The sequence below is a fragment of the Lysinibacillus sp. K60 genome, assembly GCF_019731275.1.
Classification (GTDB): Bacteria; Bacillota; Bacilli; order Bacillales_A; family Planococcaceae; genus Lysinibacillus; species Lysinibacillus capsici.
Genome location: NZ_JAASJR010000002.1, coordinates 114,647 through 172,317 on the forward strand (window position 1 = coordinate 114,647; position 57,671 = coordinate 172,317).

Here is a 57,671-nt window from a genome sequence, read left to right on the forward strand (position 1 = left end):
CTACATTTTTATGGACACTTGGCGTACATGGAGCAAATATCATCGAACCCTTCATGCAAACAATTAATTTACCAGCTATTAACGAAAATGTTGCAGCAATCTCTGCTGGTAAAGTTGCGCCTTACATTGTCAATAAACCATTCTTTGATGCTTTTATTAATATGGGAGGCTCTGGCACGACAATAGCACTCATTATTGCGATTTTCATATTTGCTAGAAAGAATAAGCAATATAATACAGTTGGGAAATTATCTGCAGCACCTGGAATTTTCAATATTAATGAGCCATTACTTTTTGGGTTACCAATTGTATTAAATCCGGTTTTATTTGTACCGTTCATTTTGACACCAATGATCAACGTAACCATTGCATTCTTTGCAACGAAATGGGGCTGGGTACCAGCTGCTACCTTTTCACCGCCGTGGACAACACCGCCAATTATTAATGGTTTTTTAGCAACTCAATCTTGGCGTGGTGCTGTTTTGAGTATGGTTTTAATTGTCATCGCTGTTTGTATTTATCTGCCATTTATCTCAATGGCGAACCGTATGGCAAGGCAGAATGAGCAAAAAGCTGCTTTAGCGGCACAGAGTGAGGAATCTGTAGTGGAATCCAGAGGACAAAAAGTGGAAGTATAAGCGTCAATTAACGGAGGGTTTGAAGTGAAAAGATTAGGAATCTCGCTATATCCACAGCATAGTACGCTAGATGAGATGAAGCGCTATGTTCAGCTGGCTTATGACAATGGCTTTGATCGTATATTCACATGCCTAATGTCACTAAAACAGGATGAGGAGCGTCAAAAATTACAACAAATCAACGAATTTGCGCAACGCCTCGGCTTTGACATATCCGCTGATATTGCACCAGGTGTTTTTGATGATTTAGGCTTAACCTATAGGGATATTGGCTATTTAAAAGAACATTATTATTTGGCAGCTATACGTTTAGATATGGGATTTTCAGGTCAAGAAGAAGCGTTGATGTCACTTGATGGAAGTCATCTAAAAATAGAATTAAACATTAGTAATGGTACGAAGTATGTAGATAATATTATCTCTTATCAGCCTAATAAAGAGAACATTATCGGCTGTCATAATTTTTATCCAAAACGCTTTACGGGGCTATCTCGTCAGCATTTTTTACAAACGTCACAGCACTTTAAAGCGCACAATGTGAGAACGGCAGCGATGATCTCCTCACAACATGGTCAATATGGACCTTGGGAGCAAACAGAGCACGGGTTACCTACATTAGAGGAGCACCGTCATCTCCCAATCACTGTACAGGCGAAAGATTTATGGCATACGGGGTTAATTGACGATTGTATTATTGGCAATATGTTTGCTTCTGAGGACGAACTACGTGCATTAGGACAATTAAATCGTAATAAGCTTGAATTAAGGGTTGTTCAGTCTGAAGACACGAGCATTTTAGAGGAGACGATTCTTTATAAAGAGCCTCATTTTAATCGAGGTGATGTGTCTGAATACGTGATTCGGAGCACCCAATCCCGTGTGAAATATAAAAATGGAGATTTTCCTGTGCATGATATACGGCCATTAAAAAGAGGGGATGTCACGATTGATAATAATTTAGATGTTCGGTATAAGGGAGAGCTACAGATTGTGCTAAAGGACATTCCTAATACGGGATCGAGTAATGTCGTAGCTAGCATTGTAGAGGAAGAACTATTTTTATTAACATGCATTCAACCATGGGCATCATTTGGTTTTACAAAGTAAAGAAGAGTGAGAAAGAGATTGAGTCATCAATCTCTTTTTCTTTATGTGGTCGAGCATAATGTTATATAAGATTTACCTGATTAATGAACTAATTTTTAAAGCGCTATTTTACCATATATAGAACTAAAAGGGATGAAATCTTTTTATGGATTATTATCTCGAAGGATTTAAGTAGACAATTTTGATTTTTTCTTTATATTTTTATCTTGAACAATAACATGATAAAATGTAAGATAGGTTTTGATTTTATCTTAGTATATAACTAGGTTTACTAATAAAATTTCATAGATGGAGAGTGTCAGGATGTTACATCAATTTTCACGTAACGAGCTCGCAATAGGAACAGAGGGTCTCGAGAAATTAAAAAATACAACGGTTGCCATTCTTGGTGTGGGCGGTGTCGGTTCATTTGCTGCTGAGGCTTGTGCACGAAGCGGAATCGGCCGTATTATTCTAGTCGATAAGGACAATGTAGATATCACAAATGTCAACAGACAACTTGTGGCATACCTATCAACAGTTGGTCAATCAAAATCAGCTGTCATGAAAGAGCGTATTGCAGATATTAACCCAGCATGTGAAGTGATTGACATGCACATGTTTTATACGGAAGAAACCTATGAAGAATTTTTTGCACAAGGCATTGATTATGTGATCGATGCAAGTGATACAGTGATGTATAAAATTCATATAATGAAGGAATGTTTAAAGCGTAATATTCCTATTATTTCAAGCATGGGTGCAGCAAATAAAATGGACCCTACTCGCTTCCAAATTGCAGATATTTCAAAAACACATACAGACCCATTGGCTAAAATCATTCGTACTAAGCTACGTAAAGAAGGAATTCATAAGGGTGTTACGGTTGTATTTTCAGATGAAAGTCCAATTGTCGTACGTCCAGATGTTGTCGAACATGTAGGAAAGCCTGATGCAGCAATTCGTAAAGCAAAGATGCCACCTTCATCTAACGCTTTTGTACCGTCTGTAGCAGGTTTAATTGCAGCAAGCTGGGTAGTCAATACCATCCTAAAAGATGTGAAAATTACGCGCGTACAAGGTTAATACCAAATACGATGCTTTGGTAATAGTCAAAAAACAGCATAAATGTTCATTTTCGTAGAAGTAGCTGCCTTAATTGTATTTAGAGGTAGCTATTTTTTCTGTGTTACAATTAGACCGTTGTAAAAAAGGAGGCGTATACAAATGGAAAAAATTTATCAAATGGAGTATAGAGGTTTAAATCTTTTCGACGAGATTAGCACAGTAGAGTTAGCTATAGATGAAGAAAACCAAACTATACATATTTTTGATGTTGGACAGGTTGTCAGCCCCATTTTTAATTTTGATATATCAGCCTACGAATTGTCAGATGGTTTTTATAAAATGGCTGATGTTCTGAGACATAAAAAAATCTTAACGAATCAACAAGCAGGTAGTGATTTAACATTAAGTGAATGGTTAATTATGAACAATGCTTATTTTTATATACCTCAAAAGCGCATTAAAAAATATGTGCATGGAAGTATTATTGAAATTATTGATCGAGCAAACGAACAATGCTTATTTGATGATTATGTACAAAGGGTATAATTTTACCAAAATAGTTCCTCTTATGTACATAAAATGCTATTAATTCACGAAATTGTCTTATTTTTTTCATGTCCACACTACTTCAGATGGTTTATTGCTATAATTTGAATCATCCATTAGATAATCGATCTGTTTGTTTGGGATGCTTGGTGCTACTCAGTGAATAGCCAGGAAGCTAAACAGCAAATGACATATGGGAGAGTGGGAAAATGGAAATTCAAGTAATTCGTGATCATTTAGATATTGTGAAACTTCAAGAGAAAATGAATGCCATTGTATTTGACTATTTGGATACATCCAACAACTATCCGAAAGCCATGAGAGAATTGAATCCTTTATATATACAAGTCACTACCTATTATAAGGAATATATTAATCAGCGGGCAGGGGAATTACCGAAAGCAAATACGTATTGGCATTTATTTATCGATTGTTGTGCAAAATTATGCTACTTTTTAGCTGCATCGACCTATTATTCTTCGAATGCTTTGCAAGAAACACCTGAAAAAGTAGAGCATTTATTAACCATAGCAGCCTATTCCTTACCAAGTATTGAGCAGGAAGAGAATGAGCAATTATTAGAAGATATCATGGCTCTTTTAACTGAAGTGCTAGAGGATGAAGAAAAAGCAACAAACATACGCAACGAAGTGCTGTCACAAAAAGGTGAAGTGAAGCAATGTCTTCAACAGTTTAAATTATTTGTGGATCAAGAACTTCCGGCATAGACCTTAGACAATAATAGACTATCTATTTTCTGAAAATAGCCTATACGTCAAGAATCTACGTAACTAATAGGAATTAAATCAGTTTTTCTACAATGTTCGATGTGGAAAGAGAGTGATTTACTTGCCTTTTTTAGTAGCGTGGATTCTTTTTTATTGTGGAGAAAGTAAAAAGGCATATTATCTTGAAAGGTATTTATGTTTTTTTGTCGAATTATAGTTAGAAAATTGGTAATATATGTGCTCACTCTGCTTAACGCTGTAAGAACTTATTGGAAGGGGGCTAAGCAATGATTGTAAATGGAATAGAAATAGATTTGGCGAATTTGGAAAAGCCGCTTTTATTAGTTAGTGAGGAAGATGAACTTTTATTTCTACAGCTTATCCGACCGACAATTGAACAGGAGCTTATTCAATGTCAATTAGCGCTCTCAACAAGGAAATCTATTTCATTGGTCAAAGATATTTGGTTGGCTATGTATAGAGACCGAGAAAAGCTGTACATTAATAGCGGTCATGCCATGCTTTATCCAATACGTTTAATTCTTTTTGAACTAGTCACACAAGCAGAATATTTCCAGCGCTTAGCAAAAAAATCACGAGGCGATGAATGTCTTTCTCTTATCTATGCAGTCATTCTTTTGCAATTTGTCTTGAAATGGTTAAAAGATCGATTTAGTGGAAATAAAGAGGTATATAGCGCATTAAAACGGTTATACAGAGTGTCGGATGATGCATTAAGTAAGGAGCCTTCCTGTGAAACAAGAGAACAAAAAATTGCACAAGCAATTGCTGTAAAAGCAATTCGCTTTGAGGTAAGAGAAAACAATCAAGAGTTCGCGAGCTTATTGTATCAGTCGTATAATTTGATTGTTTTTTTGCATAGTAAGGCAAATGAAGGAGATGTGAAAGAATCCATTTTGCCATTACTTCGACATTTAGCTGAACCATTAAATTTGTTTTACCAAGAACGATATACGACAAATAACCCGAGCTTTACAGGATGATTGCTAGAGCAGCCTATCCTGTTGGTATATAAAAAGCAAAGTCATTGCAATTACTTAAGATAGTGACTTTGCTTTTGTTTTATTATTTCTTATCTTGAAATGATTTTAGTTTGTCGTAGATGCCAGCCATGCGCTTTTCCTCACCAGCAATAACAGGTTTGTAGAATTCAGTTCCTACAAGTTCGTCTGGCAAATATTGCTGGTCTACCCAACCACCAAAAGTACCAATCGGTGTGTTATGAGGATATTGATAGCCGACGTGTCCTAAATCTTTTGCACCCTCGTAATGACCATCTCGCAAATGATGAGGGATATCACCTGTTTTGCCTTCATGAATAGCCTTAATAGCAGCATCAATTGCCACAATGGCTGAGTTGGACTTTGAGGCAAGGCACATTTCAATGACAGCACTGGCAAGTGGGATACGTGCCTCTGGTAGCCCTAGTCGCTCTGCTGCTTGAATAGCAGCTAATATATGAGGTCCGACGTCGGGATTAGCTAGACCAATATCTTCATAGGCCATAACAAGTAGGCGTCTGCTGACAGCCACTAAATCGCCTGTTTCCAATAAATGTGCTAGATAATACAGAGCAGCATTAGTATCACTACCACGCACAGACTTTTGCAGGGCTGATAGTAAATTATAAAAATGTGATCCTTTTTTATCGCCATACACCCCAATTCGACTAATGAGATGTTCAATAACATGGTCGGCAGCAACCGTTTGTCCATCCACCTCGTCACTGGCATAGTAAATAGATTCTAGCAAAGTTAATGCCTTTCGTGCATCTCCGTTTGCTGCGGCTGCAATTTGTTCAATTTGTGATGGTGTTAAGGCAAAATGATATTTACCTAGTCCCCGTCTTTCATCAACCAGTGCTTTTTCAACTAGTTCGATTAAATTTTCCTTCGTTAAGCGTTTTAGCTGGTAAATTTCTCCACAGCGCGAACGAATCGCTGGATTAACATCATGATAGGGATTTTCTGTCGTGGCACCAATTAATACAATTGATCCATTTTCTACATGTGGTAACAGCGTATCCTGCTGTAGTTTATTGAAACGGTGAATTTCATCTAAGAAAAGTATTACTTTCCCTGAAATTCTGGCTTCTTGTACAATATCTTCCACATCTTTTTTGCCAGCTCGTGTGGCATTAAGTGCGAAGAAAGGGAGCTTGGAACTTCCTGCAATGGCATTGGCAATGGATGTTTTACCGATTCCAGGTTCTCCATATAGCAACATGGAAGGGACATGTTCATTTTGAATCATTTTATAAAGGGCTGTGTTGGGACCAATGAAATCCTGATGACCAACAATTTCATCAAGGGTTAAAGGTCGCATTCGAAAAGCGAGTGGTTCATTGTGCAAAATAACTTCCCCTTTCTGTCGTTGTCATTTTTTGCTTCATACATTTTTTTACGCTAAAATAAAGCACTCAGATGGATTTTGAACGATTTTGAATCGCTGTAATTAGTATATCATATCCTTCTAGGTGTATTTCCGAGTTCATCAAGAGGAGATTATGATATACTGTTGGTAGTATTTTGACTAGACTAATTGAGGGTGATAAAATGAAAATTTCAACAAAGGGCCGTTACGGGCTTACAATTATGATTGAATTAGCAAAGCATTATGGGGAAGGGCCAATTCCCTTGCGTAAAATTGCGGCGGAAAAGGAGCTTTCAGAGGCATATTTAGAGCAATTAGTATCTCCGCTTCGTAATTCAGGCTTAGTAAAAAGTGTACGTGGTGCTTATGGTGGTTATATGCTAGCAAATCCACCTAGCGAAATTTCAGCAGCCCATGTTATTAGTGTGCTAGAAGGGCCGATTCAACCAGTAGAGGGTATTGAAAATGAAGAAGCACCTCAGCGTGAGTTATGGCTACGTATTCGTGATGCAGTAAAAAATGTGTTAGATACAACAACAATTGAAGATTTAGCACAATATACAGAAGAAAATGTAGTGGAAGGCTACATGTTCTATATTTAAAATAGTTTAAGCTAAAGCGCTACTCCTGCATTCACTTCATCTTATTGGGAGATTGTGAACTATTCACATCCCAATGACTATTTTTACGATGAGTGATGTGGGTTTTGTGCTTTTATCTCGATTCAGCAAATGTTTTTGTACTAAAATGAACCACCAAGTACGGAAGACTCCCTGTCATAGTGGGGTGAAGAATACTTGTATTGATTTTACAAGCATTAACTGAATCAAGCGAAAGCCTCTGGCGGATGTCACAGAGTTTAAAAAGGAGTTTTCAACATGAATTCATATATCTATCTCGATCATGCGGCCACATCTCCAATGAATGGCCAAGTAATAGAAGCGATGACGACTGCTATGCAGCAGGTATTTGGCAATGCATCGAGTATTCATAAAGCTGGTCGAGAAGCAAGGAAATATCTAGATGATGCGCGTGAGCTATTGGCGAAATCAATTGGTGCGCAAGCAGGGGAAATTATTTTCACAAGTGGTGGCACAGAAGCTGATAATATGGCAATTTTAGGAACTGTCTATGCCCGTGCAAATGAAGGAAAACACATCATTACAACGCAAGTAGAGCATCATGCAGTATTACATACTTGTGAAAAACTTGAACGTGATGGGTTTGAGGTGACCTATTTACCTGTCGATCAAAGAGGGCGTGTCGCGGTTGAGGATGTCCAAAAAGCCCTTCGTGATGATACCATTTTAGTAACAATTATGTATGGAAATAATGAAGTAGGAACGATTCAGCCAATTGCTGAAATTGGCGCGTTATTGCGTGAGCATAGTGCTATATTCCATACAGATGCGGTTCAGGCTTATGGCTTAGAGTGCATTAATGTAAATGAATTACAGGTGGATTTATTAAGTGTATCTGCTCATAAAATCAACGGTCCAAAAGGTGTTGGATTCCTTTATCAAAAAGCAGGAACACCGTTAGCAAGTTACGCTCTTGGGGGCGCACAAGAGAAAAAACGTCGTGCAGGTACTGAAAATATACCTGCCATTATAGCTTTTGCGACTGCCGTGCAAGTTGCAAATGAGTTGCGTGAAGAAAAGCGTTCACTATACAATCACTTTAAGCAAATTATGCTTGCTGTTTTTTCACAGGAAAAGCTAGCATTCCATGTTAATGGTGATGAAGAGCAGTCATTGCCACATGTTTTAAATATTAGCTTTGAGGGCATGGAAGTAGAATCATTTTTAGTGAATCTTGATATGGCAGGAATCTGTGTATCTAGTGGTTCTGCATGTACCGCTGGGTCGATTGATCCATCACATGTGTTAGTAGCAATGTTTGGACAAAGTGCAGAGGAGCTACGAAATTCCATCCGATTCAGCTTTGGGCAGGGTTTAACGGAAAAGGATATTCAAGATGCAGCAGAAAAAACGGCTCAAATCGTGAAAAAACTAGCTAAAAAATAATTTGCAAAATACCTATGTTATGTTTCGTTAAAATATTGAAACATAAACTGTAATTAGATAAAAGAAAAGGTGACCACAATGAAAGAAACACGTGACCCCTCTAAAATTCGAGTTGTTGTCGGCATGTCAGGTGGGGTAGATTCATCGGTGGCGGCATACTTGTTAAAACAACAAGGGTATGAAGTAATCGGAATCTTTATGAAAAACTGGGATGATACGGACGAAAACGGTGTTTGTACAGCAACGGAAGATTATGACGATGTGATAAAAGTATGTAATCAAATTGGTATCCCATACTATGCTGTCAATTTCGAGAAACAATATTGGGATAAAGTGTTCACATACTTTTTAGAAGAATATAAAGCAGGGCGTACACCAAATCCTGATGTTATGTGCAATAAAGAAATTAAATTTAAAGCATTTTTAGAGCATGCCATGAACCTTGGTGCCGATTATTTAGCAACAGGTCACTATGCACGAATTGATCGTAGTGGTGATGGTGAAGTAAGAATGTTACGTGGCGTTGATGATAACAAAGATCAAACATACTTTTTAAATCAGTTATCGCAAGAGCAATTAGCGCATGTAATGTTCCCAATTGGTGATATAGAGAAAAAAGAAGTACGAAAAATTGCAGAAGAAGCTGGCCTTGCTACGGCCAAGAAAAAAGATTCAACAGGCATTTGCTTTATCGGTGAACGTAATTTCAAGGAGTTCTTAAGTCAATATTTACCAGCGCAACCTGGCAAAATGGAAACAATGGATGGCGTTGTAATGGGCCAACACGATGGTTTAATGTACTATACACTTGGTCAACGACACGGGCTTGGTATTGGTGGAGACGGTGAGCCTTGGTTTGTGCTAGGAAAAGATTTAGCACGTAATGTTCTACTTGTCGGACAAGGCTTTGACAATGAATATTCGTATTCAACATCATTAACAGCTGTGAAAATGAACTATACTTCGACAAAAAAATTGCCTGGGAAATTTTCTTGCACAGCAAAATTCCGTTATCGTCAAACCGATACACCAGTAGAAGTTGAAATTTTACCAGATGGGCGTGCATACATTACATTTGCAGAACCTGTACGTGCAATTACACCTGGCCAAGCTGTAGTGCTATACAACGGAGAAGAATGTATGGGTGGCGGAACGATTGATGAAGTCTTTAAAAGTAATGAAAAACTAACATATGTTGGATAAATTGCGTTAAGACTGCTTTTATGGCCTCTTTGCTTCCTAAAAGCAGTCTTTCGCTACATAGAGGTGAAGAACAAATGAATTATAATGAACAGGGCATCCAAGCATTTCAAGAAAAACGTTATGAGGATGCTGCTCAACTATTTACAAAAGCAATTGAGGCAGAGCCTGAAAATGCTATTGGGTATGTAAATTTCGGCAATTTATTAGCCGTATTAGAGGATACTGAACGTGCAGAACGTTTCTTCCAAAAGGCAATCACTGTGGATGAATCAGCAGCTACAGCCTATTACGGTCTAGCCAATTTATATTACAATGCTGAACGCTATGCCGAGGCTGTGAAGCTATATGAGCAAGCGCTAAACCATCATATTGAAGGTGCCGATGTCTATTATATGATGGGGAAATGCTTTGAACGTATGGATAACTCTAAATTGGCATTACCTTATTTACAACGTGCAGTAGAGATTGCTCCAGAAGATACACAGATTCGTTTAGCTTATGCGATAGTACTATGTGCATTAGAAATGTTTGATGAAGGGAAGAAGGAACTGGATCTCTTGATTGAACAGGATTGGAATAATGCCGATGCACATTATAATTTAGGCGTACTATATGCCGTGTCCACTGAACAAACAGAAGATGCCATGTATCATTTGAAACAAGCCTTTACCTTACAACCTGAATATGACCAAGCACGTTATATTTACGATATGATTGCTCAACGATTTAACTGATAGATAATAAGCAGCGAGTGAATGTTGATTAACATTCCTGCTGCTTTTTTATTGATTTTATCTAGTAAAACAGAAAAACATCGTTTATTTTTTTATAAATTAAATCCCTTTCTCTTTTAATTCTAGTTCAAACTTGGTAATGTATGTCATGCAGGAAAGGAAAAGGTGACAGAATGAATAAAGTATTTATGGCACTATTACTTGTAACAGCACTCGCTGCAATTGAGGGAACTATTGTTAGTACTGCTATTCCGAGTATTACGGCTGATTTATTAGGTGTAGACTTAATAAGCTGGATTTATTCTGCTTATTTACTAGCTTCAGCCATAGCGGCGATTATTTTTGGTAAATTAGCTGATTTATTTGGCCGTAAACGGATGATTATTACAGGTATCATTATTTTTTTAGTAGGTTCTATGTTATGTGGTTTAGCTCAATCCATGGAGCAATTAATTGTTTTTCGAGCAATTCAAGGTATTGGCGCAGGTTCAATTTTGCCCATCACATTAACAATGGTTGGTGAGTTGTTTAAAACTGAAAAAGAGCGTGCCAAAGGACAAAGCTATTTAAGTATGGTATGGGGCGTCTCTGGTGTAGTGGGTCCATTATTTGGCGGCTTTATTGTTGACCAAGTATCTTGGCACTTTATTTTCTTCATTAATGTACCGTTTGGTTTAGCCTCTATTTATTTAATAGCTAAACATTATAAAGAACAACTAGAGGCAGTGAAGCGTAAAATTGACTACTTAGGAGCAGTATTTTTTACAATTGGCATGGTTGCGTTACTGTTTGTTATTATCGAAAACAGTAAAACACAAACTTGGTTATCAGGCCAATCGCTGCTAATGTATGGTGTTGCTCTTGTATTCCTAAGTATTTTTATCTGGGTGGAGTTGCGAGCAGAGGAGCCAATTATTCCGTTAACACTGTTTAAAAATGGACGACTAATGGTCATTAATGCATTAACTTTAAGTGGCATGTCTATTGTCATTGGTGTGACCGTTTATATTCCCATATTTGCCCAAAGTGTTTTAGGCAAAAATGCAACGCAGGCTGGTTTATTATTAACACCAATGTCTATTTTTTGGACGGTGAACTCGATTATGGCAGGTTATTTAATCGGTCGTTTAACAAATAAACGCATTATCCAAATGGGTACGATTTTACTTGTTACGGGTACACTATTGTTGGCAAGACTATCTTCAGGTTCTAATGATTTCAGCGTTTATTTCGCATCATCATTAATTGGACTAGGGATGGGCTTTATTATGCCGATGCTAATGATTTCCATACAAAAGGTGGCTGATCCAAAGCAACTTGGTATATCAATTGGTTTGAACTCCTTTACAAATACATTTAGCCAAGCGATTGGTGCAGCGCTATTTGGTATGATTTTCAATCTAGCAACAAGTGAAAAAATGATTTCATTAGGAAAAGGTGAAATTCAATTAAATGGTGAATTTGCAAAAGGTGGGTTTAATTTAGAAGAAGTAAGCTTTTTAAAGGACACTATTGCCAATGGCGTCAGTTATGTATATATAGCTACCTTTATTTTTGCTATTGGTGCACTTATTTTCTCCTTTTTTGTAGCAACGAAATCCACAAGGAAGGCGCAATAGCAAATAACTAGTACAATCCACCTCACATTCTGTGGTCAAGCAGCGTGTGAGGTGGTTTTTCATTTGATGACTAAACCATAGAATAAATTTACTTTTTGAATAAAGCGTCATCAATTATTTTATTGCCAGGTAGTTCCGTTAAGTATTTCGCTAAATGTGCGATTGGGGTACTGTCTAGCAATGAAGGCTCGGCTTCATTTTCTTTTAAAATATTGATTTCCTTATTCAGTCGCTCCATTTTTCGATCTAACTCAGCTGCTTGTAGGGCGGCTTCCTTTAATTCATGACGAATATGCTCAGGTACTTCTTTGTTATACTTATAATAAATTTTGTGTTCTAAGCTTGCCCAGAAATCCATTGCAATTGTACGAATTTGGATCTCTGTATAGACCTTTTCCATATGGTCTGACATAAAGATAGGAATTTTAATAATGAGATGTAAGCTTTGGTAGCCATTTTCTTTTGGATTGGCTATATAATCCTTCACCTCAACAACTTCCATGTCATGCTGTGCTTGTAACATGGCACTTACCTTGTAAATATCCTCCACGAAGGAACAGGTGATGCGAGCACCAGCTATATCGCGGATATTTTCACGCACAGCCTCTATTGATGGAGGAAGCTCTTTTTTCATCATCTTCGTTAAAATACTTTTAGGTGATTTTATACGTGTAGATACATGCTCAATTGGATTATATTCATGAATTAACTTAAATTCTTCTTGTAATATATTAATTTTCGTTTCCACTTCCTGTAGAGCAAATTTGTAAGCTAAAAAGAAGCGTGTTAATTCAGTTTGAAATGATTTTAAAGTGTTTACTTCTAGTTCAGTTTTCATCGTTTGTAAATCCTTTCTTTTTTGGTTTGTTCGATTTTTAATTTTTGTATAGCTGTGATGGCAATGAGATAGCCGATAATTGGTGAAATTCCATAGCCCATAATAGGCATAGGAAAATGACCCACGAACGTGACAAGGATTGTCATTAGAAAATATAAGCCTTAAAGCTAATGACAAGGTATCTTTTTTCCATGGGACAAAGAATGGATAAATTAACAATAGGAGTGCTAAAACACCTAAAAAAAGCAAAATACTGCCCATGTCAGCCACTAAAAAATAATTTGCTCCACATATGGGACTGGAGCTAAATGATCAAGAAAAATCCATGATGCGATGACAAAAAAGCGAATAAGAGCAGTGAAATGTACTTCCAAATCGAATTTTCTATAGCTCTCCATAAAATAATAGTGGATGCACAAGCAAACGCAGTGATTTGTCCTGCATCAGGTTGCATGAATAATATACCTTCTATGAGGAACATGAATCCTATCGTAAATGATAAATGTTTATTGATTGAAAGCTTCCATAAATAAACAATTAGACTATATAAAAATTAAACGGACCAAAAGTTATCCACCGATGGACACCCTGTATACCAACATGTTCTGTATCCACTATGAAAGCCTACGCTATAGGAGATTATGGTGATCATCCCTATAAGAAGAGCGGGAAGCATAAAAATAAGGTAGGAAAATTTGAATATGTAGTTTAGTCATGTAAGCCCCCTGTGGTTTATGCTATACAATATATAACTCACATGACAATGAAAAGGTTTCAGAAATAGGGGCAAGGAAGAATGCAGAAGAGGATTTGAGGTTAAAACAAAGGGAACCATCTGTCCCCATGTTTTAACTAATAATTTCAGCATTTAAGTTATAACGCTTATTAAACTCATCAACGAAAACTTGTAAATCAATATAGGTTCCGATATAAGGCTCAGTTTCTTGATCACGTAAGAACCCACATGTTGCCTTTAGTGATTTTGAAAATTCCAATAACATTTGTTCGTTGTCAAGTTGCACTTGAATTGCAAGAGAATTATCTTTTTTATTCACTTTGAAATATTTACCATCTATAATTCTCTCTAAATTTGTTTCTTGAAATGGAAAAACATAATCTTTATAAATAAGCTTCACAAAATCCCACCTTTTTTACAATATTCTACTACATCTGTATAAGGTAAATCGCCACCAAAAATAGAGAGCGCACTCCCAATGGTTACATGAAGTTTTCCATTGGCTAATTGGTTAAATCTTTCTAAGTCTTCAATAGATCGGACGCCGCCTGCATAAGTAGTTGAGATAGATGTCCAAGCAGCTAAGTCCTGTACCAAGCTTTCCTGCATGCCACCCTTTTTTCCTTCAACATCGACAGCATGTATTAACAGCTCATCACAAAAATCTTCAATATAGGCAATCGACGCAGCATTGACTTCGAAGTGACTAAATGTAGTCCATTTATCTGTCATGACAAACCACTTCCCGTCACGCATCTTACAACTGAGATCGATGACAAGGTGTTCTTTACCAATTAATTGATTTAAACGCTTTAAACGTGCTAAATCGAGCTGACCATCATGAAAAATATAGGATGTGACAATGACATGCGAAGCACCTGCATCAATATACTTTTGAGCATTGTCAGCCGTAATGCCACCACCTATTTGCAAGCCTTGAGGATAGGCTGTTAGAGCGGATAGGGCAGCTTCTTCATTACCAGAGCCTAGCATAATAACGTGTCCACCTGTTAAACGATCTTGGGCAAACATTTGTGCATAGTAGCTAGCGTCATGTTGAGAAATAAAGTTTTCAACAACTGCTTGATTTGTATATCCCAAAGTGCTGCCTACAATTTGCTTTACTTTGCCATCGTGTAAATCGATGCAAGGTCTAAATTCCAATAATTTCACAATCCTTCCGTGCAACTAATTCATATTAATCATAGCATGGAACGGAGGATAAAGGCAGAGAATTGTCATTTGTCAAAATAATGTAAAAATAACGAAGCGAATCTATTTTTGTCTGCGATATTTTCATGTGGCTATGGTAAAATAAAAAGATTGAAAACTATAAGAAAGGACGGACCGAACATGACAGATCATTTAGATTTATTTGAACTCAATAAATTTTTTATACTCGGACGTCCGATCGTCTCTATCTTTCATAATGCGCAAAATATGTATTCGATTGTACGTGTGAAAATTCAAGAGACGAATTTGCAATATGAAGATAAAGAAATTATTGTTGTTGGTTATTTTCCCCCACTACAAATGGACGAACAATATCGATTTACTGGTATTTTAAAACAGCATCCTAAATACGGTGCTCAATTTCAAATTGAGACATTTACGAAAGAGGTGCCTGCAACTGAGCAAGGAATTATTCATTATTTATCTAGTGACCTCTTCGTAGGGATCGGGAAAAAAACAGCTGAAACGATTGTTGAAAAACTAGGTGCGAATGCACTCCGTGTTATTTTAGAAGATCCTAATGCCCTCGATGCTGTTCCGCGTCTATCTGCTGAAAAAAAAGAAGTCATTCACCGCACCATTGAGCAAAACTTAGGTTTAGAGCGGATCATGATTCAATTGAATGAGTGGGGATTTGGTCCACAGCTTGGCATGAAAATTTATCAAACCTATCGAACAGAAGCCATTGAATTACTGACAGAAAATCCATACCGCTTAATTGAAGATGTGGAAGGGGTGGGTTTCTTTCGAGCTGATGAGCTAGGTGCGAAATTGGGTATAACTGGTAAACATCCTGATCGTGTCAAAGCAGCGATTTTACATATTTTAAATACAGCAGCTTTATCAGATGGACATGTCTATCTAGATGCAGAACATGTTTTACCGCTCGTTAAGGAAATGCTTGAACAAAGCCAACGACAGGAGATACCATTCGAAGATATTTCTCAAGCCTGCATCGGACTCCGTGAAGAAGGCAAAATTTGTGGTGAAGAGACAAGGTTATATTTACCGTCACTGTATTTTTCAGAGGTAGGGATTGCATCGAAAATCTTATCGCTTATCGAACGGAATAATAAGGCTGAACATTTTAGTAAAGATGAAATTCGAAAAGCCATTGGAGAAACAGAGGAGCTACTCAATGTTACCTATGCAGAAACACAAGCGAATGCCATTGAGCAGGCTTTAAATTCAGCTGTTATGATATTAACGGGTGGTCCTGGTACGGGGAAAACCACTGTTGTACGGGGAGTCGTAGAAGTGTATGCAAAGCTTCATGGCCTATCCTTAAATCCAAAAGAGTATGCTCAAAAAGAGGAGCCTTTTCCGATTATTCTTTGTGCGCCGACTGGACGTGCTGCTAAACGATTAGCCGAATCAACAGAGCTACCTGCGATGACCATTCATCGACTGCTCGGTTTTACAGGGCAAGAAAAAGAGGAAGAAACAGAGCGTGAAGTGACAGGTAAGCTGATTATCGTGGATGAAATGTCCATGGTTGATACATGGCTTGCCCATCAATTATTAAAAGCTTTACATGAAGATGTTCAAGTTGTCTTTGTAGGAGATCAGGATCAGCTTCCACCAGTAGGTCCAGGACAGGTATTAAAGGATTTATTAGCATCCAAGCAGCTACCAACCGTCGAGCTAACAGATGTTTACCGACAAGCAGAAGGCTCAACGATTATTGAACTTGCCCATCAAATAAAAAAAGGAACGATTCCAAAAGAGTTAACAGCTAAAACCTCTGATCGTTCGTTTATTAAGGCTTCAGCCGATCAAGTTGCCAACGTTGTAACACAGGTTGTCAAAAGTGCTGTCGCAAAGGGTCAGGAAATCCGTAATATCCAAGTGTTGGCACCCATGTATAAAGGACCAGCTGGGATAGATAATTTAAATAAAATGATTCAAGAGCTTATTAATCCAAATGATACTGGAACACGAAAAGAGCTAGTCTTTGGGGATGTAACCTATCGAATAAAGGATAAAGTTCTTCAGCTTGTCAATCAACCAGAAAGCAATGTCTTTAATGGAGATATGGGTGAGGTCATTAGTATTATTAAGGCGAAAGAGACGGTCGAAAAACAAGATTTATTGATCGTATCCTTTGATGGCATTGAAGTGACCTATCAACGAAGCGATCTCAATCAATTGACACTAGCTTATTGTTGCTCCATCCATAAATCACAGGGCTCTGAGTTTCAAACGGTCATTATGCCAGTGGTTAGAGGGTATTCCAAAATGTTACGGCGTAATCTTTTATACACAGGTATTACACGTGCTAAAAACTTTTTGATTTTATGTGGTGAACCAGATGTACTTGCAGATGGTTTACAACGTACAGATGACCTACAGCGTTTCACCTCTTTACGTGCAAGACTTAACCCAATGGAAATTGAGGAAGAACTTGTGGAAGTCGAGGCAGTGTCAGTTGAAAATGAAGTGACGCAGGAGCCTGTTTCCATTGAACAAAAGCTAACAGTAGAAACAGCCCCTTTTATTCATCCAATGATTGGTATGAATGATGTCTCTCCCTATGATTTTTTGGATGACTAAAATAAATATACCCGATTAGACTGTCTAATCGGGTTTTTCTAATTGATGTATCGTCACCTAATATTTGGACATTTCATATACTAGATAAGTACAAAAACATAGGGAATGTATAGGGGTGACAGCATGCCAATAATGACAGGGCAGCAGTATATTGAACGAATTGATGCTTTAAAAACGTATATTTCGATAGATGGGAAAATCGTGACAGGAAAGGTGTCAGAACATCCTGCCTTTAAAGGAATTATTCAGAGTCAAGCGAAACTTTTTGATTTACAACATCAAGAGGCACTTCTTGAAAAAATGACCTATGAATCGCCAACTAGCAAACAGAAAGTTGGCATGTCCTTTCTTCAAGTATTGACGCAAGAAGATCTTGTGAAAAGGCGCCATGCGGCAAGAGAATGGGCATTATCTTCACAAGGCTTTATGGGGAGAAGCCCTGATTATATGAATACAACATTAATGGCCCTTGCATCAGCGTCAGACTTTTTAAAAGAGCAGCCAAATTGTTTCCCAGAGCATTTGCTAAAGTTCTATGAGTATGCTCGCGAGAATGATATTACGATGACACATACCTTTATTGAACCACAGGTAAATCGCAAACGCTATTACTATGAGGATGAAGAAGTAACCATTGCTGCTAAAATCATTGGGAAGACAAGTGAGGGCTTAGTCATTAAAGGGGCAAGATTACTAGCAACACAGGGTGGCATAACAGATGAGCTTCTTGTTTTATCGACAAATGGCTATGATGAAGGAAAAGGTTTCGGTTTTTCTATTCCAAGTAATACTAAAGGCTTAAAGTTTTTATGTCGGCAATCGTTTGTAGGGGGAGATTCTACCTTTGATTATCCGTTAAGTGCTCGTTTTGAAGAAATGGATGCAATCGTTGTGTTTGATGATGTAGTTGTCCCATGGGAACGTGTTTTTTACTATGAAAATATAGAAGTGGCCAATCAATTTATGAATGTCAGTGGCTTCCAAGCTTACACATTACATCAAGTGTTATCTCGCCAAATTGCCAAGACCGAATTTGTACTTGGGGTTGTGCAATCGATAGTGGACACTATTAACATCGGAGACTATCAACATGTACAACAAAAAGTGGTGGATGTGATTGTGCCATTAGAAACGATGAAAGCACTGTTAATCAAATCAGAAGTGGATGCACAAAGAGATAATTTTGGCTTTATTCGACCTGACCTTGCAACCCTCCAAGTAGCTATTCAAATTTTCCCGAAAGTTTATCCAACTTTTACGGAAATTATCCAGCAACTAGGAGCAAGTGGCTTGATGTCTATACCGACTGAACATGCATTTGCAGTAGATGACGGTGATCTTGAACATTATTTGCAATCATTCAAAGACAAAGGAGAAGAGCGAGTAAAGAAATTCCGTTTAGCTTGGGATTTAACGATGAGTAGTTTTGGCACAAGACAGACATTGTACGAACGCTTTTTCTTTGGTGATCCTGTACGTTTATCTAGCTTGCTCTATCAATCTTATCAACGAGAGCATTTAGTGCAAAGAGTAGAAGACTTTCTGAAAAATGATTGATAGAAAGTTTGACAGTTGTGAAACTATCCATTATCATTTACAGGAATAAAAAAATAAGACTCCCTTCGTTAGGTGAGGCTCCTATGCTGGAGATACGCTACTACCCAAAAATGTCGAGAGACGCCAATGGGTCAACAGAAATCATCGAAATAAGGTGTTTTTTAACGTAGCTGGACATATTCCTATGCCGCATAGTGCTAAAACTCAACGTTTGAAGGTAACAAGCATGCAATGTATTTTATTGCTATTTTTTGATATGTGTATTCAACACGCCTTCATTCGTAGAAGGCGTGTTTTTGTTATGGAAGGAAGGTGATGAGAAATGGATAGTAGTCCTGAACCGAATAAGTATCATTTAGGCAAACGGAAACATATAAAAAGTCATCGATTTCTGATCACCGATGCAGACAAAAGGTGATAAGGATGACCTTTTGTTTCCCTCAATAACAAACATGAGGTGAAATGCAATGATTAAAATCCACTATTATAATAGCAGCAGCAAGACAGTCCAACATGATTTCAATATGATTGATTTAAAACTCCCTATTCATAACGAAGATTTATTATGGGTAGATTTATATGCCTATAGTTATAATGAATTGAACAATATAGCAGATGTATTTGGCTTTCATCCACTAGCAGTTGAAGATTGCTTACATGAAGGCTCACGTCCAAAAATGGATAGTTATGGTGATTATAAATTTTTTGTGCTCCATGCACCAATCTATAATGAGAAAAGTAACAATGAAATTACAACAGTTGAGTTAAATATTTTTATGGGACCAAACTATATTGTGACTGTGCATAAACAAAAGTTGCAATGGCTAGGGAAAATGGAGAATGTTTGTGTCAATAGCCCAAGATATTTAGAAAAGGGTACTGATTTTTTATTGCATACTATTATTGACGGTATTACAGACGAATACTTCCCAGTATTAGAACGAATTCGCGCACGTATAGATGAACTAGAAGAAGAAATTTATGACTATCAACCAAAAGTGGTGACAGAGGAATTTCTTGCGTTGAAGCGGACAATTATTTTAATTCGTCAGGCCATTATGCCACAAAGGAGAATTTTTTCTACAATCAATGGCCAGTGGAAATTTGACATTCAAGAAGAAAATATTCCATTCTATAAAGATTTGAATGACCATCTAGAACGTATTGTCGACTCCACAGAGACATATCGCGATTTAGTGAACAGCACGCTTGATACGTATTTTTCAATTATCAGTGGGAAATCCATTGAAAAGCTGAATTTATTAACGGTCATTTCGACAATTATGTTACCACTATCAGTAATTACTAGTTTTTTTGGAATGAATGTACCTTTACCTTATCAAGATACCCCTTATACAACGATTGCAATTAGCGCCTTCTTAGTTATTTTTACATGGGGTATGTGGATATATTTCAAAAAAATGATTGCTTAGTTAGTGTTAGTCATACTAGTACTAATTGACAGCGCAATAGATTTTTTTTATAATTTTCGATAGAAAAAGTAAAAACGATGATGGAAAAAGTACGTATTTGTGTGTGTACAAGAAAGGGATTTCTAGGCTGAAAAAATCCTCACAACAGCAAATGCCGAAAGCTACTCCAGAGTGCAGCTAATCCCTGCCGTTCACTGACGTTACAAGTGCTAAAGAGGTAAGTAAGATTTTTACTTACAACTAGGGTGGTACCGCGAGACTAATGACAAGTCCTCGTCCCTTTTTGGGGATGAGGGCTTTTTTTATTTTCTTCGGTAGATCGCAGGACTCGTATCGTGATTTTACAATATAAAATAGGAGGAATTTATCCGATGAAAGCAGTAGATATTCGCCGTATGTATTTGGAATTTTTTAAAGAAAAGGGGCATCATCATGAGCCCTCAGCACCACTTGTGCCAATAAATGATCCATCACTTCTTTGGATCAACTCAGGTGTTGCAACTTTGAAACCATATTTTGATGGCCGTATTATCCCTGATAATCCACGTATTACAAATGCACAAAAATCGATTCGTACCAACGATATTGAAAACGTTGGGAAAACAGCTCGACACCATACATTCTTTGAAATGTTAGGAAACTTCTCTATTGGTGACTACTTTAAAAAAGAAGCAATTCATTACGCTTGGGAGTTTTTAACAGATAAAAAATGGATGGGCTTTGATCCATCATTATTATCTATCACGATTCACCCTGAAGATCAGGAAGCTTATGATGTTTGGCATCAGGAAATCGGTATTCCAGAAGAACGTTTAATTCGTTTAGAAGGGAACTTCTGGGATATCGGAGAAGGTCCATCTGGTCCGAACTCAGAGATTTTTTATGATCGCGGCGTAGAATACGGCTCAGATGAAAATGATCCTGAAATGTATCCAGGAGGAGAAAATGAGCGTTACCTTGAAATTTGGAACCTTGTGTTCTCTCAATTTAACCATAATCCTGATGGCACTTACACGCCACTACCAAAGCAAAATATTGATACAGGTATGGGCTTAGAACGTATTGTGTCCGTCGTGCAAAATGTACCAACAAACTTTGATACTGATTTATTTATGCCAATCATTGAAAAAATCGAAGAATTTGCCAACCGTAAATATAAACGACCTGGCGAAGTAGACTTAAATGAAATCTTTGGCTCAGAAGAAGATATTAATACACCATTTAAAGTGATTGCAGACCATATCCGTACAGTAGCATTTGCTATAGGTGATGGTGCCCTGCCATCAAACGAAGGCCGTGGCTATGTATTACGTCGTTTACTACGTCGTGCGGTTCGCTATGCTAAACAAATTGGCATTGAAAAACCATTTATGTTTGAACTTGTACCAACTGTGGGTAAAATTATGGAAGACTTCTATCCAGAAGTGACAGAGAAAAGCGAATTTATTCAACGTGTCATTAAAAATGAAGAAATTCGTTTCCATGAAACATTAGATGGTGGTTTAGCTATCTTTAATGAAGTAGTGGAATCTCAAAAAGCAGTCGGTCATGATTACATCCCAGGAGCAGATGCTTTCCGTTTATATGATACTTATGGTTTCCCAATCGAGCTAACGGAAGAATATGCAGAGGAAGTAGGCATGAAAGTAGATCATGAAGGTTTTGAGGCAGCGATGGAAGAGCAACGTGAACGCGCGCGTGCTGCACGACAAGATGTTGATTCGATGCAAGTGCAGAATGAAGTATTAGCAAACTTAACGGTTGCTAGTGAATTTGTTGGCTATGATACGTTAACTGTTAATACTGAAATCGCTGCAATGATCGTCAATGGTCAAGTTGCGAAAGTCGCTTCAGAAGGTCAGGAAGCATTGGTTATTTTAGCAAAGACACCATTCTACGCTGAAATGGGAGGCCAAATTGCCGATAGTGGTACTATTTCAAATGATAGCTTTACGGCTGTCGTAAAAGATGTTCAAAAAGCACCGAATGGTCAACCGCTTCATACAGTAGTAGTTGAATCTGGGGAAATGCATGTGGAAGATGCAGTGCAAGCAGTGGTCAATCGTGATGACCGCAATTTAATCATTAAAAACCATACGGCAACACATATTATGCAACGTGCATTAAAAGATGTGCTAGGTGATCATGTAAACCAAGCTGGATCATATGTAGGACCTGACCGTTTACGTTTTGATTTCTCTCACTTTGGTCAAGTTACAAAAGAAGAATTACAACAAATTGAACGTATTGTAAATGAAAAAGTGTGGGATGATATAGAGGTCATTATTGAAGAAAAAGGCATTGATGAAGCAAAAGCAATGGGTGCTATGGCATTATTCGGTGAAAAATATGGAGATGTTGTACGTGTAGTATCCATCGGAGATTATTCGATTGAGCTATGTGGTGGTATCCATGTTAAACGCTCTTCTGAAATTGGCTTCTTTAAAATTGTTTCAGAAGGTGGTATCGGTGCAGGTACTCGTCGTATAGAAGCTGTTACAGGAAAAGTTGCTTATGAAGCAGTAAAAGAAGAAGAAGCATTATTAAATGATGCAGCAGCATTATTAAAAGCAAATGCTAAAGATATTGTCACAAAAATACAGGCATTACAAGCAGACTACAAAGAATTACAACGTGAAAACGAAGCATTATCTCAAAAAATTGCCAATGCTCAGGCTGGGGCAATTGTTGATGCAGCACAAACAATTGGAGATGTCACAGTTCTTTCTACAAAGGTAGAAGCAAAAGACAATAACCAACTGCGTCAGATGATGGATGATTTGAAGGCGAAAATGCCAAAGGCTGTTATCGTTCTTGGAGCAGTGGATGGCGATAAGGTTATGCTATGTGCTGGAGTATCAAAAGAATTAGTTGGTGGCAATTACCATGCTGGAAATATCGTGAAAATGGTTGCGGAAGCATGTGGTGGTAAAGGTGGCGGTCGTCCGGATATGGCGATGGCAGGTGCAAAAGATGCATCAAAACTTGATGAAGCACTACTTTCTGTGTATGATTATGTTAAATCCATTTAATTAATTCACCAAAACATGTTATAATAAAGAGAAATTGGAGATGAGCTTGTTTGCACATCTCCTTATTTCTGAAAGCGAGGTGCTGGTCATGAGTTCATTTGATCAAACGATGAAATTTAATTTTCCAGAAGAATCAATGGAACAGGAAGTCAAGCAGGTAATGTTGAAAGTTCATTCTTCATTAGAGGAAAAGGGATATAACCCTATCAATCAGATTGTTGGTTACTTACTTTCTGGTGATCCGGCGTATATTCCTCGCCATCAGGATGCTCGTAATTTAATTCGCAAGCTTGAGCGTGACGAAATTCTAGAGGAGCTTGTTAAATTTTATATCAAAAAGAATAACGAGGACTAGAAATGAGAATTATGGGATTAGACGTTGGGTCAAAAACTGTGGGTGTTGCTGTAAGTGATGCACTTGGTTGGACCGCCCAAGGTATTGAAACCGTAAAAATTGATGAGGCTAATGGTGAGTTCGGTATTGACCGTATCGCTGAGCTAGTAAAGGAATATACTATAACAGAATTTGTTGTAGGTTTTCCAAAAAACATGAATAATACGGTTGGACCGCGTGGAGAGGCTTCTGAGAACTATAAAAAGCTATTAGAAGAGCATTTCTCACTACCGGTCAAATTATGGGATGAACGTTTAACGACGATGGCTGCTGAACGTATGCTGATCGAAGCGGACGTGAGTCGCAAAAAGCGCAAGCAGGTCATTGATAAAATGGCAGCTGTGATGATTTTACAAGGCTACTTAGATAGCAAAAATTAATTGATGAGGTGACTATGCATGGCACACGAGCATAACCATGAAGAAGAACTACATGTTCAACACATTACAGTGATTGACGAAAACGGAAACGAGCAGCTTTGTGAAGTGATTCACGTTCATGAATCTCCAGAGTTTGGCAAATCATATGTGTTTTACTCAATGGTAGGCGCAGAGGAAGATGAAGATGGCTCAGTTGAAATCTTTGTATCTTCATTTGTACCATCTGAAAATGGTGAAGATGGTGAATTAACACCAATCGAAACTGAAGCAGAGTGGGATATGGTAGAGGACGTTTTAAACGCTTTAGAGGATGAAAACGAAGACTAATCTTCTAACTCAAAGCTTGGAACAAGGATCGCAGCTTGCAGTCCTTGTTCCTTTTTTATTGAAGCTTTTCTATTGTAGAAGGATTGTTAAATGGAGGAATGAATGCATTGTAGATGTGTGAATTTGATCCACAATTGTTGGGAAACGTTCATAAAGTTAGAGGATTCGCTTAGAATTAGAGTGGCACCGCTCCATGAATGGAGGCTCCGCTCAAAGCCACGCTCGAAAATTTCGAGAGCCTGCTCAAATGTAGAGAAGAGAAGCTCCTAAACAGGGAAAACTTGCTCAAAAATAGGAGAAGCTATTCTAAAGTGTATAGCCTCAAAAACGATTTAATAAATGACATCAAATTGTCATAAAGGAGGAAACAGGATGAATGAAGAAACGCAAGAATTTATGATCATTGGGAAAGATGGTAAGGAACAGCAGTGTCGTGTGGTCATTACCTTTGATGCGGAGGACAAGTCCTATGTGTTATTTTCCCTTCTAGATGAAACCGGTCAAGAAATTCCAGGAGACCTTTCGGCGATGACTTTTGATTATGATGACAATACAGGTGAGATGACAAATTTACAGCCTGTTGAAACAGATGCAGAATGGGAAATGATTAATGAAGTGGTGTTAACATTACTTGATGAATTTGAAGAAGAACCACAGCTAATTACTGTGACAGACGAAGAAGGAAAAGATCAAGTGTGCGAAGTCATTCATACGTTTTCGTCTGAGCAATTCGGTAAATTGTATGTATTATATGTGCCAGCAACAGATGAACCGATTGATGAGCGTGATATTTTTGCTGCCCAATATATAGCTGGAAATGAAGGCCAGATTGAAGAATTATACCCGATTGAGTCAGATGAAGAATGGGAATTTGTAGAAGAAGTATTAAACACTTTATAGGATAAACTATTTCTAGAATGCTCAAAAATCTGCTAACGAAAGTTGTTGGCAGATTTTTTACATATGTAATTTCTCCTGAATTGTCGATTTCTGTTTGTCGTGAAAGTTGATTTCTAGTATGATATTGAATAGTGATAGGGGGGAAACCCGTGGATAACGGTTCTAAAAAACAAGAAATGTTTTCAAAAATGCAAGAAAGAAAATCTGAGGTAAAAATCGTGAGAAAAATCGTCGCAATTATTGCCATTGTTTTCGTACTAATAATTGGAGTTGTTGGTTTATTTGGGTACAATTATGTAAAAGGTGCTTTAAAACCACTAGACCCTAATGCAACGAAAACGATTGCGGTAGAAGTACCAATTGGCTCTAGTTTGTCCTCCATTTCAACACTACTAGAGAAAAAAGGTGTCATAAAAGATGCACGTGTTTTTAAGTACTATGCAAAATTTAAAAATGAATCACAATTTCAAGCGGGAAATTATGATTTAACACAGGCAATGACTTTTGATGAACTTATTGAAAGCTTGAAAACAGGGAAGGTATATCGTAAGCCTGTCTTTACGATGACGGTCCCAGAAGGCTTAACACTTGAACAAATTGGGAAAGTGATTGAAAAGAAAACACCGTACACACAAAAAGAATTTATGGATCTTGTGACGAGTGACACATTTGTTCAACAAATGATGGCTAATTATCCTGAGCTAGTTACAGAGGCGGTTTTAGCTGACAATATTCGCTATGACTTAGAGGGCTATTTATATCCAGCTACGTATTCTTATTATGAGGAAAAACCATCCTTACAAGCGATTGTAGAAGAGATGATAGCAGCCATGAACAATGTGGTGAAGAACTATAGTGATGTATTAGCTGAAAAACAAATGTCCGTACATCAGCTGTTAACATTTGCTTCATTATTGGAAGAAGAAGCGACTGCTCAAACGGATCGAGAGACTATTGCAAGTGTCTTCTATAATCGAATCAATGAAGGGATGCCACTACAAACAGACCCAACCGTGCTCTATGCACTGGGTGATCACAAAGATCGTGTTTTATATGAGGATTTAGAAGTGGATAATGCCTATAACACATACAAAAATAAAGGTCTACCACCTGGTCCAATAGCGGGTGCAGGTAAAACTTCGATTGAGGCATCATTAAATCCAAGTCAAACAGATTATTTCTACTTCCTAGCAGATAAAGAGGGTGTCAACCACTTCTCGAAAACCTATGATGAGCATTTGCAGAAGGTAGAAAAATATTTACGAAAAGAAGAGTAAACGTATAGGAAGAACAAAAATCGTATAGCAAACAGATGGATAGAAGGAAAGAAAAATAGCTTTCCTTCTATTTTCATGCTATTATAAAGTGTGATTTTTGATCAATCCGTTCATTTATGCGGGACAAATATGCGTGGTGGCAATTGTTTGAGCATATCGAAGCAATTGCTCATTTTTGTATGGCAAAGTACCAAGACATCACGTTTGGTCTTTTTCTTTTTGTTGATAAATGATGAAGTACAGACAACGGCAAACGCTCGTTGCCTTTTAAATGAGGGTGGAAACAATGGAATTATCAGATGCATATATACAATCATTTATACAGCCACGTAATGAATTGCTTTTAGAAATGGAAGCATATGCGGAGGAGCATCACGTACCGATCATGCAGCTAGCAGGTATTGATGCATTAAATCAACTGTTGCGTATTCAAAATCCGTCAAAAATTTTAGAGATAGGTACAGCAATTGGTTACTCTGCTATTCGTATGGCAGAGGCATTGCCTCATGTCCAAATTGTTACAATTGAACGTGATCAAGATCGTGTAGCAAGGGCAAAAGCCTATATTAAACGTTCGACTGTATCAGATCGAATTACGGTCATTGAGGGTGACGCTTTAGAAGTGGATGACGAGGCCATTAACACAACATTCGATGCGGTCTTTATTGATGCTGCGAAGGGACAATACCAACGCTTTTTTGTAAAGTATGCACCTTTAGTAAAATCAGGTGGGGTATTGTATATCGATAATATGTACATGCATGGTTTGTCTCATTTAGAGTTGAAGGATGTTCCACGTCGTAAGCGAACAATGATTCGCAATTTAAAAAGCTTCACGGATTGGATTATGCAGCACCCAGATTATACAAGTGCTTTTTTACCAGTCGGTGATGGTTTATTACTATGTTTGAAGAGGTGACTACTATGAAAAAACCAGAATTGCTTGTGACACCACAATCATTAGAACATATAAAAGCACTTTTAGCCGCTGGAGCAGATGCTTTTGTTATTGGTGAACAACAATTTGGTCTACGTCTAGCAGGAGAGTTCTCAGTTGAAGAAGTAGAAGAAGCGACAAAGCTTATTCATGAAGCGGGTAAAAAGGTATATGTTGCAGTCAATGCACTTTTCCATAATGAGAAACTAGAGGCACTTGCTGATTATTTAAAAGAAATGCAACGTATCGGTGTGGACCGTTTAATTTACGGTGATCCAGCGGTACTCATTATTCGCAGAGAGCAAGGTGTTACGATTCCGTTACATTGGAATCCAGAAACGACAGCTACAAACTGGTTTACAGCTAATTACTGGGGGAAACGTGGTGCAACGCGTGCCGTATTAGCGCGTGAGCTTTCTCTTGATGAAGTATTAGAGATTAAAGAAAATACTGAAATGGAAATTGAAGTACAAGTACATGGCATGACATGTATGTTCCAATCAAAACGCCCATTACTCGGCCATTATTTCTTATATCAAGATAAAGTAATGGCTATTGAAAATCGCCAAGAAAATCGTAATATGTTCCTACATGATGATGAACGAAATAATAAATATCCAATATATGAAGATGTGAATGGTACACATATTTTCAGTCCAAATGATATGTGTATGATTGATGAACTAGGCGAATTATTTGAAGGTGGCATCGATGCGCTGAAAATTGAAGGTGTACTTCAAACACCAGACTATGTAGTCGCGGTAACAGAAGCTTATCGAAAAGCGATCGATACGTATTTTGACGAATCAGAAGACGCATATGAAGAAATAAAAGACGATTTATTAGCAAAAATTGAAGATATTCAACCAGCTATTAGACCATTAGATACAGGCTTTATCTTCAAGGAAACAGTTTACTAGGAGGGGACAATAACATGGCATTAGCGTTAGAGCAAAATGACAAAATCCGTGAGATTGTCAACGGTAAACGTGTCATTACTAAAAAACCAGAACTACTTGCTCCAGCTGGTAGCTTAGAGAAATTAAAAATAGCTGTCCATTACGGAGCAGATGCTGTATTTATCGGTGGGCGAGAGTTTGGCCTACGTTCGAATGCGGATAACTTTTCAATTGAAGAGATGCGTGAAGGTGTAGAATTTGCCAATCAATATGGTGCGAAAATATATGTAACAACAAATATTTTTGCCCACAATGAAAATATGGATGGCTTAGAGCGTTATTTAAAGGATATTGAATCAGTGGGCGTAACTGGTATTATTGTAGCAGACCCGCTCATTATTGAAACATGTCGTACAGCAGCACCTAAGCTTGAAATTCACCTTTCTACTCAGCAATCATTGTCCAACTGGAAGGCCGTCCAGTACTGGAAAGAGGAAGGTTTACATCGTGTTGTATTAGCACGTGAAGTCGGCGGAGAAGAAATGAAGCTGATGAAAGAAAAGGTCGACATTGAAATTGAGGCCTTTGTCCATGGAGCAATGTGTATTGCCTACTCTGGTCGTTGCGTTCTTTCTAATCATATGACGGCTCGTGACTCAAACCGAGGGGGATGCTGCCAATCATGCCGTTGGGACTATGATCTATATGAATTAGAAGATGGTGAAGAAAAAGCACTTTTCGATGAGAGCCATGCACCATTTGCGATGAGTCCAAAAGATTTAAAATTAATTGAAGCGATTCCTCATATGATTGAGCTAGGTATTGACTCGTTAAAAGTTGAAGGTCGTATGAAATCCATTCACTATGTAGCGACAGTAGTTTCTGTGTACCGTAAAGTGATTGATGCTTATTGTGCAGATCCAGATAACTTTAACATTAAACGTGAATGGCTAGAGGAATTAGACAAATGTGCTAACCGTGATACGGCTGAAGCATTCTTCCATGATGCACCTGGCTTTGAGGAGCAGATGTTTGGTGTGCATGGTCGTAAAACAACCTATGAATTTGCTGGACTTATTTTAGAGCATGATCCAGAGACAAAAATAGTGACAATGCAACAGCGTAATTATTTTAAACCTGGTGACGAAGTAGAATTCTTTGGTCCTGAAATTGAGAATTTCCGTTTAACAATGGGTGAAATTTGGGACGAGGATGGCAATAGCCTAGATGCAGCACGTCATCCATTACAAATTGTTAAATTTAAATGTGATACACCATTGAAGCCGCATAACATGATGCGAAAGGAGAATAACTAATGGCAGTGAAGCGCCCTGTTGTCATCGGAATCGCAGGTGGCTCATGCTCCGGAAAAACGAGCGTGACGCGCGCCATTTATGATGTTTTCCGTGAGCATTCTGTTGTGGTAATTGAACAAGATTTTTATTATAAGGATCAAAGTCATTTAACATTTGAAGAACGCTTAGGAACTAACTATGATCATCCGTTAGCTTTCGATAATGATTTATTAATTGAGCACATAAAAAAGTTGTTAGTTCGTCAACCAATTCAAAAACCTGTGTATGATTACGTCCAGCATACAAGGGCAGAAGAAGTTATACATGTTGAACCAGTAGATGTTATTATACTAGAAGGTATTCTAGTTCTAGAGGATGCTGATTTACGTGATTTAATGGATATTAAATTATTTGTGGATACAGATTCAGATTTACGTATTATTCGCCGCATTATGCGTGATATTAAAGAGCGTGGACGTACAACAGATTCGGTGATTGAGCAGTATTTATCAGCGGTTCGACCAATGCATAATTTATTTATTGAACCAACGAAACGTTATGCTGATATCATTATTCCAGAAGGTGGGGATAATGAGGTCGCGATTGATTTAATGGTAACGAAAATTAAAACTATTCTTGAAACCGACAACGTATTGTAATAAGATAGAGTGGTATTGACAATATTTACATGCATATTTTGAAAAAGCATGCATACTATTAGGTCAAAGCGTAATTTGAAAACGTTTAAAAATAATAAAATTCGATTAAGTGCATCTCACATGCATTTAGTCGAGTTTTATGTTTTTATATTGAAGAAACAAGGAGTGAAGGACTTTGGCAAATGAAAAACAGTACCCTATGACAGCTGAGGGAAAACGTAAATTAGAAGAAGAATTAGTAAAATTAGAAACTGAAACACGTAAAGAAATCGTTGAACGTATTAAAATAGCACGTGATTTTGGAGATCTTTCTGAAAACGCTGAGTACGATTCTGCAAAAGAAGAACAAGCCTTTTTAGAAGGTCGTATTTCAACATTAAAATCAATGATTCGTAATGCAGTGATTATTTCTGAAGACGAGACAGATAACAGTGTAGTATCACTAGGGAAAACGGTTACATTTGTAGAAATCATCAATGGTAAGCCATCAACAGATGAAGAATCTTATACAATTGTTGGTTCTGCTGAGGCAGATCCTATGGAATTCCGTATTTCGAATGAATCACCAATTGCAAAAGGTCTACTTGGTCGTGCTGAAGGTGAAGAGGTTGTTGTTCAAACACCTGGCGGCGAAATGAAAGTGAAAATTCTCTCAATTAAATAATATGTATATGTACAAGCAGTTAGCCTTTGGCTGACTGCTTGTACCATTTTTAGCGTGAAAACTATGTAGTAAAATAATGAGTAGAATTATTTTGCAAGTGCTGTCGAACTTGATAGAATATTGCCTAGAGAGGGGGAGACATTATGAGTGAACGACAAACTCGAAGTGGTCGTCATTTGCAGCCATCTCGTAATAAAAAGCTAGATAAACTATTGAATGTTTTAATTGGTGTTGTGGTTGTACTCATTATTATCACAGCAACCTATGTGTTTAAATGGCAAGATGATGCAGATCAAGCAGTGAAAGAGGATCCAGCTCAAGAAGAACAGAGCGGTGATGATGAAAAAGAAGTAGAGAAAGAACCGACGGATGAAGAAAAAGAAGATCTCGCTGTAGAAGAAGATAAACCTTCAGAGGAAGAGTCGGAACCTGAGACATCCCAGCAAGAACAAGGCACAGCAGAAGAATCAGCATCAGATAATCCTATTGTTGAGAAGGTTATCACGAATAAAAATTGGCAGCCAACACCTACAACTCAAACAGGTCAGCATGTGTCTTCATATGACGACAAGTCTGTAGACTGGGCTGAGAAAGTAGCAACAGTATCTACTGTGACAGGTATTGACCAAAGCAATATGATTATCTGGCGTATGCAAAATAATGGTGGTCCTAATTCATCCATTGCTACTGTTTCTACAAATGATAAATCTCAAATGTATCGTGTAAGCATGGAATGGGTTGATAATGAAGGTTGGAAGCCTGTGAAGCTAGAGCAACTAAATACATTAGAAGGCGCCTATTGACGAAAATTACTCTTTTGATTATTTTTAATAGAGTTGATAAAAGAAGGGAAGTAACAGTACATGAAAATTGCAGTAATTGGCGCAATGGAAGAGGAAGTGGAGCTTCTAAGAGCAGCATTAGACAATGCACACAGCACAACGATTGCGGGTAGTGAGTATACAACAGGAACTTTTGAAGGGAAGGAAGTCGTATTATTAAAAAGCGGTATTGGTAAAGTAAATGCTGCTATGTCTACGACAATTCTTTTACATGAGTTTAAACCAGATGTTGTCATTAATACAGGCTCTGCAGGTGGATATGATGAAGCTCTTGAGGTAGGCGCTATCGTTATTTCTGATGAAGTTCGTCACCACGATGTAGATGTCACAATCTTTGGCTATGAAATTGGACAAATGGCTGGTATGCCAGCAGCCTATAAATCAGATGAGAAATTGATGAAGGTAGCTGAGGAGGCTGTGAAGGCAGTTGGAGAGCACCAGTATGGCGTTGGTTTAATTTGCTCTGGAGATGCTTTTATGAATGATCCTGAACGTGTAGAGGCTGTTCGTCGTCATTTCCCTCAAATGAAAGCTGTAGAGATGGAAGCAGCCGCAGTTGCACAAGTTTGTTATCAATTTGCTACACCTTTTGTAGTCATTCGTGCATTATCAGATATTGCAGGTAAAGAATCGAATATTAGCTTCGATGAATTTTTACCAGTTGCTGCAAAACATTCGACACAAGTCGTATTAAAAGCAATTTCCTCACTATAAACTACACAGAATGGTCAAAATGTGTGGTTTATTCTGTGAGAAAAATCACAGTTAATACAAAAAACAAATGCTACACTGACATTAATAAATCTCTTCATAATAGAATGGGAGGCTTTCATGATGTTATTTTTAACAGCAGGTGTAGTCATTATTACAACTTTAATAGGTACGTTGATTTCAGCAGAACTCTCTGAATCAGCACATTAGTATGACGGGAAAGCTCCCTTGCGACATAGTCATGTTGCAGGGGAGCTTTTTATATGCCATAAAATAGGCATATTCTTCCGCCATTGAAGGATTGAATTTTTTTCATAACCATTTTACAATATATTATTCAATAGTTTTTTGGTCTCGTTTATATAGTTGATAGAGTTTAATAAGTGCCCGTTTTTCAATGCGAGATACATAGCTACGTGAAATATTTAAGCGTGCTGCAATTTCCTTTTGCGTAAGTGCATCCTGTTGATTTAATCCATAACGGAGTGTCACAATTTCGAGCTCACGTTCATCGAGCATATGCAAATAGTGGTATAGTTGTGCTACATGCTCTTTATGCTCTAGCTTCTCTGTGGCACTTTCTTCATCACACTGAAGTAAATCACGAATTTGCAGTGCGTTCCCATCTTTATCAGTTCCAATCGGCTCAAATAGCGAAACGTCTTTTTGCACTTTCTTTTGGGTGCGTAGATGCATTAAAATCTCATTTTCAATGCAACGAGCTGCATATGTGGCAAGTCGAGTTTTTTTATCAGGGGTATAGCTCTCAACGGCTTTCATTAGTCCAATTGTTCCAATGGAAATATAATCATCGAGTTGCTCATGTTTTGGATGGAATTTTTTAACGACATGCGCGACAAGCCTCATATTACGTTCTATTAGATCAAGACGTGCTTGCTCATCGCCACCTAAAAATCGTTCAATACAAGCAGCTTCCTCTTCTTTTGAAAAGGGTTTATGGAATGTTTGCCCCTTTAAATAGCCAAGCAATGCAGGGATTTCAAGCCATAACTGCAACATCGATGTAAAAATTCCGCTCATTGAATGATTTCATCCTTTCCCCATTTTTCGACAGTATATGTTTAAAAGCAGTGGGAAATGAAAAAAGTGCAACAGCAAATGTGCTGTTACACTTTTTTTAACGTAAATGTACTAATCATGAGTAAAGCTAAAATGGGGAAAAGGAAAAGATAAAATGCCGGATGGAACGTATAAGCTGCGAAATACGTTAAAGTTAAGAACGTACCTGCGGCTGTAATTGGTAAACCTGTGAAATAACCGTTCGCTTCGCTAATATTGAAGCGAGCTAAACGCATAGCGCCACAGACGATAAATAATACGGCCATCATCATGCCGACAAAACCAAAATCAACTAGAACAACTTCATACATTAATAATGCAGGCGCCACACCAAATGATATAATATCACTCATAGAATCTAATTGTTTACCTAATTCTGACACTTGTCCGAGCGCTCTCGCTACCTTACCATCGTAGCGATCAAGAAGAGCTGCTATAAAGATAAACAAGACACTATAGCTATAGTATTCATGTAGAGTGGCCATAATAGCCGCGCCTCCAAAGGACATATTACTAATTGTTATGAAGTTAGCTGCGTGCGATTTCATTTTCTTAACCGTGGTATCCACCAACTTGTGATAAAAAAACAAGGGGGATCACTCCTTTGCACTTAAGATATTGTACCATTATACTTCGAATGCGAAAAAATTGACAGTCTAAATTAATGGATAGGGGTTTTACTGTATGAAAGAAAAACTATATCAACGCTTGATAGAACTAACGAATGGTAAGCAATCTTCCCATCTTTTGCAAACAATTGCAAAAGCGAAGTGGAGTAAACGTATAATTCCAAGCTACATGAAGTTATACGATATTAACCTTGAAGAAGTTTCAAAAAAACAACAACAATTTTCGTGTTTACATGATTTTTTTACAAGAGAACTTATTGAAGAAGCTCGCCCTATTGAAAAAAATCCAACTGTATATGCCAGCCCAGTAGATGCAAAAGTGGAGTCCTTTGGACGTATTGAATGGGATATGACATTTCTTGTGAAGGGTAAGCCTTATGCATTACAAGATTTACTTGGCAATACAGAACGAGCTGCACAATATGCAGACGGACATTATATCGTTTTTTATTTAAGTCCGGCTGATTACCATCGTATCCATAGCCCGATAGATGGAGAAGTCTTACGACAATATACACTTGGTCAGAAATCTTATCCTGTGAATCAGTTAGGTCTTACATACGGTAAAAAACCAATTTCTCATAATTATCGTTTAGTGACTGAGCTGAAAACAGCAAATAATCAGCATGTTGCATTGATCAAAGTAGGTGCGACCTTTGTGAATTCCATTGTGCTTACCAATACAACAACGAAATGGCAGAAAGGGCAAGAAGTTGGTTATTTCTCATTTGGTTCTACTGTTGTGATGCTGTTTGAAAAGGATACAATTAAATTTACGGATAATGTTGTAAAAGGAAGCCCAATTCGAATGGGTGAAGCCTTTGCAAATATGCTATAATGGTCGAATAATACGTTAAGATTAGGGGTCGCTATTTTGTATAATTTTTTATTACCGAACGAATTTGTGACGAATATTTTTGAAATTACGCCGGAAAAGTTACAGGAATTAGGGATTAGAGGAATCATTACGGATTTAGATAATACGCTTGTTGAATGGGATCGTCCAGATGCAACAGAAGAGCTAATCATATGGTTACGCATTATGAAAGAATCAGGTATTCGTGTTATTATTGCGTCAAACAACAATGAAGCTCGTGTAAAGCATTTTGCTGAGCCGTTAGGTATCCCTTATATTCACAAGGCGAAAAAGCCACTTCGTAATGCTTTTTATAATGCACTGATTCAACTAGGCTTGCGTCCAAATGAAGTAGTAATGGTAGGAGATCAACTCCTTACGGATGTTATGGGAGCAAATCGCTTAGGCTTACACACAGTGCTCGTGAAGCCTGTTGCACAATCAGATGGGCTTGTAACAAAATTGAATCGTTTTATTGAACGTCGCGTATTTAATGATTTGAAACGAAAAGGAATTATAACTTGGGAGGAACAAGAATGATTGAAATGCCAAATTGTATTGGCTGTGGTACAACAATTCAAACAGAAGATAAAACAGCAGTTGGGTATGCACCCCCATCATCATTAGAAAAGGATGTGGTCATTTGCCAGCGTTGCTTCCGTTTGAAAAATTACAATGAAATTCAACCAGTATCGTTAACAGATGACGATTTTTTACGTATTTTAAATGGTCTTGGTACACAGCAAGGCTTAATCGTAAAAATTGTTGATATATTTGATTTTAATGGAAGCTGGCTACCAGGGCTTCATCGTTTTGTAGGGAAGAATCCTGTCCTATTGATTGCCAACAAAGCTGATTTATTACCAAAGTCAGTGAAGCCCAAAAAAGTTATCAACTGGCTGAAACGTGAAGCAAAGGCTCTTGGACTACAGCCTGTCGATGTCCTATTAGTCAGTGCCCATAAAGGCAAAGGGATGGCAGAAGCAATGGAAGCCATCGATGAATATCGTAAAGGACAAAATGTATATGTTGTTGGCTGTACAAATGTTGGGAAATCTACGTTCATTAACCGGATTATTAAGCAGGCAACAGGTGAGGGTGAAGTGATTACAACCTCACACTTCCCAGGTACTACTTTAGACATGATTGATATTCCATTGGATGATGGTAGTGCATTATATGATACGCCAGGTATTATTAATCATCATCAAATGGCTCATCATATTGATTCCAGTGAATTAAAATATATTATGCCGAAAAAAGAAATTAAGCCGAAAGTCTATCAACAAAATGCAGGGCAAACTCTATTTATTGGTGCATTGGCAAGATTTGATTTTATTCAGGGTGACCGTTCTGCCTTTACAATCCATGTGGCAAATGATTTACCAATTCATCGTACAAAGCTTGAGAAGGCAGATGCGTTATATGAAGAGCATAAAGGAGAATTATTGGCACCCCCAACTGCGGACTTTATCGACCAGTTACCGCCATTGGTTCGTCACGAATTTTCCATCAAAGAAGCGAAAACAGATGTTGTATTTTCTGGGCTTGGCTGGATTACCGTTCAACATGCGAATGTAGTAGTAGCAGCTTACGCACCAAAAGGTGTACAAGTTTCAATTCGTCCTTCGCTGATCTAAATGGAGGACATAGTAGAGAGAGGGACTAGAAAATGAAGAAGTGGTTTGCAGTTATGGGTGATCCAATTGAACATTCAAAATCACCTGCCATGCACAATGCTTGGTTTGAGGACATGTCAATTGATGCGACATATATTCCTTTACATGTAACGCCTGATCAATTAGAATCTGCTGTTGCTGGTTTGAAGACATTAGGGGCAAGTGGCTGGAACGTGACCATTCCTCATAAAACAGCAATCATTCCGTATCTAGACGAGCTAGATGAGCTGGCACAAAAAATGGGCGCAGTGAATACAGTCGTACGAACAACAGAAGGAAAGCTAAAAGGCTATAATACAGATGGTATTGGATTTGTTCGATCACTCGAAGAAGCCGTTGGGGTTTCTCATAAAGACAAGCCTGTATTACTTGTTGGTGCTGGAGGTGCAGCTCGAGGCATTGCCTTTGCTATGCAGCAACAAGGCTATTGTCATGTAACCATTGCCAATCGTACGGTGACGAATGCACAAATGATTATTGATGAAATGGGTATGGGACGTGCCATTTCATTACAACAAGCGGAAGAAACGCTAGCTGATTTCAGCATTATTGTGCAAATGACATCAGCTGGCCTTTCTACGGGCAATTTTTCAATGCCATTTTCATTAGATCGGCTGATGAAAGAAGCAATTGTTGCGGATATTGTGTATAATCCATTAATGACGCCTTTTTTACAAGCGGCTGAAGAAAAAGGAGCAACGATTATCACTGGCTTAGGGATGTTTGTCCATCAAGGAGCCATCGCTTTTGAACACTGGTTAGGAGACTATCCAAATACAAATTCAATGATTGCGCAACTGAAGGCGCAATTAGGAGGAAACTAATTTTTATGTTAACAGGTAAACAGAAACGTTTTTTACGTGCAGAAGCACACCATTTAACACCGATTTTCCAAGTGGGAAAAGGTGGCGTTAATGGTGAAATGACAAAGCAAATTCGCGAGGCATTAGAAGTACGTGAATTGATTAAAGTACGTATTTTAGATAACTGTGAAGATGATAAACATGAAGTCGCTGAAGCATTAGCCAAAGGCGCTCATGCGGAGCTTGTCCAATTAATCGGTCTGACAGTTGTTTTATATAAAGAGTCCCGCAATCATAAAAAGATTGTATTACCAAAAGTAACGAAATAAGGTGAGACGATGAAAAGGGTCGGTTTACTTGGAGGTACATTTAACCCACCACATATGGGTCATCTTTTAATGGCAAATGAAGTTTTTCATGCGCTAGAACTTGATGAAATCCGCTTTATGCCTAATGCCATCCCACCACATAAGCATGCACGTTTTGATGCTAGTAATGTTGAGCGACTTGAAATGGTAAAACGTGCGATTCGTCCATTTCCTTATTTTTCAGTAGAGTCGTATGAGCTTGAGAAGGGTGGCGTATCCTATTCCTATGAGACACTTTCTGCATTGTGTAGAAGAGAGCCGAATGTGAAATTTTACTTTATCATCGGTGGCGATATGATTGATTCGCTACATACATGGCATTGTATAGATGATTTAGTGAAACTTGTTCAGTTTGTCGGAGTAAAGCGTCCAGGGACAGCCGCGGCAACAGAGTACCCTATACGTATGGTGGAAATACCTCAAATCGATTTATCGTCCACACTGATTCGTGAACGCCTGGCTACAGGAGGAACGGTGACATTTCTACTACCAGAAGCTGTAGAGACGTTCATACGAGAGGAAGGTCTTTATGGAACGCGAACAGTATTTAGCGGCGATTAAGCCAAGACTGCCTGAAAAACGTTATATTCATACAGTCGGAGTGATGGAAACTGCCATCAACCTAGCTCATAAATATGGCGAGGACGTAAAAAAAGCTGAAACAGCAGCTATCCTCCATGATATTGCTAAATATGCTGATATTAAGTGGATGGAAAATATCGTTCGTGATGAAAAATTAGATGAAAGACTAATTGGATGGGGTAGTGAATTACTACATGGTCCAGTAGGTGCATATATAGCACAAAGTGAGTTTGGTATCACAGACGAAGAGCTGTTGAATGCTATTCGTTTCCATACAACTGGGCGGGCTAATATGAGCCGATTAGAAAAAATTATTTTTGTCGCAGATATGATTGAACCGAACCGTCGATTTGATGGAGTTGATCGTCTGCGCAAAAAAGCACAAAAAAATTTGGATAAGGCGATGAGTGCATGTGTACGCCATACTTTGGCATTTTTAATTGACACAAAGCAGCCGATTTATCCTTTATCTATAGAATGTTATAACGATATGATGAACAGAGAGGATAGTGAAGGATGACTTCAACTTTATTACAAGCAGCGTACAAAGCAATTGACGACAAACATGGTGAGGATATTGTCGTTTTAAATATGCAAGGAATTTCCCTTTTAGCAGATTATTTTATCATTGCTCATGGTAACTCAGATCGCCAAGTGCAAGCCATTGCACGCGAATTACAGGATGTAGCTGAACAACAAGGCTATGAAATTCGCCGTGTCGAAGGATTTGATGGAGCTCGTTGGGTACTAGTTGACCTAGGCGATGTTGTGGCACATGTATTCCATAAGGATGAGCGTGCTTATTATAATTTAGAGCGTCTTTGGGGCGATGCACCGCAACTAGACATGCCAGAGGCCTAAGTGAGTTACGAACGCTTTGCTCATGTCTATGATGAGCTGCAAACGGATATTCCTTACAATCTTTATGTAGATTGGGTTGTACAGCATGCACCAAGCAGCCAGTACCCAAAACTGTTGGATATTGGTTGTGGCACTGGTGTACTTAGCTTGTTATTTGCAAAGTCTGGTTATCAAGTCAGTGGAATTGATTTATCAGAAGAGATGCTGTCCATTGCCGCAGAACGCTTTGCTGGTGCAGGCTACCATGCACCATTATACTGTATGTCTATGGTCGAACTAGATGGCTTTGAGGAAATCGATGTTGTCACAATCACAATTGATTCCTTGAATTATGTGGTAGAGGAGCACTCTGTTTATACGACATTAGAACGTATCTATACGGCGTTGCGTGATGGAGGTCAGCTGTTTTTTGATGTTCATTCGTTATTTAAAATGAATGAGATTTTTTTAGATGGTCCGTTCACATATGATGATGGTGACATTAGTTATATATGGCATACGGAGCCTGCCGACTTTGAACATTCGGTTATTCATCAAATGACCTTTTATGTACGAGATGACGCAAGTGAATTATATGAACGCTTTGATGAGGAGCACGTGCAACGTACTTACACTATCGAGCAGTATATGGCTTGGTTGCGTGCCATCGGTTTTAGTCATGTGGAAATTACAGCAGACTTTACAGATGAGGCACCTGATGAGGAAAGTGAACGCATTTTTATTCGTGCAGTGAAATAAAGAAAAGGGAGCTACACTGTGTAATTGGCAGTGTGGCTTTTTTGATGGATAGAAAGGTTAAAGTAGCGGATAGAAAACTTGAATAGGCGGATAAAGAGGCTAAATTGTCGGATAAAACCTGTATAGAAGGATAAAAAATCTAAACTCCTGACGATTTTTTATCATTTTCAACCACCCATCCATAGTGTAAGATATATATAACTCCATATGATGACCTTTCGCAAGGAAAGGATGATACTGTGCTACAATCTTTATGGCAAAAGTACAAAAAAAGTATGTTATTCCCCAGCATACTAGTCGTCAGTGGACTTTGTTACTTCTATTTTTCGAGTTCTGACTCTTCACCTCCCCAAGAAGAGCTCATCGAAACAATCCAACCTATTGAAGAAAAAAATTTGAGTGAATCTGCTGAGGAAGCGGTTATGCAGCAGCTATTTGTGGAAATAAAGGGTGCGGTAATGTATCCAGGCGTTTATGAACTTGAGCAAGACCAACGTATAAAAGATGTTGTACAGCTTGCTGGAGGCTATACAGAGAACGCTGACACACAATTTATCAATCATGCCCAAAAGGTACAGGATGAAATGGTAATCTATATTCCTATCAAGGGCGAACAGCTAGAGGAAGGAGCCTCTTCTCTGTTAACGCTACCTACTGAGACGAATAAGGAGCAAAAGATTAATATTAATAAAGCTGATGTAGCAACGTTAGCAACATTGCCAGGAATCGGTCCTTCTAAAGCACAAAGTATCCTAACGTATCGAGAGGAAAATGGGCAGTTTCAAACCATAGATGACTTAAAAAATGTTAGTGGTATTGGTGATAAAACATTTGAGAAGCTAAAGGATGCAATTACCGTAAAGTAATGCTTTTACATGATGGTATATTGACGCCCCTTTTCTAAAAGGGCTACACTATAGTAGAAAAGCAAGAGAAAGTTAATTTGTTAGACAATTTTTGGAGGTAGTCATATGGAGCGAATTACTTGGGATCAATTTTTTATGGCACAAAGCCATTTACTCGCATTACGCAGTACATGTACAAGACTAGCTGTAGGAGCAACTGTTGTACGGGACAAACGCATCATTGCAGGTGGTTATAACGGTTCCATTACAGGGGACGAGCATTGTATCGAAAAAGGATGCTATGTGGTTGATAATCATTGCGTCCGTACCGTGCATGCTGAAATGAATGCCTTACTGCAATGTGCTAAATATGGAACACCGACAAAAGGTGCTGATTTGTATGTAACACATTTCCCATGTTTACCATGTACAAAATCTATCATTCAAGCTGGCATAGAACGTGTGTATTATGCAACGGATTATAAAAATAATCCCTATGCACAGGAGTTATTTGCAAAAGCTGGAGTGGAAGTAGTTCATGTACCCTTTGATGAACGTAAAATTGATTTTTTACGAGATGACAAGCTAGCTTTGTATACAGAAATGCTGCACGAGCTTCGCGAGAGTGGGGTTTCTGCTGAAAAATTGCTCCCATATGAACAGAAGGTGAGTGCATTATTTGGCATCAAGCTTTAAAGCATAGATGGATTATGGTAGCTCTTGCTGTACTGATAGCTGCTATGGCGATATACAAATCAGTATGGCTACTCATTTTTTTATTGCTACTAGCCCTGTGGCTCACCATAAAAGGTGAGTCACGTTTTCTTGCAATTTTTGTACTAACAAGTGGTCTACTAACTTATTTTTTCCTTTCTATCAATCATCTGACGGAACCTTCTCCTTTACCGTCAACCTTCCCTATAACTTGGTCAAATGACTATAAAATAAATGGGCAAAAACTCCGTGGGTTTGCTACAACAACAAATGGTGAAAAACTTTACGTGGTTTATACCTTTTCTTCGGAACAAGAGAAAAATTTTTATGAAAACACCTCATTAACTGGAATGACGTATTCTGCAAAAGGTGAACTTGTGACTCCCTCTCCAGCTGCACATGCTTATGCTTTTTCCATGTCAACCTATTTAACGAGCAAAGGAGCAACAGGCGTCGTTGAAATCGCAAATTGGAACTATATAGGAAAACGAACCTCCATCTTCACTATTCTTGCCGAAGTAAGACACAATATGAAAAAGCATATAGAGAGAACTTTTCCTAAATCACTTGTAGCAGAGGCTCAAGCACTTTTAATAGGGGTGCAAGATCAGATGGAGGATGAACTGCAGCGTGCCTATCAAAAGCTCGGTATTACCCATTTATTTGCGATTTCTGGGCTACATGTCGCGCTGATGTCTTGGCTCTTTTTTGAAGGATTACTGAGAATCAGAGTTCGCAAGGAAATGGCTACTGTCGTGCTATTGATCCTCTTACCGATTTATGGAGTTATTGCAGGTGGAGCACCTTCCGTATGGCGTGCTGTTTCTGTAGTAGAGTTGATGATGTTACTGCGCTTTTTTAAGTGGGTTCTTTCGATCGATGATGCATTAGCTATTAGCTTTATAGGCTTTGTTTTGCTTGAGCCAGGTGTTATTTTCCAGATTGCTTTCCAGCTATCCTATTTAGCAACCGTTAGTCTTCTTTATTCTGGTATTATTTTTAAGCAGACAAGAACTTGGCTAGGTCGTTCTTTTTTTATCACATTCGTGTGCCAACTGCTCGTTTACCCACTATTACTCCATCATTTTTATGAATTATCTTTATCCTCGTTTTTTGTCAATATTGTTTTTGTTCCACTGTTTTCCTTTGTTATATTACCCTTTAACTTGATAGCCTTTGTACTATCTTATCTTTCTTTACCACTTGCTAATGTCCTATTTGCTGGCTATGAACCACTGCGTAAATGGCTGACCGAAATAATCTTTTCTATGCAAGAGCTTCCTTGGCAATTATGGACACCAGGCAAACCATTTATTTGGCTGAGCTGCGTTGCGATGTTAAGTGTTTTAGTGAGCCTCTATTATTTGGAAATAAAACGATTCAGGAAAGCTATTTTGATCCTTGTCATCCCTGCTATTTGGATTCATTTGGCACCCATGTTGTATAACGAAACAAAGATTACCTTTTTAAATGTAGGACAAGGAGACAGTATTATCATTGAATTGCCTTTTAGACGGGCTGTCTATGTTATAGATACAGGTGGAGTATTGCGCTTTGAGCAGGAATTGTGGAAGAAAGCAGATAGTCCTTATAAGGTAGGGAAGCAAGTTGTCGTCCCATTTTTAAAAGGCAAGGGTATACGTACTATCGATATTTTTATTGCTTCTCATGCGGACGCAGATCATATTGAGGGAGCAGAGGAAGTATTACAAGAGATTAACATGAAGGAAATACACGTTACACCTGGTTCATTGTATGAGCCTTTAATGCATGATTTATTACGAGAAGCCAATAAGCGACATATTCCTATTAAAGAAAAAATGAAGGGGACTTCGTGGCATGTAGGGGAAACATATTTTTATTACTTATGGCCTGATGACGCCATTTATGAGGGAAATGATGATTCTCTTGTCCTGTACATGCAGCAAAAGACGTTTACAGCGTTATTTACAGGGGATTTGGAGCAATATGGCGAACAACAGCTGATCAATCGTTATGGACCTTTATTGGCCAATCTCACATTACTAAAGGCAGGGCATCATGGGAGTAAGACATCGAGCACAGAAGCCTTTGTCGAGCTGCTACAGCCCCAATTAACGGTTTTTAGTGCAGGTCTCCATAATCGTTATGGTCATCCACATGAAGAAGTAGTACAACGATTTGTCAGTAGACATTTAGTGACATGGACAACAGGGGTGAATGGATCAATCGAAATAAGTATTCGTGATAATCGCTGGTCCGTTAACGGAAAGGAAAAGGGCCTTGTCCAATGACCAAGGCCCTTTTCCTGCATAAGTCCAATTACTGTGATACAAATTCTACTATAGTTGCAATAATAAACATAAGCGTGAAAACGCCAAATGATACACCGAAGCCAACACCAGAATCGATGGCATCGTTACGTCGACATTGTATGTTTTTTCCTTCAAATGGATTCATTGTTATCCCTCCAATTCTGTTATTTATTATAAGACAACATGGTCATAAAAGCTATATCGAAAAGGTGATTTCCCCGTCTGGAAAGGAATCGACACAATTCGGTCAAAGACACAAAGGACTATGAAATCATGTATACTAATAGTATTGCTAGATGGAGGGGAAATTATGATTTCAACGGTTTGGAATACAATAAAAAAAGGTGAGCTTGCACCAGTATATTTGCTTGTTGGTGAAGAAAGCTATTTTATAGATGAAACCATTAAACGTTTAAAAGAGGCAATGGGTCCAGAAGAAGAGCTGGAGATGACCACATTTGATTTAGAAGAAGTACCAGTAGATGTGGTCATGGATGAAGCAGATACCATTCCTTTTTTCTCAGAACGTAAGCTTATTATTGCTAAAAATGCTTCGTTTTTAAAGGCAACCGAGAAAGGGAAGGAAAAAATCGATCATGATGTGAAACGATTGGAAACATGGTTGTCGAATCCTTCTGATTTTTCCGTAACGGTTTTTATTGCCCCTTATGAAAAATTGGATGAACGCAAAAAAGTGACTAAAATGATGAAAGAGCATGCATTATTTGTACAAGCAGAAACACCAAAAGAGCAGGATTTAGCCGTATGGATTCAAGGCATTGTCAAAACACAAGGTAATAGCATTACACAAGATGCTATTGAATTGCTTGTTACGATGGTCGGAGCCAACATGCTACAATTACAGATGGAAATTGACAAGCTAACCCTTTATTTAGGTGGTGGGGGCGAAATTACAACTTCTTTAGTGGAGGATTTGGTGGCAAAGACATTAGAGCAAGATGCCTTTAAAATGCTTAACGCATACTTGGCAAATGACTCTGTCGGAGCCTTGTCCATCTATCATGATTTATTGCGACAAAAACAAGAACCTATTATGTTAGTGGGCTTGCTAGCATCCAATGTTCGTACCATGTCAAATGTTTTTTATTTATTGAAAAAAGGTTATCACCCTCAACAAATTGCTAAAAATCTAAAAATTCATCCGTATCGCGTCAAACTTATGATTGAGCAACGGCATCGGCCTTCAGAAGAAAATTTGCTCCGGGCATTATATCAATTAGCAGAGGTTGATTTACAGCTTAAATCGTCTGGTGGAAATCGAGAGCGCTATCTAGAGCTATTTTTATTGCGCCAACTATAGGAAAAGAAAGCTGTCCAATAAGGGCAGCTTTCTATGTTCTCTATAAAATTAAAAAGATCAGCTACTCCTAATAGAGTATCTGATCCTTTAAACAATTACGCTTTTTTAGCAAGGCGAGACTTTTTACGAGCCGCCGCGTTTTTGTGGATAAGTCCTTTTGAAGCTGCTTTATCTAAAGATTTGAAAGCTGCTTGTAAAAGTTCTTGTTTGTTTTCAGCGTTAGCAGCAACAGCGTTTTCAGCTTTTTTCACTGTAGTACGCATTGCAGATTTAGCTTGAGAATTAGCAATGTTAGCTTTTTCGTTAACTTTTACGCGTTTAATCGCAGATTTAATGTTTGGCATATATTTCACCTCCTAAATTAGGTACGAGATGATATCTTCTCATTGATTTCTTGTGTCAATACAACAAAAATCATTTTAACAAACGCTTGGCCAAATTGCAATAGATAAATGCAAAGAATATTTACTTGACAGTTTGAACAAACTACAGCTTGAGGTGAACTGTATGCAAAATTTTAATTGGCAACGAACAGATTTAATTGATGAATCAGAAGAGGTAGTTGTCCATCAGACCAAAGAGCAAAAAGAAAAGCTTGAACAATCAAGTGGCATTCAAATTGAAGATCGGAATGCTGGTAGAGTAAAAATTACAGATGTTCTTGTAGACGCTGAAGGGGAAAAGCAAATTGGTAAAAAGGAAGGGCAGTATATTACCCTTTCTGTCCCGACACTAACATTAGAAGATCAAGAAGGCTTTGCACAACTCGAACAAGAATTGCTTGTAAATTTCAAAAAAATGCATGACGCAATTTCTTGGCAAGAAGACGATAAAATTTTAATAGTCGGTTTAGGAAATCGCACTATTACACCCGATGCAATAGGTCCCTATTTAATTGACCATTTGCATAGTTTAGATGTCATTGATGAAAAATTCGTTATGTATGCTCCTGGTGTAACAGGACAAACAGGCTACGAAACAGGTGAGTTTGTGGCTGCTATTGCTGAACGTCTGCAACCGAAATTAATCATTGTAGTAGATGCACTTGCTACAAGAGCGAGTAATCGACTCTGTAAAACGATTCAATTAACAGATACAGGCATACATCCAGGTTCAGGAGTAGGTAATCAACGGCAAGAGATTTCCTATGAGATGCTTGGCATTCCCGTAACAGCAATAGGGATCCCTACCGTAGTAGATGCACCTGTCCTAATTGCAGATGCGGTAGAAACTATGCTCCGTTCGATAGCTGCTCGTGTGGCTGAACGCAGTAAACCGTCATCGAAGCTTTCATTATCCTCATGGCAACCAGATATCAACAAGGAACTGGATATGACATTAGTACAACCTATATTTGGAGAATGGGCGACATGGACGAAGGAGGAGCGGCAGCAGCTGTTTGAGGAAACCTTCGCTGGCTCCCACACACAATTGATGGTTACACCAAAAGAAGCAGACTATTGGATTGATCGCTATGCAAAATTAGTGGCTTCTATGCTTATGGATTGGGCAAGTGATTTATAAAATAATGAAGAAAAAACGCTTAGAGTAGTCCTTCTAAAACACGCTTATTTATGCGTAAAACAAGAAATTTATTTTCGTTCTAATTAACATCCCCCCTCCATACGATATGGGGAGGAGGGTGTGACTTTGCTAAAAAAACTACAATGGTCATTTGGTATATTATTGTTCTTTTTCGTATTACCTGTCATTGCTGGGCAACTTCCGTTCAACAAGCAAGCATCGACTCCGATCAAACAATCAGAAGATAAGCAAGTCGTGTTTGCTGCTACCAATTTAGCTGAACAAAGTGTACTGGAACAAACGAAAGAACCTGAACCAGATCAAGCCCTAGACCCGGACCCATTTAAAGTGTTAGTGTTATTTACCCATACGCATGAAGCATATGAACCCATGGTGAAAGCAGTGAGTGGTAAGGTAGCGACTTCTCATGAAACGGTCAATATTATGAGCCTGAAGGATAAGATTGTGAATCATTTTAATGTAAATGGTTTAAAGACGGATGTTCTTGATGTAGATATTATGAAGAAATTACAAGAAGAGGGTAAAGGCTATCATGAATCTTATAATGTGATGAGGCCATATTTAAGTAAGCATTTAGAGACAAATAGTTATGATCTAATAGTTGATTTACATCGTGACTCATTAAAACATGATCTTACAACGATCTCATATAATGGGGAAAATTATGCGAAAATCGCTATTGTTGTTGGGGCAGAGCATGCTAATTACCGCTGGAATACAGCCTATGCTGAAAGTTTATCATCCACACTAAACGCCATCGTTCCAAAAATTTCTAAAGGGGTTATTTCTAAAAGTGGTGATGGGGTTGATGGGCGATACAATCAGGATTTAGCAAAGCAAATGATGATTATTGAGATTGGTGGAATTGGTAATACTGAGGAAGAGGTTAATCGTACGATTGCTGTAATTGGTAAGGCTATATCAAAAGCGTTTGTCAATGATTCAACAAAATAGACCAATCATATTAAAAAGTGGGACTCTTGTGGGCTCACTTTTTTTAATATTGTATGATAATAAAATTTCCAGAAATAATTCTCATTAATTGTCTTTCCATTGCTCCATTCTTGTCTTATAATTTTCAAGTTGGCTCGCGAATTTCATGATAAAACGTTAAATGAAGGCATATGCAAATAAAGCAAACATACTTTTGAAGTATATCCCACTTTTGGGAATGCCTTTTTAAGTCTATAGCAAATATACATATGAATTTTTAGAAGACAAAAAGTGATAACGTTTCATTTTTCTCTCAAACTTTTATCGTATTTCAATCGTCAAACATATAAGTGAATAAGCAAAAATAATAGAGAGGGGATGGTTATCAATCAAAAGGTTCTATTACGCGACAACAGGTTTTATATTGATGCAGAAGGGAATACCTTCAAAAAGCGTTACTCCTTGTAGCATTTGGATGTAACTATCATTTATCAGCCGTGGGCGGTTATTAGAGGTTGTGACAGCGACTTCTCATTGTACAGCTAGAAAATACCAAAACATTATACCGAAACGAAATTGAGAGATTATTGAAGGAAGGAATAGTATGTCAGGCAAGTCATTAAATCATCGTTATATTCCTGGACTAGACGGGATTCGAGCATTGGCTGTGTTAGCAGTTATTGCTTATCATTTTAACTTTAGTTGGGCTAGAGGTGGCTTTTTAGGAGTAGATATCTTCTTTGTGTTATCGGGCTATTTAATCACCTCTACCATCTTACCTTTAAAGGGCAATCAATTAACAGTCAGCCTAAAGAAATTTTGGGTGGGACGATTTAGAAGGCTACTACCAGCGGCCTACGTTATGATTGTTACATCATTTGTTTGGGCAATGCTCTTTCATAAAGAGCTTCTCCCTACTTTGCGCGGGGATGCACTGTCCTCCATTTTTTATTCAAGTAATTGGTGGTTCATTTTTCATAAACTCTCTTATTTTGATAGTTTCGGTTCTCCATCACCTTTAAAAAACCTATGGTCATTAGCCATTGAAGAACAATTTTACTTGATTTGGCCATTGCTCTTAATGATTGGACTTTTTGTTGTTAAAAAACAAAATAAACTAGCAAATATCGTCTTTTGTGGTGCCCTTTGTTCAGCATTCGTAATGGCCTTACTCTATCAGCCTGGCGCTGATCCTAGTCGTGTCTATTATGGAACGGACACACGTTGTTTTGAATTATTAATAGGCTGTTGGCTAGCCCTTGTTTGGCCAATGAAAAGACTTTCTTCTCAAAAATTATCAGCGAACCATGTGAAGAAACTAAATACTATGAGTTTCATTGCACTTACTATTTTTTTAGTAAGCATAGTGTATGTGGATGAATATCAATCCTTTCTTTATAGAGGAGGTATGTTTTTATTTTGCTTGAATGCTGCCGTTTTGATTGCATGTATTTCTCATCCAGTCAGCATACTAGGAAAAATATTAGCATGGAAGCCATTATGTTGGATAGGCTCTCGTTCCTACGGAATTTATCTATGGCATTATCCTGTCATGGTTTTAGGGACACCCATTCATGAAATTGGTAATCCCTCCTATTGGCGAATCTTCCTGCAGCTTTTACTAATCCTGATGATTGCAGAGCTCTCCTATCGCTTCATTGAAATGCCCATCCGGAAAGAAGGGTTCCGAGTCTATTGTCAAAAATATTTGATTTGTAATAAAAATAAATGGGGAAGCCTTACTTTTCCACGAAAAATATCAACGGTTATGGTTCCACTTTTCCTGCTTGTATTTTTTACTGGCATGACAGGTGTAGTGGGTGAAAGTCAGCAAAACCCATCTAAAACGTTGCCAACAACGATAAAAATTAATGGCGATGACAAGCAGGACAAACAAGCTGAAGCCTCAAACGGCAAGCCTTCTCAAAGCAAGGATGAGGGAGTAGAGGATGTGCAGGAGATAGAAACGCCTAAGCAAGAAGAAAATAACACCATTATTGAGCCTGAAAAGGATGAGTTTTATCGTGGTATACTAGCCATTGGCGATTCCCTAATGATTGATATTGCACCGAGCTTACATAATATGTATCCGACTATTACAATCGATGGAAAAATAGGTCGTCAAGTTTCACAAGCTGTAAGACTTGCACCAAATTATGCAAGTTTTAATCAACCTCATCATGCAGTCATTCTACAATTGGGGACAAATGGTTATTTTACGACTGACCAAATGGATGCACTCCTTGGAGCTTTTTCAAATGCCGATATTTATTTAGTGAATACACGTGTGCCGCGTTCATGGGAAGCAAAGGTGAATGAAGCTTTACTGCAAAAAGCACAGGAACATGAGCGAATAACACTAATTGACTGGCATGCAGCAGCAATCAATCACCCTGAATACTTTGCCCCAGACGGTGTACATTTAGAGAAAAAAGGGGTAGAAGTTTTAACAAAGCTCATTCAACAATCCTTAAACAAATAAAATAATAAAGTCAGTATACACAGTTTTTTCTGCGTAGCTGACTTTTTCTATATCTTAGAAAGGGAACTATTTGATCTACCTATATGTTTTCTATTAGTTGTTGCTCCTGTATGGTAAGCTTGACATTTGACTTGTTCTATTGTGTGGAAGATGGTGCGTTGTTCATTCTTTCTTTTACGATCATGGTTTAGGTTGATAAAAATGGGGTTTTGTCCACGCTTCTTAGTAATATGGATGTTGATATCTTTAGTAGATAGCGGGCTTTTCTCGTTTGATCAAGGGAAGATTTATCCATCGAATCTCTCCTCATGTCGAGTAGACACATTTTTATTTCAACTGCTACACATCGAGCACTACTATAGCTGATTTGTCTGCATTTATATACTTAATATTGTAAAATTTAAAAACGATGTGAAACACTGAAAGTATTGATATTATAGGCTTTCAAGTCTAGTTGCTGTTGTACTTTGCGTAACGTTCATAGTATAATTCATTATAGTTTAATTAGGAGTGGAAAAGATGAACCGAGAAGCACGTTTAAAACGACAAGAGAATATACGAAATTTCTCTATTATTGCACATATTGACCATGGGAAATCAACGCTTGCTGACCGTATTTTAGAGCAAACAAAATCTTTAACTTCCCGTGAGATGAAGGCACAGCTCCTCGACTCAATGGATTTAGAGCGTGAGCGAGGCATTACAATTAAGTTAAATGCAGTTCAATTAAAGTACGAAGCAAAAGACGGCGAAGTGTATACATTCCATTTAATCGACACACCAGGACACGTCGATTTCACATATGAAGTATCACGTAGTTTAGCTGCTTGTGAGGGTGCCATATTAGTTGTGGACGCAGCACAAGGGATTGAAGCACAAACACTAGCAAATGTTTACTTAGCACTTGACAATGACTTAGAAATTTTACCTGTAATCAATAAAATTGATTTACCTGCAGCTGACCCTGAACGTGTACGTCAAGAAGTAGAAGACGTTATTGGATTAGATGCCTCTGAAGCAGTATTAGCTTCTGCAAAAGCAGGAATTGGTATCGAGGATATTTTAGAGCAAATCGTAGAGAAGGTACCAGCGCCAACTGGTGATCCAGATGCACCACTACAAGCTTTAATTTTTGACTCTGTTTACGATGCTTATAAAGGTGTTATCATTTCGATTCGTGTCATCAATGGTACTGTCAAGCCTGGCGATAAAATTCGCATGATGGCAACAGGTGCGGAATTCGAAGTTATTGAAGTTGGGGTACATACACCAAAAGTTGTGCCACAGGCTGAATTAACAGTGGGTGATGTAGGTTATTTAACCGCATCTATCAAAAATGTAGGAGACACACGTGTAGGGGATACTGTAACCTATGCGAATCGTCCTGCAGCTGAGCCATTAGCTGGATATCGCCGTTTGAACCCAATGGTCTACTGTGGTTTGTATCCAATTGATACAGCCAAATACAACGATTTACGTGAAGCGTTAGAAAAGCTAGAGCTAAATGATTCTGCTCTACAATATGAGCCAGAGACATCGCAAGCACTTGGTTTTGGTTTCCGCTGTGGATTCTTAGGATTACTACATATGGAAATTATTCAGGAGCGTATTGAGCGTGAATTTAATATCGACTTAATTACAACAGCACCTTCCGTAATTTACAATGTTCATATGACAGATGGTACTGAGCTTAAAGTCGATAATCCATCCTTTATGCCAGACCCACAAAAAATCGATCGTGTCGAGGAACCATATGTGAAAGCAACAATCATGGTACCAAATGATTATGTGGGTGCGGTTATGGAACTTTGTCAAATGAAGCGTGGTAATTTCATGACGATGGATTATATTGATACATCCCGTGTAAGTATTATTTATGAAATGCCATTATCAGAAATTGTCTATGATTTCTTTGACTATTTAAAATCAAATACAAAGGGCTATGCATCATTCGACTATGAACTTATTGGTTACCAGCCATCGAAATTAGTGAAAATGGATATTTTATTAAATGGTGAGCAAGTCGATGCACTAAGCTTTATCGTACACCGTGACTTTGCCTACGATCGAGGCAAAATCATCGTAGAAAAATTAAAAGAATTAATCCCACGCCAACAATTTGAAGTACCAATTCAAGCAGCAGTTGGACAAAAAATCGTGGCGCGTTCAACAATTAAAGCCATCCGTAAAAACGTATTAGCGAAATGTTACGGGGGAGATATTTCTCGTAAACGAAAACTTCTTGATAAACAAAAAGAAGGTAAAAAACGTATGAAACAAGTAGGCTCAGTCGAAGTCCCTCAAGAGGCATTCATGGCTGTGCTGAAGATGGATGATTCGAAGTAACATTGATATAACAGCGTTTATAGGGGTTTTTAATAATTGATTTTATATCAATTTGGTGGGGTTCCCCACCAATTCCCCACCATAAAAAAATAAGTTAGAAATTCTTTTCTTATATATCTTGAGCAAATGAGTCAAAGATGTTAGCGGCATCTCTAGCCATTTTCTCAGTGAGGTGGACATAGCGATCTTCTGTTACGGCAGCTCGACTATGTCCTAATCTTTTTTGTACTGTTTTAACAGGTGTACCATTTTCGATTAAAGTTGTTGCATGTGTGTGGCGTAAGGAATGATAGTTAAAACTAAGATTTAACTTTTCGCTTATTTTTCTAGTATTATATTTAATTACACTTGGCGTACAATGTTCGCCATTTTCTTTTTTACATACATAATCATGTTCAGGATCCTTTTGATAAAACTCACCGTATTTTAAACGATTTTCTATTTGTGCTTTTTTAATACGTTTGAGCATTTCTGCGAGCGTATTACCAAATGGAATTGTCTATAACCAGCCTTTGATTTTGGAGGTCTAGGTTGCCATTGTGCTTTCCCATTTTCATCTTTAATACCAACTAATTATTGTTCAACCTCCAATGTCATTTCTTCAAAATTTATGTGCTTCCATTCAAGTCCACAAACTTCTCCTACACGTAACCCACAATGTAACCCAATATGAAATGGTAAATAAAAAGGGTGTTCTTCATCTAAAATGCTATTAATAAGTCTTAGATTTTCCTTCGTTTGTATCTTTAATTCCTCGCGAGTTGGTTTTCGTTTCTTATCCTTCATTAATTCTACATAATGCATTGGATTTTCTTTAATGTATTTGTAGGTGTATACTGCATGATTCAAAGCTTTGCTTAATACCTATGATTATACTTAATGTTTGCCGAGCATAACCTTCACGTGTTTTCAAATTAATGCATTGCTGCAACACGTGAGGAGTTAGTGATTTAACTTTATACTTTCCTAAGTGTGGTGCAATATGGTTTCTAATAGTTGATTCATAGTTATAGTACGTATTTGGTTCTAATTTGAGATCTACATATTCCTTCATCCAAAAATCTAAATAATCATGTAAAGTAATTTCTTGGGGTTTAAAAACAGTTCCTGCATTTTCATATTCTAAAATCTTTCTTCTTAAAATTGCCTCTGCTTCTGCTTTTGTATGGGCTCCTTCAGCTGTTGCTGAATCAAATATTAAAGAAATTCGCGAGGATATAGGTGGAATTAAAGACAACACAACTTGGATTTTAAGATTAGTTATTGGTGGACTAGTGGGAGCATTGTTGACCTTTATTATAAAAGGAGGAATGATTTAATATGAAAATCAACTGGAAAGTACGTCTACAACATAAACAATTTTGGGTGTCATTAATCGCATTACTACTAGTGCTTGCTAATCAAATAGCAGGCATTTTTAATGTCGATATTACGATTTACAATGCTCAAATTACAGCCATTTCAGAGACTGTTTTAAGCATTTTAGGTTTGCTTGGTATTATCATCGACCCAACTACAAAAGGTGCTTCAGACAGCGAGCAGGCGCTTAAATATGATGAGCCAAAGGGTGATTTAAAATGACGAGCATTACTACAACATGTCGTGATATATCTGAACTATTGCCAGCTGCACAAACTGCCTGTCGTTTGTTATTCCAAGAGTGTTTTAAAGCAGGGATTAAGAACATCTTTATCACTGAAACATATCGCTCACAGGAACGACAGAATTACTTATATGCACAATGCAGAACTCGACCAGGGCAGATAGTTACTTGGACATTAGATAGCAATCACAAGTCACGATTAGCATGGGATATTGCTGTTTGCCCTCCACAGTCTTTATATGATCTAACAACACTAAGTCGAGTCGGTGCTATCGCACGAAAGCTTGGTATTACATGGGGCGGAGATTGGACAGCGAATATTGATCGGCCTCATTTTGAAGTTAAACCAACTTGGATTATGCCGAAGGGATACAAAATTGAAGGACAAGTAATTGTTCCAACCAATAGCAAATACCAAGTGCAATTAATTGTGGAAGGCAATACAACGAAACCAATTGCAAAGGATGATGATAAAATGCAATTTACTAACGAAACACTTAAAGCTGCAGTACGTGACTACCTAAAGCAAGCAGTAGACAAAAAGCTTATTGATAAATCACACCTTGAAAAGTTTGACGCTGGTACATTAACAAATTGCGATTTAAAAGGATTAGAAATTATCATTGCACAACGTAGTGTGTAATCAAATGCCTTTTACCTAAATTGGTAATGGGCTTTTTATATTTGGAATATCTGAAAGTCAATTTACTGTCAACAGATATTTAAGTACAAATTGTTAATTTATGATTACAAAATGAATAGTAACTACAATGTAATTAAGGTCAAATAATATGTTTACAAAACGTTGGAAATGTAACTTTAGTATAGCAAAATTAATCGAGAACCGCCAAAAAATGGCGTTATTGATGGGGGGATGTGGCGGTTATTGTAAATTTAATGTAAATTCCGCGCCAAAAAATGGCGTTCTTCAATAATAGATTTGGGAAGTTTCCAATGATAGGATATTAATAACTCGAGGGAACTTAATTTACTATAGTAGGTTTAAACAAAGATTTGGAGGTAAATTAATTATGAAAAATAACCTATTTAAAGGTTTTATCTTTATGTTAAGCTTTATGTTAGTATTTAGTGTAATGTCACCAGCACTTGCAAATGCTAGTGAAATTCAGGAATTACCAACTAATGATTCTTTAAATCACGAAGAAACTGATTTTGATGAATTAACTAATAATTTCTTACTTGGAATAGGAGATTTTGAAGACCCTCTTTCAGATGAAGAGTCTTTAGCAATATTTAATAATAAAATTCTGGAAAACCAATATTCAAATGATCATCCTTCTGTAGAGCAATTCAATCTTTTTAGACTTGCGTTTTCAGTAGTGAGAAGTGGCGTTAATTACGTAGTTAAAGTAACTAGTAAAGGTAATAAAATAAAGGATGTAAGAAACGGGAAATTAGAAGTAGATGTTAGTAAACATATAAATGCTGGTAATCGGTTCAAAGATTATGGTGATATGGACAAACTTGTAAAATATATTGTAGAAGATATACGTAGATCAGATCAAGATAATGTAGTAAAAGATGGTTGGAACTCGATCAAAACGTATTACGGAAAAGGAGATAAAAAATTAGAAATCCGTTTCTATATAGAGGATGGAAAATTATTAAGTTTCAATGCTTTTCCTGATCATTCAAATAAAGATGCAGGTAATGTGATTTGGTTAATTCCACAATAATAATCTAAATAAGAGGAGTTATTATGGAAGAAATTAAGATAAATGATTATGTTGTAAAAGTAGATAAAGAGAAAACTTTAGAATTATACAAAACACTTCCGAAGGTTTCTGAAAAAGCTCATTGTGGTTGTGAAGATTGTCAACTTTTCGCGAAACAAATTCAGCTCACTAGTCCAGAAATTTTAAATTTCTTTAAACAATTTGGAGTAGATCCTACAAAAGAAGCCGAAGTTTGGAGAGCAATCCCCAATAAGGATGGATATGATACTTATAGTGCAGATTATCATTTTATAGGTTTTATAGAGGGTACGGATGATATAGATTGGATTCATATAGGAGAAGCATCTTTTGGACTTGCCAATCATGATGGAGATTTACCAAGTCCCATGATTCCAAGTACATTCTCAAAACCAATAGTAGAATTAGCTGTAAGGATAACAATGCCTAATTTGGAGATTTAATGTGAAAAAATTTTGTTTATAAATTAAACCATGAAAGCCCAGGCGCTCATTCAAACGTGAGTACCTGGGCTTTTTTTATTCATCATACGGTCTGTATTTAGCATGTAATTCTTTCGCTGCTTCTTTTCTTGCTTCCACATCTTCACGTAAAAACATTCGATCCCGTGGTAACTCTTTGATAGGAGTTAGCTTTCCTCGTTTTACAAGTGAATTTAATGATTGCCTAGAAATTTGCAATTCCTCCAATACTTCTGATGATGTTAGGATTTCTGATTGAACTAATTTAATGAATTCTTCTTTACTGTTGAAAGAGTAGTTTTTTGACATTGGATGAGACCACCTAGTTTTTTATTTTTTTCTCATTGTAAGAACTGTTGCGCCAATTATTATTAATGCTGCAACTGTAAGAATTAAAGTAATAGTCATCATGAAAATCACCTCTTCTTTTCATTTTGATTGTATAACATTTAGAAATCATTTATATTTATTGTGAAGGCTAAGGGGGTCAGCCTTAACCTTCATTTTTAAACTTTGTTGGACGCTACTTCTTTGAAGTGGTGTCTTTTTCTTTTTCATCAAGTGCTTTTGCTTTCTTGTTGTTTAACTTTGCTGTTTGAAAGTTAACGATTGCAATTGCTAAGTTGACGAATGCTGTTATTGCTACTACTCTTTCAAGCTCCATTTTTATTACCTCCTTTCTATACTCTTATTATAGCATATCTACATACTTGAGTAAATAGATATTGTTGATTTATTTTCCTGTTATGCTAAAAATTTTCATAAAAAAAGCCACTCGTTTGAGTGACCTATTTTTTACTAATTGGTACAACAACAGTAATATCCTCACCAATCTTCATTGAATCTTTTGATGTCGGTTCAAATACAAATTTTAATTCATTAACACCTTCTAAACCTTCTTCACCAAGGTCAAATATTACTTCACCTTTTTGTATTACTTTTCCCATAAATTCCGATTCAAAAGGAGAAATCATAACGTTAGCCCTAATTTGTCGTTTAGTATCAGTAATCATAGTTGCTGTATCAGGATGGAAACTAACTGTATCATCAGATAGATTTTCTCCAGTCATGGATAAGATTAAAACGTTTGTTTCAGCAGCAGTTTC

63 protein-coding genes, 1 riboswitch and 1 other annotated feature (2 of these 65 running past the window's edge) are annotated in these 57,671 nt (G+C 37.6%); of the genes, 49 read left to right on the top strand and 14 right to left on the bottom strand.

The features are described 5' to 3' along the window. The 6 genes from HCH28_RS04325 to HCH28_RS04350 form a co-directional block, all read left to right on the top strand. Nucleotides 1-638, top strand: partial view of a PTS sugar transporter subunit IIC gene (locus tag HCH28_RS04325; protein ID WP_221679961.1) — the final stretch only. 688 nt of this gene lie to the left of the window's left edge; only the last 638 of its 1,326 coding nucleotides appear in the window; its start codon lies beyond the left edge, outside the window; it ends in the stop codon at nt 636-638. Between the two features lie 24 nt (nt 639-662). After that, nucleotides 663-1,745 (top strand): DUF871 domain-containing protein, encoded by a 1,083-nt coding sequence (locus HCH28_RS04330; RefSeq protein ID WP_221679963.1) that lies wholly within the window; start codon nt 663-665, stop codon nt 1,743-1,745. A 303-nt stretch (nt 1,746-2,048) separates the two neighbouring features. Further along, on the top strand, nt 2,049-2,810 hold the full coding sequence (locus tag HCH28_RS04335; RefSeq protein ID WP_048392126.1) for a tRNA threonylcarbamoyladenosine dehydratase: 762 nt from the start codon (nt 2,049-2,051) through the stop codon (nt 2,808-2,810). Between the two features lie 141 nt (nt 2,811-2,951). Then, nucleotides 2,952-3,338, top strand: a complete 387-nt coding sequence (locus HCH28_RS04340; RefSeq protein ID WP_221679965.1) for a hypothetical protein — start codon at nt 2,952-2,954, stop codon at nt 3,336-3,338. Between the two features lie 209 nt (nt 3,339-3,547). Then, nucleotides 3,548-4,066 carry a hypothetical protein gene (locus HCH28_RS04345; RefSeq protein WP_221679967.1) on the top strand — a complete coding sequence of 173 codons (519 nt, stop codon included), beginning with the start codon at nt 3,548-3,550 and terminating at the stop codon, nt 4,064-4,066. A 287-nt stretch (nt 4,067-4,353) separates the two neighbouring features. Further along, a complete protein-coding gene (locus tag HCH28_RS04350) occupies nt 4,354-5,070 on the top strand; it encodes a hypothetical protein (RefSeq protein ID WP_221679968.1) in 717 nt (238 codons plus the stop codon). Between the two features lie 82 nt (nt 5,071-5,152). Here HCH28_RS04350 and HCH28_RS04355 read toward each other — a convergent pair whose 3' ends face one another. Continuing rightward, the gene (locus HCH28_RS04355) at nt 5,153-6,439 is read right to left on the bottom strand and encodes a replication-associated recombination protein A (RefSeq protein ID WP_221679970.1); all 1,287 of its coding nucleotides are present in this window, start codon (nt 6,437-6,439) and stop codon (nt 5,153-5,155) included. Between the two features lie 203 nt (nt 6,440-6,642). Here HCH28_RS04355 and cymR point away from each other — a divergent pair, with 203 nt between their 5' ends. The 5 genes from cymR to HCH28_RS04380 all read left to right on the top strand — a co-directional run bounded on the left by cymR (nt 6,643) and on the right by HCH28_RS04380 (nt 12,043). Further along, nucleotides 6,643-7,062 (top strand): cysteine metabolism transcriptional regulator CymR, encoded by a 420-nt coding sequence (gene cymR, locus HCH28_RS04360; RefSeq protein ID WP_004226809.1) that lies wholly within the window; start codon nt 6,643-6,645, stop codon nt 7,060-7,062. A gap of 276 nt (nt 7,063-7,338) precedes the next feature. Then, nucleotides 7,339-8,487 (top strand): cysteine desulfurase family protein, encoded by a 1,149-nt coding sequence (locus HCH28_RS04365; RefSeq protein WP_221679971.1) that lies wholly within the window; start codon nt 7,339-7,341, stop codon nt 8,485-8,487. A gap of 78 nt (nt 8,488-8,565) precedes the next feature. Next, nucleotides 8,566-9,690, top strand: coding sequence for a tRNA 2-thiouridine(34) synthase MnmA (gene mnmA / locus HCH28_RS04370; RefSeq protein ID WP_221679972.1), 1,125 nt, complete (start codon nt 8,566-8,568; stop codon nt 9,688-9,690). A 74-nt stretch (nt 9,691-9,764) separates the two neighbouring features. After that, nucleotides 9,765-10,424 (top strand): tetratricopeptide repeat protein, encoded by a 660-nt coding sequence (locus HCH28_RS04375; protein ID WP_221679973.1) that lies wholly within the window; start codon nt 9,765-9,767, stop codon nt 10,422-10,424. A 173-nt stretch (nt 10,425-10,597) separates the two neighbouring features. Then, nucleotides 10,598-12,043 (top strand): MDR family MFS transporter, encoded by a 1,446-nt coding sequence (locus tag HCH28_RS04380; RefSeq protein WP_221679974.1) that lies wholly within the window; start codon nt 10,598-10,600, stop codon nt 12,041-12,043. Nucleotides 12,044-12,131: 88 nt separating this feature from the next. On the opposite strand, the gene HCH28_RS04385 is transcribed toward HCH28_RS04380, so the two are convergent. The 3 genes from HCH28_RS04385 to hisA all read right to left on the bottom strand — a co-directional run bounded on the left by HCH28_RS04385 (nt 12,132) and on the right by hisA (nt 14,781). After that, on the bottom strand, nt 12,132-12,881 hold the full coding sequence (locus HCH28_RS04385; protein ID WP_221679975.1) for a GTP pyrophosphokinase: 750 nt from the start codon (nt 12,879-12,881) through the stop codon (nt 12,132-12,134). 848 nt (nt 12,882-13,729) lie between these two features. Next, nucleotides 13,730-14,017: a hypothetical protein gene (locus tag HCH28_RS04390; protein WP_202341276.1), complete on the bottom strand. Its 288-nt coding sequence runs from the start codon at nt 14,015-14,017 to the stop codon at nt 13,730-13,732. Then, a complete protein-coding gene (gene hisA, locus HCH28_RS04395) occupies nt 14,014-14,781 on the bottom strand; it encodes a phosphoribosylformimino-5-aminoimidazole carboxamide ribotide isomerase (protein ID WP_221679976.1) in 768 nt (255 codons plus the stop codon). Before hisA ends, HCH28_RS04390 begins: the two co-directional genes overlap by 4 nt. 189 nt (nt 14,782-14,970) lie before the next feature. On the opposite strand from hisA, the gene recD2 reads away from it, so the two are divergent. From recD2 to mtnN, 16 genes are all read left to right on the top strand, one after another. Continuing rightward, nucleotides 14,971-17,403, top strand: coding sequence for an SF1B family DNA helicase RecD2 (gene recD2, locus HCH28_RS04400; protein ID WP_221679977.1), 2,433 nt, complete (start codon nt 14,971-14,973; stop codon nt 17,401-17,403). A 123-nt stretch (nt 17,404-17,526) separates the two neighbouring features. Next, complete coding sequence (gene hpaB, locus HCH28_RS04405; protein WP_221679979.1) at nt 17,527-18,960, top strand: 4-hydroxyphenylacetate 3-monooxygenase, oxygenase component; 1,434 nt, start codon at nt 17,527-17,529, stop codon at nt 18,958-18,960. A 57-nt stretch (nt 18,961-19,017) separates the two neighbouring features. After that, nucleotides 19,018-19,183, top strand: a riboswitch (M-box (ykoK) riboswitch). Nucleotides 19,184-19,427: 244 nt separating this feature from the next. Further along, nucleotides 19,428-20,393, top strand: coding sequence for a magnesium/cobalt transporter CorA (gene corA, locus HCH28_RS04410; RefSeq protein ID WP_221679980.1), 966 nt, complete (start codon nt 19,428-19,430; stop codon nt 20,391-20,393). Between the two features lie 68 nt (nt 20,394-20,461). After that, nucleotides 20,462-20,677 (top strand) — a binding site (T-box leader). 87 nt (nt 20,678-20,764) lie between these two features. Continuing rightward, entirely contained in the window at nt 20,765-23,425 is a 2,661-nt protein-coding gene (alaS, locus tag HCH28_RS04415) for an alanine--tRNA ligase (protein WP_221679982.1), read from the top strand. Nucleotides 23,426-23,513: 88 nt separating this feature from the next. Next, a complete protein-coding gene (locus tag HCH28_RS04420; RefSeq protein ID WP_004226839.1) occupies nt 23,514-23,780 on the top strand; it encodes an IreB family regulatory phosphoprotein in 267 nt (88 codons plus the stop codon). A gap of 2 nt (nt 23,781-23,782) precedes the next feature. Beyond that, nucleotides 23,783-24,199, top strand: a complete 417-nt coding sequence (gene ruvX, locus HCH28_RS04425) for a Holliday junction resolvase RuvX (protein WP_004226840.1) — start codon at nt 23,783-23,785, stop codon at nt 24,197-24,199. A gap of 18 nt (nt 24,200-24,217) precedes the next feature. Then, the gene (locus HCH28_RS04430; RefSeq protein WP_004226842.1) at nt 24,218-24,526 is read left to right on the top strand and encodes a DUF1292 domain-containing protein; all 309 of its coding nucleotides are present in this window, start codon (nt 24,218-24,220) and stop codon (nt 24,524-24,526) included. A gap of 372 nt (nt 24,527-24,898) precedes the next feature. Continuing rightward, nucleotides 24,899-25,426 carry a DUF1292 domain-containing protein gene (locus HCH28_RS04435; protein WP_221679984.1) on the top strand — a complete coding sequence of 176 codons (528 nt, stop codon included), beginning with the start codon at nt 24,899-24,901 and terminating at the stop codon, nt 25,424-25,426. Nucleotides 25,427-25,575: 149 nt separating this feature from the next. Continuing rightward, nucleotides 25,576-26,703, top strand: a complete 1,128-nt coding sequence (gene mltG, locus HCH28_RS04440; RefSeq protein WP_009373773.1) for an endolytic transglycosylase MltG — start codon at nt 25,576-25,578, stop codon at nt 26,701-26,703. Between the two features lie 286 nt (nt 26,704-26,989). Continuing rightward, the gene (locus HCH28_RS04445) at nt 26,990-27,622 is read left to right on the top strand and encodes an O-methyltransferase (RefSeq protein WP_221679985.1); all 633 of its coding nucleotides are present in this window, start codon (nt 26,990-26,992) and stop codon (nt 27,620-27,622) included. 5 nt (nt 27,623-27,627) lie between these two features. Then, nucleotides 27,628-28,560, top strand: a complete 933-nt coding sequence (locus HCH28_RS04450) for a peptidase U32 family protein (RefSeq protein WP_009373774.1) — start codon at nt 27,628-27,630, stop codon at nt 28,558-28,560. A gap of 14 nt (nt 28,561-28,574) precedes the next feature. Continuing rightward, a complete protein-coding gene (locus tag HCH28_RS04455; RefSeq protein ID WP_004226855.1) occupies nt 28,575-29,855 on the top strand; it encodes a peptidase U32 family protein in 1,281 nt (426 codons plus the stop codon). Beyond that, the gene (gene udk / locus HCH28_RS04460; protein ID WP_221679987.1) at nt 29,855-30,493 is read left to right on the top strand and encodes a uridine kinase; all 639 of its coding nucleotides are present in this window, start codon (nt 29,855-29,857) and stop codon (nt 30,491-30,493) included. The genes HCH28_RS04455 and udk overlap by 1 nt, the downstream gene beginning before the upstream one ends. A gap of 175 nt (nt 30,494-30,668) precedes the next feature. Then, nucleotides 30,669-31,157: a transcription elongation factor GreA gene (gene greA / locus HCH28_RS04465; protein WP_004226860.1), complete on the top strand. Its 489-nt coding sequence runs from the start codon at nt 30,669-30,671 to the stop codon at nt 31,155-31,157. 143 nt (nt 31,158-31,300) lie between these two features. Next, on the top strand, nt 31,301-31,960 hold the full coding sequence (locus tag HCH28_RS04470) for a YrrS family protein (protein ID WP_221679989.1): 660 nt from the start codon (nt 31,301-31,303) through the stop codon (nt 31,958-31,960). 60 nt (nt 31,961-32,020) lie between these two features. Further along, on the top strand, nt 32,021-32,713 hold the full coding sequence (gene mtnN, locus HCH28_RS04475; RefSeq protein WP_221679991.1) for a 5'-methylthioadenosine/S-adenosylhomocysteine nucleosidase: 693 nt from the start codon (nt 32,021-32,023) through the stop codon (nt 32,711-32,713). A gap of 330 nt (nt 32,714-33,043) precedes the next feature. Here the strand turns inward: mtnN and sigK are convergent, their stop codons facing one another. After that, a complete protein-coding gene (gene sigK / locus HCH28_RS04480) occupies nt 33,044-33,751 on the bottom strand; it encodes an RNA polymerase sporulation sigma factor SigK (RefSeq protein WP_004226867.1) in 708 nt (235 codons plus the stop codon). An 86-nt stretch (nt 33,752-33,837) separates the two neighbouring features. Beyond that, entirely contained in the window at nt 33,838-34,338 is a 501-nt protein-coding gene (pssA, locus tag HCH28_RS04485) for a CDP-diacylglycerol--serine O-phosphatidyltransferase (protein WP_048392670.1), read from the bottom strand. Between the two features lie 136 nt (nt 34,339-34,474). On the opposite strand from pssA, the gene HCH28_RS04490 reads away from it, so the two are divergent. The 12 genes from HCH28_RS04490 to HCH28_RS04545 all read left to right on the top strand — a co-directional run bounded on the left by HCH28_RS04490 (nt 34,475) and on the right by HCH28_RS04545 (nt 44,138). Beyond that, nucleotides 34,475-35,257 carry a phosphatidylserine decarboxylase gene (locus HCH28_RS04490; protein WP_221679993.1) on the top strand — a complete coding sequence of 261 codons (783 nt, stop codon included), beginning with the start codon at nt 34,475-34,477 and terminating at the stop codon, nt 35,255-35,257. 36 nt (nt 35,258-35,293) lie between these two features. Further along, nucleotides 35,294-35,815, top strand: coding sequence for a YqeG family HAD IIIA-type phosphatase (locus tag HCH28_RS04495; RefSeq protein WP_058844216.1), 522 nt, complete (start codon nt 35,294-35,296; stop codon nt 35,813-35,815). Next, entirely contained in the window at nt 35,812-36,915 is a 1,104-nt protein-coding gene (yqeH, locus tag HCH28_RS04500) for a ribosome biogenesis GTPase YqeH (RefSeq protein ID WP_004226877.1), read from the top strand. Before HCH28_RS04495 ends, yqeH begins: the two co-directional genes overlap by 4 nt. Before the next feature lie 32 nt (nt 36,916-36,947). Continuing rightward, the gene (gene aroE / locus HCH28_RS04505; RefSeq protein WP_221679995.1) at nt 36,948-37,778 is read left to right on the top strand and encodes a shikimate dehydrogenase; all 831 of its coding nucleotides are present in this window, start codon (nt 36,948-36,950) and stop codon (nt 37,776-37,778) included. Between the two features lie 5 nt (nt 37,779-37,783). Beyond that, on the top strand, nt 37,784-38,086 hold the full coding sequence (gene yhbY / locus HCH28_RS04510) for a ribosome assembly RNA-binding protein YhbY (protein WP_221679997.1): 303 nt from the start codon (nt 37,784-37,786) through the stop codon (nt 38,084-38,086). A gap of 9 nt (nt 38,087-38,095) precedes the next feature. Continuing rightward, on the top strand, nt 38,096-38,686 hold the full coding sequence (locus tag HCH28_RS04515) for a nicotinate-nucleotide adenylyltransferase (RefSeq protein ID WP_221679999.1): 591 nt from the start codon (nt 38,096-38,098) through the stop codon (nt 38,684-38,686). Further along, nucleotides 38,655-39,227 (top strand): bis(5'-nucleosyl)-tetraphosphatase (symmetrical) YqeK, encoded by a 573-nt coding sequence (gene yqeK, locus HCH28_RS04520; protein ID WP_221680001.1) that lies wholly within the window; start codon nt 38,655-38,657, stop codon nt 39,225-39,227. Before HCH28_RS04515 ends, yqeK begins: the two co-directional genes overlap by 32 nt. Next, nucleotides 39,224-39,568: a ribosome silencing factor gene (rsfS, locus tag HCH28_RS04525; RefSeq protein ID WP_004226890.1), complete on the top strand. Its 345-nt coding sequence runs from the start codon at nt 39,224-39,226 to the stop codon at nt 39,566-39,568. The genes yqeK and rsfS overlap by 4 nt, the downstream gene beginning before the upstream one ends. Further along, nucleotides 39,569-40,306, top strand: a complete 738-nt coding sequence (locus tag HCH28_RS04530) for a class I SAM-dependent DNA methyltransferase (protein ID WP_221680003.1) — start codon at nt 39,569-39,571, stop codon at nt 40,304-40,306. It abuts the gene before it with no gap. 239 nt (nt 40,307-40,545) lie between these two features. Continuing rightward, nucleotides 40,546-41,172, top strand: coding sequence for a helix-hairpin-helix domain-containing protein (locus tag HCH28_RS04535; protein WP_221680005.1), 627 nt, complete (start codon nt 40,546-40,548; stop codon nt 41,170-41,172). A gap of 105 nt (nt 41,173-41,277) precedes the next feature. Next, a complete protein-coding gene (locus HCH28_RS04540) occupies nt 41,278-41,847 on the top strand; it encodes a ComE operon protein 2 (protein WP_004226897.1) in 570 nt (189 codons plus the stop codon). Nucleotides 41,848-41,861: 14 nt separating this feature from the next. Next, nucleotides 41,862-44,138, top strand: a complete 2,277-nt coding sequence (locus tag HCH28_RS04545; protein ID WP_221680007.1) for a DNA internalization-related competence protein ComEC/Rec2 — start codon at nt 41,862-41,864, stop codon at nt 44,136-44,138. Between the two features lie 28 nt (nt 44,139-44,166). On the opposite strand, the gene HCH28_RS04550 is transcribed toward HCH28_RS04545, so the two are convergent. Beyond that, on the bottom strand, nt 44,167-44,304 hold the full coding sequence (locus HCH28_RS04550; protein ID WP_004226902.1) for a YqzM family protein: 138 nt from the start codon (nt 44,302-44,304) through the stop codon (nt 44,167-44,169). Between the two features lie 165 nt (nt 44,305-44,469). Here HCH28_RS04550 and holA point away from each other — a divergent pair, with 165 nt between their 5' ends. Then, nucleotides 44,470-45,480, top strand: a complete 1,011-nt coding sequence (holA, locus tag HCH28_RS04555; protein WP_221680009.1) for a DNA polymerase III subunit delta — start codon at nt 44,470-44,472, stop codon at nt 45,478-45,480. 95 nt (nt 45,481-45,575) lie between these two features. Here holA and rpsT read toward each other — a convergent pair whose 3' ends face one another. Then, nucleotides 45,576-45,824: a 30S ribosomal protein S20 gene (gene rpsT, locus HCH28_RS04560; RefSeq protein WP_004226906.1), complete on the bottom strand. Its 249-nt coding sequence runs from the start codon at nt 45,822-45,824 to the stop codon at nt 45,576-45,578. Nucleotides 45,825-45,987: 163 nt separating this feature from the next. Here rpsT and gpr point away from each other — a divergent pair, with 163 nt between their 5' ends. The 4 genes from gpr (at nt 45,988) to lepA (ending at nt 52,786) form a co-directional block, all read left to right on the top strand. Next, nucleotides 45,988-47,004 (top strand): GPR endopeptidase, encoded by a 1,017-nt coding sequence (gene gpr / locus HCH28_RS04565; protein WP_221680011.1) that lies wholly within the window; start codon nt 45,988-45,990, stop codon nt 47,002-47,004. Between the two features lie 120 nt (nt 47,005-47,124). After that, nucleotides 47,125-47,979: a stage II sporulation protein P gene (gene spoIIP / locus HCH28_RS04570; RefSeq protein WP_312128417.1), complete on the top strand. Its 855-nt coding sequence runs from the start codon at nt 47,125-47,127 to the stop codon at nt 47,977-47,979. A 583-nt stretch (nt 47,980-48,562) separates the two neighbouring features. Continuing rightward, the gene (locus HCH28_RS04575; RefSeq protein ID WP_221680015.1) at nt 48,563-50,440 is read left to right on the top strand and encodes an acyltransferase family protein; all 1,878 of its coding nucleotides are present in this window, start codon (nt 48,563-48,565) and stop codon (nt 50,438-50,440) included. Nucleotides 50,441-50,959: 519 nt separating this feature from the next. After that, nucleotides 50,960-52,786 (top strand): translation elongation factor 4, encoded by a 1,827-nt coding sequence (gene lepA, locus HCH28_RS04580; protein ID WP_004226914.1) that lies wholly within the window; start codon nt 50,960-50,962, stop codon nt 52,784-52,786. Nucleotides 52,787-52,895: 109 nt separating this feature from the next. On the opposite strand, the gene HCH28_RS04585 is transcribed toward lepA, so the two are convergent. The 3 genes from HCH28_RS04585 to HCH28_RS24900 all read right to left on the bottom strand — a co-directional run bounded on the left by HCH28_RS04585 (nt 52,896) and on the right by HCH28_RS24900 (nt 54,014). Next, entirely contained in the window at nt 52,896-53,282 is a 387-nt protein-coding gene (locus tag HCH28_RS04585) for a tyrosine-type recombinase/integrase (protein WP_369354203.1), read from the bottom strand. A 77-nt stretch (nt 53,283-53,359) separates the two neighbouring features. Continuing rightward, complete coding sequence (locus HCH28_RS04590; RefSeq protein WP_221680019.1) at nt 53,360-53,590, bottom strand: site-specific integrase; 231 nt, start codon at nt 53,588-53,590, stop codon at nt 53,360-53,362. A gap of 10 nt (nt 53,591-53,600) precedes the next feature. Continuing rightward, nucleotides 53,601-54,014, bottom strand: a complete 414-nt coding sequence (locus tag HCH28_RS24900) for an N-terminal phage integrase SAM-like domain-containing protein (protein ID WP_312128479.1) — start codon at nt 54,012-54,014, stop codon at nt 53,601-53,603. Here HCH28_RS24900 and HCH28_RS04595 point away from each other — a divergent pair. The 5 genes from HCH28_RS04595 (at nt 53,929) to HCH28_RS04615 (ending at nt 56,547) form a co-directional block, all read left to right on the top strand. Continuing rightward, entirely contained in the window at nt 53,929-54,105 is a 177-nt protein-coding gene (locus HCH28_RS04595) for a hemolysin XhlA family protein (protein ID WP_257522540.1), read from the top strand. The genes HCH28_RS24900 and HCH28_RS04595 overlap by 86 nt on opposite strands. Before the next feature lies 1 nt (nt 54,106). Continuing rightward, nucleotides 54,107-54,367, top strand: a complete 261-nt coding sequence (locus tag HCH28_RS04600; protein ID WP_004226918.1) for a phage holin — start codon at nt 54,107-54,109, stop codon at nt 54,365-54,367. Continuing rightward, nucleotides 54,364-55,032 carry a M15 family metallopeptidase gene (locus tag HCH28_RS04605; protein ID WP_221680021.1) on the top strand — a complete coding sequence of 223 codons (669 nt, stop codon included), beginning with the start codon at nt 54,364-54,366 and terminating at the stop codon, nt 55,030-55,032. Before HCH28_RS04600 ends, HCH28_RS04605 begins: the two co-directional genes overlap by 4 nt. A gap of 388 nt (nt 55,033-55,420) precedes the next feature. After that, complete coding sequence (locus HCH28_RS24905; protein WP_255600678.1) at nt 55,421-56,086, top strand: hypothetical protein; 666 nt, start codon at nt 55,421-55,423, stop codon at nt 56,084-56,086. Between the two features lie 23 nt (nt 56,087-56,109). Then, nucleotides 56,110-56,547: a hypothetical protein gene (locus HCH28_RS04615; RefSeq protein WP_221680023.1), complete on the top strand. Its 438-nt coding sequence runs from the start codon at nt 56,110-56,112 to the stop codon at nt 56,545-56,547. A gap of 75 nt (nt 56,548-56,622) precedes the next feature. Here HCH28_RS04615 and HCH28_RS04620 read toward each other — a convergent pair whose 3' ends face one another. The 3 genes from HCH28_RS04620 to HCH28_RS04630 all read right to left on the bottom strand — a co-directional run. Continuing rightward, a complete protein-coding gene (locus tag HCH28_RS04620; protein ID WP_112118147.1) occupies nt 56,623-56,874 on the bottom strand; it encodes a helix-turn-helix transcriptional regulator in 252 nt (83 codons plus the stop codon). A 214-nt stretch (nt 56,875-57,088) separates the two neighbouring features. Then, entirely contained in the window at nt 57,089-57,229 is a 141-nt protein-coding gene (locus tag HCH28_RS04625; RefSeq protein ID WP_221679201.1) for a hypothetical protein, read from the bottom strand. 124 nt (nt 57,230-57,353) lie between these two features. Beyond that, nucleotides 57,354-57,671, bottom strand: partial view of a hypothetical protein gene (locus HCH28_RS04630; RefSeq protein ID WP_221680025.1) — the 3' end only. 687 nt of this gene lie beyond the right edge of the window; only the last 318 of its 1,005 coding nucleotides appear in the window; the start codon falls outside the window, past its right edge; its stop codon occupies nt 57,354-57,356.

Bases quoted from the DNA above. Each gene is read 5' to 3' on its own strand.
- HCH28_RS04540 (WP_004226897.1), top strand. From the start codon at position 41,278: ATGGAGCGAATTACTTGGGATCAATTTTTTATGGCACAAAGCCATTTA.
- HCH28_RS04335 (WP_048392126.1), top strand. From the start codon at position 2,049: ATGTTACATCAATTTTCACGTAACGAGCTCGCAATAGGAACAGAGGGT.
- yqeH (WP_004226877.1), top strand. From the start codon at position 35,812: ATGATTGAAATGCCAAATTGTATTGGCTGTGGTACAACAATTCAAACA.
- gpr (WP_221680011.1), top strand. From the start codon at position 45,988: ATGCAAAATTTTAATTGGCAACGAACAGATTTAATTGATGAATCAGAA.
- HCH28_RS04420 (WP_004226839.1), top strand. From the start codon at position 23,514: ATGAGTTCATTTGATCAAACGATGAAATTTAATTTTCCAGAAGAATCA.
- HCH28_RS04345 (WP_221679967.1), top strand. From the start codon at position 3,548: ATGGAAATTCAAGTAATTCGTGATCATTTAGATATTGTGAAACTTCAA.
- HCH28_RS04545 (WP_221680007.1), top strand. From the start codon at position 41,862: ATGGTAGCTCTTGCTGTACTGATAGCTGCTATGGCGATATACAAATCA.
- HCH28_RS04375 (WP_221679973.1), top strand. From the start codon at position 9,765: ATGAATTATAATGAACAGGGCATCCAAGCATTTCAAGAAAAACGTTAT.
- HCH28_RS04470 (WP_221679989.1), top strand. From the start codon at position 31,301: ATGAGTGAACGACAAACTCGAAGTGGTCGTCATTTGCAGCCATCTCGT.
- HCH28_RS04625 (WP_221679201.1), bottom strand. From the start codon at position 57,229: ATGGAGCTTGAAAGAGTAGTAGCAATAACAGCATTCGTCAACTTAGCA.
- holA (WP_221680009.1), top strand. From the start codon at position 44,470: ATGATTTCAACGGTTTGGAATACAATAAAAAAAGGTGAGCTTGCACCA.
- HCH28_RS04380 (WP_221679974.1), top strand. From the start codon at position 10,598: ATGAATAAAGTATTTATGGCACTATTACTTGTAACAGCACTCGCTGCA.
- yqeK (WP_221680001.1), top strand. From the start codon at position 38,655: ATGGAACGCGAACAGTATTTAGCGGCGATTAAGCCAAGACTGCCTGAA.
- udk (WP_221679987.1), top strand. From the start codon at position 29,855: ATGGCAGTGAAGCGCCCTGTTGTCATCGGAATCGCAGGTGGCTCATGC.
- HCH28_RS04340 (WP_221679965.1), top strand. From the start codon at position 2,952: ATGGAAAAAATTTATCAAATGGAGTATAGAGGTTTAAATCTTTTCGAC.
- HCH28_RS04615 (WP_221680023.1), top strand. From the start codon at position 56,110: ATGGAAGAAATTAAGATAAATGATTATGTTGTAAAAGTAGATAAAGAG.
- HCH28_RS04490 (WP_221679993.1), top strand. From the start codon at position 34,475: ATGAAAGAAAAACTATATCAACGCTTGATAGAACTAACGAATGGTAAG.
- pssA (WP_048392670.1), bottom strand. From the start codon at position 34,338: ATGAAATCGCACGCAGCTAACTTCATAACAATTAGTAATATGTCCTTT.
- HCH28_RS04575 (WP_221680015.1), top strand. From the start codon at position 48,563: ATGTCAGGCAAGTCATTAAATCATCGTTATATTCCTGGACTAGACGGG.
- HCH28_RS04445 (WP_221679985.1), top strand. From the start codon at position 26,990: ATGGAATTATCAGATGCATATATACAATCATTTATACAGCCACGTAAT.
- HCH28_RS04350 (WP_221679968.1), top strand. From the start codon at position 4,354: ATGATTGTAAATGGAATAGAAATAGATTTGGCGAATTTGGAAAAGCCG.
- cymR (WP_004226809.1), top strand. From the start codon at position 6,643: ATGAAAATTTCAACAAAGGGCCGTTACGGGCTTACAATTATGATTGAA.
- HCH28_RS04430 (WP_004226842.1), top strand. From the start codon at position 24,218: ATGGCACACGAGCATAACCATGAAGAAGAACTACATGTTCAACACATT.
- HCH28_RS04620 (WP_112118147.1), bottom strand. From the start codon at position 56,874: ATGTCAAAAAACTACTCTTTCAACAGTAAAGAAGAATTCATTAAATTA.
- recD2 (WP_221679977.1), top strand. From the start codon at position 14,971: ATGACAGATCATTTAGATTTATTTGAACTCAATAAATTTTTTATACTC.
- HCH28_RS04435 (WP_221679984.1), top strand. From the start codon at position 24,899: ATGAATGAAGAAACGCAAGAATTTATGATCATTGGGAAAGATGGTAAG.
- HCH28_RS04590 (WP_221680019.1), bottom strand. From the start codon at position 53,590: ATGCATTATGTAGAATTAATGAAGGATAAGAAACGAAAACCAACTCGC.
- HCH28_RS04605 (WP_221680021.1), top strand. From the start codon at position 54,364: ATGACGAGCATTACTACAACATGTCGTGATATATCTGAACTATTGCCA.
- aroE (WP_221679995.1), top strand. From the start codon at position 36,948: ATGAAGAAGTGGTTTGCAGTTATGGGTGATCCAATTGAACATTCAAAA.
- HCH28_RS04365 (WP_221679971.1), top strand. From the start codon at position 7,339: ATGAATTCATATATCTATCTCGATCATGCGGCCACATCTCCAATGAAT.
- rsfS (WP_004226890.1), top strand. From the start codon at position 39,224: ATGACTTCAACTTTATTACAAGCAGCGTACAAAGCAATTGACGACAAA.
- HCH28_RS04385 (WP_221679975.1), bottom strand. From the start codon at position 12,881: ATGAAAACTGAACTAGAAGTAAACACTTTAAAATCATTTCAAACTGAA.
- alaS (WP_221679982.1), top strand. From the start codon at position 20,765: ATGAAAGCAGTAGATATTCGCCGTATGTATTTGGAATTTTTTAAAGAA.
- HCH28_RS04550 (WP_004226902.1), bottom strand. From the start codon at position 44,304: ATGAATCCATTTGAAGGAAAAAACATACAATGTCGACGTAACGATGCC.
- sigK (WP_004226867.1), bottom strand. From the start codon at position 33,751: ATGAGCGGAATTTTTACATCGATGTTGCAGTTATGGCTTGAAATCCCT.
- yhbY (WP_221679997.1), top strand. From the start codon at position 37,784: ATGTTAACAGGTAAACAGAAACGTTTTTTACGTGCAGAAGCACACCAT.
- ruvX (WP_004226840.1), top strand. From the start codon at position 23,783: ATGAGAATTATGGGATTAGACGTTGGGTCAAAAACTGTGGGTGTTGCT.
- HCH28_RS04515 (WP_221679999.1), top strand. From the start codon at position 38,096: ATGAAAAGGGTCGGTTTACTTGGAGGTACATTTAACCCACCACATATG.
- hpaB (WP_221679979.1), top strand. From the start codon at position 17,527: ATGCCAATAATGACAGGGCAGCAGTATATTGAACGAATTGATGCTTTA.
- rpsT (WP_004226906.1), bottom strand. From the start codon at position 45,824: ATGCCAAACATTAAATCTGCGATTAAACGCGTAAAAGTTAACGAAAAA.
- HCH28_RS04600 (WP_004226918.1), top strand. From the start codon at position 54,107: ATGAAAATCAACTGGAAAGTACGTCTACAACATAAACAATTTTGGGTG.
- HCH28_RS04450 (WP_009373774.1), top strand. From the start codon at position 27,628: ATGAAAAAACCAGAATTGCTTGTGACACCACAATCATTAGAACATATA.
- HCH28_RS24905 (WP_255600678.1), top strand. From the start codon at position 55,421: ATGAAAAATAACCTATTTAAAGGTTTTATCTTTATGTTAAGCTTTATG.
- mnmA (WP_221679972.1), top strand. From the start codon at position 8,566: ATGAAAGAAACACGTGACCCCTCTAAAATTCGAGTTGTTGTCGGCATG.
- lepA (WP_004226914.1), top strand. From the start codon at position 50,960: ATGAACCGAGAAGCACGTTTAAAACGACAAGAGAATATACGAAATTTC.
- mtnN (WP_221679991.1), top strand. From the start codon at position 32,021: ATGAAAATTGCAGTAATTGGCGCAATGGAAGAGGAAGTGGAGCTTCTA.
- HCH28_RS04455 (WP_004226855.1), top strand. From the start codon at position 28,575: ATGGCATTAGCGTTAGAGCAAAATGACAAAATCCGTGAGATTGTCAAC.
- corA (WP_221679980.1), top strand. From the start codon at position 19,428: ATGATTAAAATCCACTATTATAATAGCAGCAGCAAGACAGTCCAACAT.